51 protein-coding genes and 4 pseudogenes (2 of these 55 running past the window's edge) are annotated in these 57671 nt (G+C 59.2%); 36 read left to right on the top strand and 19 right to left on the bottom strand.

What is annotated here, in order from left to right; translation table 11 throughout:
• Both BMS17_RS00475 and BMS17_RS00480 read left to right on the top strand, forming a co-directional pair.
• Positions 1-16 carry the 3' portion of an alkene reductase gene (locus BMS17_RS00475; protein WP_256577117.1) on the top strand. The gene continues 938 nt to the left of window position 1, outside the view, so only the last 16 of its 954 coding nucleotides appear in the window; its start codon lies beyond the left edge, outside the window; it ends in the stop codon at positions 14-16.
• Between the two features lie 467 nt (positions 17-483).
• The gene (locus BMS17_RS00480) at positions 484-846 is read left to right on the top strand and encodes a DUF6124 family protein (RefSeq protein WP_077430180.1); all 363 of its coding nucleotides are present in this window, start codon (positions 484-486) and stop codon (positions 844-846) included.
• Between the two features lie 131 nt (positions 847-977).
• Here the strand turns inward: BMS17_RS00480 and BMS17_RS00485 are convergent, their stop codons facing one another.
• The 5 genes from BMS17_RS00485 to BMS17_RS00505 form a co-directional block, all read right to left on the bottom strand.
• The gene (locus BMS17_RS00485; RefSeq protein ID WP_077430181.1) at positions 978-1604 is read right to left on the bottom strand and encodes a dihydrofolate reductase family protein; all 627 of its coding nucleotides are present in this window, start codon (positions 1602-1604) and stop codon (positions 978-980) included.
• A gap of 143 nt (positions 1605-1747) precedes the next feature.
• Positions 1748-3217: an MdtP family multidrug efflux transporter outer membrane subunit gene (locus BMS17_RS00490; protein ID WP_077430182.1), complete on the bottom strand. Its 1470-nt coding sequence runs from the start codon at positions 3215-3217 to the stop codon at positions 1748-1750.
• The gene (locus BMS17_RS00495) at positions 3214-5262 is read right to left on the bottom strand and encodes an FUSC family protein (protein ID WP_077430183.1); all 2049 of its coding nucleotides are present in this window, start codon (positions 5260-5262) and stop codon (positions 3214-3216) included. The genes BMS17_RS00490 and BMS17_RS00495 overlap by 4 nt, the downstream gene beginning before the upstream one ends.
• Entirely contained in the window at positions 5259-6311 is a 1053-nt protein-coding gene (gene mdtN, locus BMS17_RS00500; RefSeq protein ID WP_046027300.1) for a multidrug transporter subunit MdtN, read from the bottom strand. Before mdtN ends, BMS17_RS00495 begins: the two co-directional genes overlap by 4 nt.
• A 16-nt stretch (positions 6312-6327) precedes the next feature.
• Entirely contained in the window at positions 6328-6564 is a 237-nt protein-coding gene (locus BMS17_RS00505) for a YtcA family lipoprotein (RefSeq protein ID WP_256577118.1), read from the bottom strand.
• 271 nt (positions 6565-6835) lie between these two features.
• Here BMS17_RS00505 and BMS17_RS00510 point away from each other — a divergent pair, with 271 nt between their 5' ends.
• The 4 genes from BMS17_RS00510 to BMS17_RS00525 are packed head-to-tail and all read left to right on the top strand — an operon-like array spanning position 6836 to position 10317.
• On the top strand, positions 6836-7432 hold the full coding sequence (locus BMS17_RS00510; protein ID WP_046027302.1) for a paraquat-inducible protein A: 597 nt from the start codon (positions 6836-6838) through the stop codon (positions 7430-7432).
• Positions 7429-8085: a paraquat-inducible protein A gene (locus tag BMS17_RS00515; protein ID WP_046027303.1), complete on the top strand. Its 657-nt coding sequence runs from the start codon at positions 7429-7431 to the stop codon at positions 8083-8085. Before BMS17_RS00510 ends, BMS17_RS00515 begins: the two co-directional genes overlap by 4 nt.
• Positions 8066-9727, top strand: a complete 1662-nt coding sequence (locus tag BMS17_RS00520; protein WP_046027304.1) for an intermembrane transport protein PqiB — start codon at positions 8066-8068, stop codon at positions 9725-9727. Before BMS17_RS00515 ends, BMS17_RS00520 begins: the two co-directional genes overlap by 20 nt.
• Positions 9728-9756: 29 nt before the next feature.
• On the top strand, positions 9757-10317 hold the full coding sequence (locus BMS17_RS00525) for a membrane integrity-associated transporter subunit PqiC (protein WP_077430185.1): 561 nt from the start codon (positions 9757-9759) through the stop codon (positions 10315-10317).
• Positions 10318-10323: 6 nt separating this feature from the next.
• Here the strand turns inward: BMS17_RS00525 and BMS17_RS30500 are convergent.
• Positions 10324-10503: pseudogene (locus BMS17_RS30500) on the bottom strand (two-component sensor histidine kinase); the annotation flags it as partial.
• A 299-nt stretch (positions 10504-10802) separates the two neighbouring features.
• On the opposite strand from BMS17_RS30500, the gene BMS17_RS00535 reads away from it, so the two are divergent.
• The 6 genes from BMS17_RS00535 to BMS17_RS00560 all read left to right on the top strand — a co-directional run bounded on the left by BMS17_RS00535 (position 10803) and on the right by BMS17_RS00560 (position 19136).
• Entirely contained in the window at positions 10803-11477 is a 675-nt protein-coding gene (locus tag BMS17_RS00535; RefSeq protein WP_046027306.1) for a histidine phosphatase family protein, read from the top strand.
• 309 nt (positions 11478-11786) lie between these two features.
• Positions 11787-13550, top strand: coding sequence for a lipid IV(A) 4-amino-4-deoxy-L-arabinosyltransferase (gene arnT, locus BMS17_RS00540; RefSeq protein WP_077430186.1), 1764 nt, complete (start codon positions 11787-11789; stop codon positions 13548-13550).
• Positions 13547-15103 (top strand): glycosyltransferase family 39 protein, encoded by a 1557-nt coding sequence (locus tag BMS17_RS00545; protein WP_077430187.1) that lies wholly within the window; start codon positions 13547-13549, stop codon positions 15101-15103. The genes arnT (BMS17_RS00540) and BMS17_RS00545 overlap by 4 nt, the downstream gene beginning before the upstream one ends.
• A 350-nt stretch (positions 15104-15453) precedes the next feature.
• Complete coding sequence (locus BMS17_RS00550) at positions 15454-16467, top strand: iron ABC transporter substrate-binding protein (RefSeq protein WP_046027309.1); 1014 nt, start codon at positions 15454-15456, stop codon at positions 16465-16467.
• A gap of 3 nt (positions 16468-16470) precedes the next feature.
• Complete coding sequence (locus BMS17_RS00555) at positions 16471-18069, top strand: iron ABC transporter permease (protein WP_046027310.1); 1599 nt, start codon at positions 16471-16473, stop codon at positions 18067-18069.
• Complete coding sequence (locus BMS17_RS00560; RefSeq protein ID WP_046027311.1) at positions 18066-19136, top strand: ABC transporter ATP-binding protein; 1071 nt, start codon at positions 18066-18068, stop codon at positions 19134-19136. The genes BMS17_RS00555 and BMS17_RS00560 overlap by 4 nt, the downstream gene beginning before the upstream one ends.
• Positions 19137-19146: 10 nt before the next feature.
• Here the strand turns inward: BMS17_RS00560 and xerC are convergent, their stop codons facing one another.
• The gene (gene xerC / locus BMS17_RS00565) at positions 19147-20085 is read right to left on the bottom strand and encodes a tyrosine recombinase XerC (protein WP_046027858.1); all 939 of its coding nucleotides are present in this window, start codon (positions 20083-20085) and stop codon (positions 19147-19149) included.
• A gap of 383 nt (positions 20086-20468) precedes the next feature.
• On the opposite strand from xerC, the gene arnB reads away from it, so the two are divergent.
• The 11 genes and pseudogenes from arnB (at position 20469) to BMS17_RS00620 (ending at position 32187) form a co-directional block, all read left to right on the top strand.
• Complete coding sequence (arnB, locus tag BMS17_RS00570) at positions 20469-21617, top strand: UDP-4-amino-4-deoxy-L-arabinose aminotransferase (RefSeq protein WP_077430188.1); 1149 nt, start codon at positions 20469-20471, stop codon at positions 21615-21617.
• Complete coding sequence (arnC, locus tag BMS17_RS00575) at positions 21614-22633, top strand: undecaprenyl-phosphate 4-deoxy-4-formamido-L-arabinose transferase (RefSeq protein ID WP_046027313.1); 1020 nt, start codon at positions 21614-21616, stop codon at positions 22631-22633. The genes arnB and arnC overlap by 4 nt, the downstream gene beginning before the upstream one ends.
• The gene (arnA, locus tag BMS17_RS00580; protein WP_046027314.1) at positions 22630-24636 is read left to right on the top strand and encodes a bifunctional UDP-4-amino-4-deoxy-L-arabinose formyltransferase/UDP-glucuronic acid oxidase ArnA; all 2007 of its coding nucleotides are present in this window, start codon (positions 22630-22632) and stop codon (positions 24634-24636) included. The genes arnC and arnA overlap by 4 nt, the downstream gene beginning before the upstream one ends.
• Positions 24636-25520 (top strand): 4-deoxy-4-formamido-L-arabinose-phosphoundecaprenol deformylase, encoded by an 885-nt coding sequence (gene arnD, locus BMS17_RS00585; RefSeq protein WP_046027315.1) that lies wholly within the window; start codon positions 24636-24638, stop codon positions 25518-25520. Before arnA ends, arnD begins: the two co-directional genes overlap by 1 nt.
• Complete coding sequence (arnT, locus tag BMS17_RS00590) at positions 25517-27163, top strand: lipid IV(A) 4-amino-4-deoxy-L-arabinosyltransferase (protein ID WP_046027316.1); 1647 nt, start codon at positions 25517-25519, stop codon at positions 27161-27163. The genes arnD and arnT (BMS17_RS00590) overlap by 4 nt, the downstream gene beginning before the upstream one ends.
• Positions 27160-27504, top strand: coding sequence for a 4-amino-4-deoxy-L-arabinose-phosphoundecaprenol flippase subunit ArnE (gene arnE / locus BMS17_RS00595; RefSeq protein WP_046027317.1), 345 nt, complete (start codon positions 27160-27162; stop codon positions 27502-27504). The genes arnT (BMS17_RS00590) and arnE overlap by 4 nt, the downstream gene beginning before the upstream one ends.
• Complete coding sequence (gene arnF / locus BMS17_RS00600; RefSeq protein ID WP_077430189.1) at positions 27501-27902, top strand: 4-amino-4-deoxy-L-arabinose-phosphoundecaprenol flippase subunit ArnF; 402 nt, start codon at positions 27501-27503, stop codon at positions 27900-27902. The genes arnE and arnF overlap by 4 nt, the downstream gene beginning before the upstream one ends.
• On the top strand, positions 27899-29278 hold the full coding sequence (locus BMS17_RS00605; protein WP_077430190.1) for a UDP-glucose/GDP-mannose dehydrogenase family protein: 1380 nt from the start codon (positions 27899-27901) through the stop codon (positions 29276-29278). Before arnF ends, BMS17_RS00605 begins: the two co-directional genes overlap by 4 nt.
• Positions 29275-30867, top strand: coding sequence for a glycosyltransferase family 39 protein (locus BMS17_RS00610; RefSeq protein ID WP_175648940.1), 1593 nt, complete (start codon positions 29275-29277; stop codon positions 30865-30867). Before BMS17_RS00605 ends, BMS17_RS00610 begins: the two co-directional genes overlap by 4 nt.
• Positions 30868-30983: 116 nt before the next feature.
• Positions 30984-31471, top strand: a pseudogene (locus BMS17_RS00615) (Hcp family type VI secretion system effector).
• Positions 31459-32187: a DUF4225 domain-containing protein gene (locus tag BMS17_RS00620; protein ID WP_046027320.1), complete on the top strand. Its 729-nt coding sequence runs from the start codon at positions 31459-31461 to the stop codon at positions 32185-32187. The pseudogene BMS17_RS00615 and the gene BMS17_RS00620 overlap by 13 nt, the downstream one beginning before the upstream one ends.
• 351 nt (positions 32188-32538) lie before the next feature.
• On the opposite strand, the pseudogene BMS17_RS30505 reads toward BMS17_RS00620, so the two are convergent.
• Positions 32539-32810, bottom strand: a pseudogene (locus BMS17_RS30505) (LysR family transcriptional regulator); the annotation flags it as partial.
• A 4-nt stretch (positions 32811-32814) separates the two neighbouring features.
• On the opposite strand from BMS17_RS30505, the pseudogene BMS17_RS00635 reads away from it, so the two are divergent.
• The 5 genes and pseudogenes from BMS17_RS00635 to BMS17_RS00655 form a co-directional block, all read left to right on the top strand.
• Positions 32815-33286 (top strand): annotated as a pseudogene (locus tag BMS17_RS00635) (MmgE/PrpD family protein); the annotation flags it as partial.
• 150 nt (positions 33287-33436) lie between these two features.
• On the top strand, positions 33437-34615 hold the full coding sequence (locus BMS17_RS00640; protein WP_077430191.1) for an MFS transporter: 1179 nt from the start codon (positions 33437-33439) through the stop codon (positions 34613-34615).
• 161 nt (positions 34616-34776) lie between these two features.
• Entirely contained in the window at positions 34777-35484 is a 708-nt protein-coding gene (locus tag BMS17_RS00645; protein WP_077430192.1) for an HPP family protein, read from the top strand.
• A 132-nt stretch (positions 35485-35616) separates the two neighbouring features.
• Positions 35617-36723 carry an enoyl-CoA hydratase/isomerase family protein gene (locus BMS17_RS00650; protein WP_077430193.1) on the top strand — a complete coding sequence of 369 codons (1107 nt, stop codon included), beginning with the start codon at positions 35617-35619 and terminating at the stop codon, positions 36721-36723.
• Positions 36724-36726: 3 nt separating this feature from the next.
• A complete protein-coding gene (locus BMS17_RS00655; RefSeq protein ID WP_077430194.1) occupies positions 36727-37878 on the top strand; it encodes an acyl-CoA dehydrogenase family protein in 1152 nt (383 codons plus the stop codon).
• Positions 37879-37994: 116 nt separating this feature from the next.
• Here BMS17_RS00655 and BMS17_RS00660 read toward each other — a convergent pair whose 3' ends face one another.
• From BMS17_RS00660 to BMS17_RS00685, 6 genes are all read right to left on the bottom strand, one after another.
• Positions 37995-38768: an enoyl-CoA hydratase gene (locus BMS17_RS00660; protein ID WP_077430195.1), complete on the bottom strand. Its 774-nt coding sequence runs from the start codon at positions 38766-38768 to the stop codon at positions 37995-37997.
• 13 nt (positions 38769-38781) lie between these two features.
• Complete coding sequence (locus tag BMS17_RS00665) at positions 38782-39909, bottom strand: acyl-CoA dehydrogenase (protein ID WP_046027328.1); 1128 nt, start codon at positions 39907-39909, stop codon at positions 38782-38784.
• Between the two features lie 146 nt (positions 39910-40055).
• Positions 40056-41249 carry an acetyl-CoA C-acyltransferase gene (locus tag BMS17_RS00670; protein ID WP_046027329.1) on the bottom strand — a complete coding sequence of 398 codons (1194 nt, stop codon included), beginning with the start codon at positions 41247-41249 and terminating at the stop codon, positions 40056-40058.
• An 11-nt stretch (positions 41250-41260) separates the two neighbouring features.
• The gene (locus tag BMS17_RS00675; protein ID WP_046027330.1) at positions 41261-42022 is read right to left on the bottom strand and encodes an SDR family NAD(P)-dependent oxidoreductase; all 762 of its coding nucleotides are present in this window, start codon (positions 42020-42022) and stop codon (positions 41261-41263) included.
• 16 nt (positions 42023-42038) lie between these two features.
• The gene (locus tag BMS17_RS00680) at positions 42039-43703 is read right to left on the bottom strand and encodes an AMP-binding protein (RefSeq protein WP_077430196.1); all 1665 of its coding nucleotides are present in this window, start codon (positions 43701-43703) and stop codon (positions 42039-42041) included.
• Between the two features lie 251 nt (positions 43704-43954).
• Positions 43955-44971, bottom strand: a complete 1017-nt coding sequence (locus BMS17_RS00685) for an AraC family transcriptional regulator (RefSeq protein WP_077432156.1) — start codon at positions 44969-44971, stop codon at positions 43955-43957.
• A gap of 275 nt (positions 44972-45246) precedes the next feature.
• Between BMS17_RS00685 and efeU the strand changes: the two genes are divergently transcribed.
• The 5 genes from efeU (at position 45247) to BMS17_RS00710 (ending at position 50861) form a co-directional block, all read left to right on the top strand.
• Positions 45247-46086, top strand: coding sequence for an iron uptake transporter permease EfeU (efeU, locus tag BMS17_RS00690; protein WP_077430197.1), 840 nt, complete (start codon positions 45247-45249; stop codon positions 46084-46086).
• A gap of 8 nt (positions 46087-46094) precedes the next feature.
• Entirely contained in the window at positions 46095-47291 is a 1197-nt protein-coding gene (gene efeO, locus BMS17_RS00695; protein ID WP_077430198.1) for an iron uptake system protein EfeO, read from the top strand.
• 17 nt (positions 47292-47308) lie between these two features.
• Positions 47309-48592, top strand: a complete 1284-nt coding sequence (efeB, locus tag BMS17_RS00700) for an iron uptake transporter deferrochelatase/peroxidase subunit (RefSeq protein WP_077430199.1) — start codon at positions 47309-47311, stop codon at positions 48590-48592.
• A 22-nt stretch (positions 48593-48614) separates the two neighbouring features.
• A complete protein-coding gene (gene efeO / locus BMS17_RS00705) occupies positions 48615-49439 on the top strand; it encodes an iron uptake system protein EfeO (RefSeq protein ID WP_046027335.1) in 825 nt (274 codons plus the stop codon).
• Positions 49440-49646: 207 nt separating this feature from the next.
• Positions 49647-50861, top strand: a complete 1215-nt coding sequence (locus BMS17_RS00710; protein ID WP_046027336.1) for an MFS transporter — start codon at positions 49647-49649, stop codon at positions 50859-50861.
• Here BMS17_RS00710 and pssA read toward each other — a convergent pair.
• Complete coding sequence (gene pssA, locus BMS17_RS00715; protein ID WP_046027337.1) at positions 50818-52161, bottom strand: CDP-diacylglycerol--serine O-phosphatidyltransferase; 1344 nt, start codon at positions 52159-52161, stop codon at positions 50818-50820. The two genes, BMS17_RS00710 and pssA, sit on opposite strands and share 44 nt — an antisense overlap.
• A gap of 247 nt (positions 52162-52408) precedes the next feature.
• Between pssA and BMS17_RS00720 the strand changes: the two genes are divergently transcribed.
• The gene (locus BMS17_RS00720) at positions 52409-52972 is read left to right on the top strand and encodes a TetR/AcrR family transcriptional regulator (RefSeq protein ID WP_077430200.1); all 564 of its coding nucleotides are present in this window, start codon (positions 52409-52411) and stop codon (positions 52970-52972) included.
• Positions 52973-53029: 57 nt separating this feature from the next.
• Positions 53030-53506 carry a nuclear transport factor 2 family protein gene (locus BMS17_RS00725; RefSeq protein ID WP_046027339.1) on the top strand — a complete coding sequence of 159 codons (477 nt, stop codon included), beginning with the start codon at positions 53030-53032 and terminating at the stop codon, positions 53504-53506.
• A gap of 116 nt (positions 53507-53622) precedes the next feature.
• Here the strand turns inward: BMS17_RS00725 and sfnG are convergent, their stop codons facing one another.
• Positions 53623-54717, bottom strand: a complete 1095-nt coding sequence (sfnG, locus tag BMS17_RS00730; protein WP_046027340.1) for a dimethylsulfone monooxygenase SfnG — start codon at positions 54715-54717, stop codon at positions 53623-53625.
• Positions 54718-54984: 267 nt separating this feature from the next.
• Between sfnG and BMS17_RS00735 the strand changes: the two genes are divergently transcribed.
• The gene (locus BMS17_RS00735; RefSeq protein WP_046027341.1) at positions 54985-55764 is read left to right on the top strand and encodes a TSUP family transporter; all 780 of its coding nucleotides are present in this window, start codon (positions 54985-54987) and stop codon (positions 55762-55764) included.
• On the opposite strand, the gene nudC is transcribed toward BMS17_RS00735, so the two are convergent.
• The 3 genes from nudC to BMS17_RS00750 all read right to left on the bottom strand — a co-directional run.
• The gene (gene nudC / locus BMS17_RS00740; RefSeq protein WP_077430201.1) at positions 55732-56562 is read right to left on the bottom strand and encodes an NAD(+) diphosphatase; all 831 of its coding nucleotides are present in this window, start codon (positions 56560-56562) and stop codon (positions 55732-55734) included. The two genes, BMS17_RS00735 and nudC, sit on opposite strands and share 33 nt — an antisense overlap.
• Positions 56563-56568: 6 nt before the next feature.
• A complete protein-coding gene (locus BMS17_RS00745) occupies positions 56569-57381 on the bottom strand; it encodes a crotonase/enoyl-CoA hydratase family protein (protein WP_046027343.1) in 813 nt (270 codons plus the stop codon).
• A 161-nt stretch (positions 57382-57542) separates the two neighbouring features.
• Positions 57543-57671: the 3' portion of a class I SAM-dependent methyltransferase gene (locus BMS17_RS00750; RefSeq protein WP_077430202.1), read on the bottom strand. Its footprint extends 642 nt past the window's final position; only the last 129 of its 771 coding nucleotides appear in the window; the start codon falls outside the window, past its right edge — the gene reads right to left on this strand; the stop codon is at positions 57543-57545.

The raw sequence follows: 57671 nt of genomic DNA on the forward strand, positions 1-57671 counted from the left end.
AGAAGCGACGGCGTAACGTCTCACTTCGAGCGCGAGCTTCTGTCGCGCAAAGACCCAATGAAGCCTCCTTGCGGGGGCTATTTGCTTTGGGCGCGCAATCAACGGATCAGGCGCTGCGAACGGACGCTTAAACAACGAAGTTCCCGCCTGTTTAAACGAAGCCTCCTGTTACCACCCGAAGGCTACAACGCCTTGCGTCATCGCCTACGGGTAAGACAGAATCCGCCGGCTTGTGCGTCTAGGGCACGGGTTCTATCGTGGCTGGGTCACTGAAAAACAGTGATCGGGTTTGGTAGCCCGGTATAACTAGTCGCATAGCGCACCGTTTGCAGAACTGTTCAAGTCTCTGCTTTATGGTGGCCATGCGCAGGGCTCCCATGGGAGCGCCGGGTTCCTAGTTACCGGTCTACCAACCCGCGTATGGCCGCCACCCATCGTTTGGTAGCGTGGGTGAAGGCTCCGTTTTCAATTAGGAGTTTCACTATGATCAAACCAACACCCAACCCACCGGACACCGATCCGGCATCGCCCTACGAATCCCTCGATTCGAAAAAACTCCACGAAGCGGCCGAACGCGCCCTCGACCACTACCTCAACCCGGCTGCCCAGATCATGGCCAGCACCCACGAACCCGAACCGATGTTCCTCGCCAACCCCAAGTACGACACCGAATCCCTGCTGGCCAACGCCAGCGAATCATTGGGCTCTGCGGCCACCATGCTCAGTAATTTGGCGGCGTTATTGGAGAATTCACACCGCAGGACGCTACTGGGAATTACCCAAGTGGTCATGTTGGGGGAATTGGCGGTGAATCAGGCGCTGGATAAGGTTGAACTGAAGGAATAAGCACGATCCTCTGTGGCGAAGAACCGGTTCGTCGCCACAGAGAGAGATGTAGCCTGTTCTGGCGGCTATCGGCCAGAAGTGGTTACCCAGCGGGAGGAACAAAAGACCGCGAACCCGCAAGCATGGCCACTCTATTCACCTTCATCAAACGTTCCAGTGCGGACCTCCCCGTCGCGCACGTAGCGGTTGATCAACACACCGTTCGGTGTACTTATCGAGTTCACCAATGTGAAGGCCTCAGGTTGCGCCGTGTCGTCGAACAAGCGCTTGCCGCGTCCCAGAACCACGGGAAACGTCATCAGCCGAAGTTCGTCGACCAACCCGGCGGCGAGCAGTTGATGCACCAGATTGCCGCTGCCCTGCGTCAACAGGTCAGCGCCGTCGCGGTGCTTGAGCGTGCGGATCGCGTCGACAAGGTTTCCTTGCAATGCATGACTGTTGTGCCAATCCAGCGTCTCGGGGCGATGCGTGGCTACATGCTTGGGGACGCTGTTGAACAGGCTGGCGATGTCATGACTGTTGGAGTCGGCAGGTCTGTGGGGCCAGTACGCCGCGAATATGTCGTAAGTGCGCCGCCCCAGCAGCAACTCGAACGGCTGCGAAAACAGATCCTGTATCGCCTGGCCGGAGACTTTGTCGGCGTAAGGCACGATCCAGCCACCGAAGCGGAATTCGCCACTGGTGTCTTCTTCCGGCCCGCCCGGCGCTTGCATAACGCCATCCAGACTCATGAATGCGGCAACGGTGAGCTTGCGCATGGTCTTCTCCCGGTGAGTTCTCGTACAGGGAATGCCTGAGATCGGTGCGATGCGACAGATTCATTCCCTGTTTGTTAGTCGAACAAGGCGCGGTGAAATCGACAGCGCTATATCCGGATGACTGGCCGGGTTCGACGAATTCGCTACATCCGCTTCGTTTCACTCACTACTGTCGACAAATTGGAGTGGTAGCCACCGCCTAATGCCTTGATCAGCGTGACCTCGCTTTCCAGGCGTTGCCCTTGCAAAAGGGCCAGGCTGCTCTGTTCGGCCAACAGCGGCAGGTTTGCTTCCAATGCCACTACCCGACCTAACAAGCCACGCTGGTAATGCGCTTCGGCGCTGTCACGGTTGAAACGAAAATTACCGATTCGAGCCTGCTGCAACCTCTCCTCCGCGTCCAGCCCTTGCAACTTGCTACCGGCTACAGCGACGTCACGCACGGCGTCAAGCACCGCCTGATTGTATTGCTGCACGAGGGTGTTGCTCAGGCTGCGGGTGTTTGCCAGTGCGGCATTGAGGCGCCCCCCATCAAAGATCGGCAGGGTCACGCCAGGGATCAGATTGATTTGCCGGCTACCGTGGTCCCACAGGTCCCCCATGTGCAGCGCGTCGGCACCGAAGAATGCCTTGATGTCGAAACTCGGATAAAAGGCTGCCTTGGCCGCATCGATATTGGAGTAAGACGACTGCACCAGCCACCTCATTGCCTGCAAATCCGGGCGTCGCGCCAGTAACTCATAGCCCAGGCTTTGCGGCACGCCATAGGCGTGTTCTGGCAGGGTTCGCGGCTTCAATGGCAGCGAGACTTCGGCACCGACGCCGATCAACGCTCGCATGGCCTCGCGCAGTTGCTGCGTCTGGCTGCGCAAGGCCGCTATCTGACGATTGATCAAAGCCTGATTGCTCAGTGCCAGTTGATTCTGTGGCTGTGCCTCCAGACCACGTTCGATGAGCGCCTGATGCGCGGCCACCGCTTCGGCGGCAATGGCCGACATTTGTTCCAGGTTGGCGAGCAATTGTTGCGCCGTCTGGATCTGGAAATACAACAGGGAAACGCCACTGGATACTTCCAGCTCGACCCAGGCCGCTTCAGCCTGGCGCGCGTTGCGCACGCCCAAGGCTGCATCGACTTGCGCACGCTGGCGCCCCCAGAGATCGAGTTGGTACGTGCCGCCGAGACCCACAATGCCCTCGGTGTACCAGGGGCCGGTGAGGCCGATTTCCGGTTCGTTTTGCGCGAAAGGGCCGAGAAAGCCGTTGGCGGAGACGTGCTGGCGATTGACCAACCCGACCAGATCGACTTGCACGCCAGTCAGTGATTTCACCGAGGCAGCCTGCGCACGGGCCTGATCGATATGACTGCGAGCGATGGCGATGCCCGGAGCCTGAGCGACTGCCATGTCGATCAACTGGTCCAGTTGTGGGTCCTGATAGCGTGCCCACCAACGCGCCTCGGGCCATCCCTCTCGGGCCAGGTGCAAGTCATCCGAGAGACGGATGCTGGCCGGATCGCGCTGCGGCACCAGGTCGCCCTCCTCGCGGATCAGTGCGCATCCGCCGAAAGCCAGGCACAGGCCAAGAAACGCGCACAGTCGAGTACCGGCATTCATGAACGCAGCTCCGCCAGTGTCCCCAACTCGATTGAGCGCCAATCCGGTAGCGAATCAAACTGCCGACGTAGCTCATGCAGCGCCTGTAACAACGCGTCAACGGCCGGTCCACCGGCTGCTGGCGGATTGAAGGGTGGCAAGGTATCCAACGCAACCGCCGGATTTTGCAGCCGTGTCGCGTAGCTGACCAGCCACGCCGCCAGTTGCGCCTGATGTTCGTCCAGCCAGGTCTGCAGCGACCTCGGCAACTCGACATTGAGTGCCGTTCGGTAGCGTTGTAGTTGGTCGGTCAACAGGAGGATCTCTCGGGCCTTGGCCAACAGCGTCTGCGTGAACAGTGTCAGCGATTCATGCTCACTCTGCTGCCAACCAGGCTCCAGTGCGACCCGCGCGAGCATGGCCTCGCATTCGGCGAGCTGACCCCAACTGCGCACACTCGGTTCGTAGAGGCGATCGCTCGATACACTGGACATGGGTGAACGCAATAATCCGGCGATGCTCTGCAACAGTGTGCCCAGACGCCGGAGCAAGCTGTCACCCTCACGTTCCGGCCACAGCAGCCCCTGCACCAGTGTGCTGACCAGAACGCCGAGCATGATGCCGACCAGCCGGTCGCGGATCTCCGTGAGATCAGTCGTCGGGCCAAACTGTTCAAGCAAGGCGAGAGCAAAACAGAACATGATCTGCAGACCGGCATAGCTGATGCGCTCGGAACCCGCCGCAACCCAGGCACCCAGTCCGATCACCGGCAGACTCATGATCAACAAGCCGACCAACGTTTCGATGCCCGGAATGACAAAGACTGTGCACAGCAGTGCCAATGCACTCCCCAGCAGGCAACCGCCAATACGTAACACGCCTTTTTGTGTCGAAGCGCCGAGACTGGGCAAAGCGATGATCACACAGGTCAGCATCACGGTGTGGATACCCGGCCAGTCCACTGCGTTGTAGAACACATAGCACAGCATCGTCGCCAGCCAGGTTTTGAAGGCAAAAAACAGGTAATCGGGATTGCTGAAGGCATCGTTTGCCAACAGTGGCTCCTTCACCGCAGCGTTGCTGGCCGGGATCGCACGTTCATTTACGGCCAGGCTGCGCAACGCGTCACGCATTTCTTCCAGAGCTGGAGGTATCAGCGGCCGCGTCAACGCTGCGCTGTACAACGACAGCAACGGCGACTTGAAGTCCTCGTCGATGGCTTTGGCCAGTGCTGCACAATCCTGACGTAACGCCGTCAGTGCCTCGGTGTCAGAGACAGCGGCATTCAAGGTGGCCACTGCGGCATACAACCGGCTAACGCCGGTAATCAACGCCAGATTCCGGACTTCATGGTCGCGATTGCCGGTGTCGCGCATGCTGGAAAATTTCAGCAGTTTTTGCAGGCCCAGGACGCCCTGCTGGACATCAGTCGCGCTGATTAACGGATTGTTCGTCCGCCCCTCCTCCAATGCAACAAGGCACGCCTGCATCTGCACCAACTGTCGCTGCATGGCCTCGCGCAATAGCTGCTGCGGTTCTTGCGGCAACAGCAACGTGTTTACCAGCAGGGTGATAAGCGTCGGGTAGACCACCGCCATCCATACCCACAGGCAGGCACGTAACAGCAGCTCAGGCTGCGTAATGGTATCCACCAGGCTCTGCACGTAGATGGTGACGATAGCGACTACAAAAAACAGCGGGCCGAGGCGCGTCGCACGCATGCCAAACAGGCTCACGAGAAACACCACGCTGGCAAGAAGGATGCGCAGCAGCGGGTAGCCGTAGGTGTACTTGAGCAGAACAATTGCAATGCCGATGGCAAGCGTCGCGCTGACGATGAACAGGATGCCGGCCATTCTCGTCAGTACCACGTTGGTCTGACTGACGAAAAACACCATGATCAACGAAAGCGCCAACAGCGGCACTTCAAGACTCATAGAGAGGATGATGACCAGCGTGCACGCCACCAGATTGCGCAGTACGGCGTTGCTGCGCCCGGGAAACGCCGCCAGCTCTGCGACGAGGAAACGCCACAGCCGCTCAGACCCGCCATTCACGACATTCATTGCCGCTTGCCTTCGCCGCTATCGGTATGGATCACGGCTACGGCCGATGCACCGATCCGGAACAGCTGCGGGTCGGGTTGATCGACACGAATGCGCACCGGGAAACGTTGTGCCACCCGCACCCAATTGATGGTTCTGGCAACCTTGGGCAATCCACTGACCTGGGCGCCGCCGTCGTCAGGGAAAACGCCAAAGCCAATGGAGTCTACGGTACCGCTGAAAGCACGCCGGCTATCGCTCATCAGATAGAGCGTGCTGCGGTTACCGGTTTGAATATTGTCCAGTTCGGTCTCGCGAAAGTTCGCCACCACGTACCAGTGCCGAGTATCGATCAGGCTGAACAGCGGATGGCCGGCGGCAGCAAACTGGCCGTCGGACGTGGTCAAGCCAACGACTCGTCCGTCGAACGGTGCGAGCACAACACTGTGTTCCAGATCCAGTTCGGCTCGGGCTATTTGCGCCTGAATCACTGCGCGCCTGGCCACCAACGCATCAACCCCACTGACGGCAGCTGCGGCTTGCTTGACCTGTAGCTGCGCGGCGTTCAATTCGGCACGGGCACTCTTGGCAGCGGTGCGCGCCTGGTCCACCTGTTCCTCGGAGACATAGCCGCGCGACAACAGCGGTTCCATGCGCCGCAGGGTGTCCGCCGTCTGGTTAGCCGTCGCCTTGGCCCGTTCGATACTGGCTTGTACGGCGTCAGAGTTGAATTGCTGGGCATCAACCTGACGCTGGCTGAGGATGATTTCCTGGTTCAACGCATACATTGACGCACGTGTCTGATCAAGGACGTCCTGATAGGGCCGCGCATCGATGCGCAACAGCACATCCCCTTGCTTTACCTGTTGGTTTTCGTGCACCGGTAGCTCGACGATGCTGCCACTCACCTCGGGGGTGACACTAATGGTGTCAGCGTAGGCATAGGCGTCATCGGTGCGCGGCGCATTGTCGAGCCGCCAGACCACCGCCAACAGCAGCGCCACTGTCAGCCCCAGCAACACCAGGATCAACACCCGCCGGGGCAACGGCTTCACAGCATTTTCGCTCATGGTGGGTGACTCCCGGTCAGGACTGGAAAAACAGAAGCCAGGCACTCAAGGCGAAGAGCGCGGTGAGCATGGGATAAGCCAGTGTCGGTGGCGTCAGCCAGGCGCTTAAACCGCGCCGGGCCAACAAGCGATGGACGAGCAAGACCAGCAGTGCGGCGCCGAGGATGCAGAACAACCAGTCAGGAAAAAACGCTCCCAGCACAGGCACCGATGACGCATTGGAACAGGCCGAGAGCGCCAGGGTCAGCAGCACAACGGCGCCGTGCCTGGTTCTCGCGTTCTTCCCCTCATGGCACATCAAGACTCCCCCATCAACGGTATGCCCGAGTCCCCACTATAGAGGTGTATCTGATTCAGTCATTTGGACTTCGTGTCTGGGCCACAGATTTTATTTATAACCCACAAAGATGGGAGTTTTACAGCCGCTGACCTCCATCGTATCGACTTTCGATTTGCTCAATTGCGAGTCACTTCTATATTGAGGAGGTGCTCTGAACTTCCTGCCCTTTGTTGAGCCTTGGCCCATGGCAACTACTGATCAGCTGATCATCTGCGAGCACTGCGACTGTGTGTATGAAAAAGTCACGCTCGCCAAACACCAGAAAACCCTGTGTACGTGCTGCGGCGGCGTGCTCCAGCGCTATAACGGTCTGACAGTGGAGCAACGCCTGGCGTTGACCTTCGCCGCGTTGATGCTGTGGGTTTTCGCCAATTTTTATCCGGTCATGAGCATCAGCCTCAAAGGCTTGAAAAACAGTGCAACGCTCTGGGATTCAGTCCTGGCCCTGAGCATGGGACCGATCACCTTCATTGCGATGGTCGCGGCGATTGCGATGATCATCGCACCGATTTTCCAGCTGTTGTTGCTCATCTGGGTCCTGGGTTTTGCCCTCTCACACCGTCGTTCACCCGGTTTTAAATTCTGCATGCGCTGGCTGGAGGCCCTCAGGCCCTGGAGCATGCTGGAAGTCTGCCTGCTGGGTGCAATGGTGGCGGTCATCAAACTCGCCGGATTGCTGGACGTACTGCCCGGCATCGGCCTGTTTGCGCTTGCCGTGCTGAGCCTGATGATGATCCGCATCGCCGGGCGCGATATCCGTGAATTATGGGACATTCCATGAACAGCCCACCGGTCGCCAGCGAACTCAACCTGTGTCTGTGTCACAGCTGCGGCCTGGCCTGCGACATGACCGGCGAGCCGCACGAATGTGAGCGCTGCGGTGCGCCCCTGCATCGGCGCAAAACCAACTCGCTGAACCGCACATGGGCCTACATGTTCACCGCCCTGGCGTTTTACGTCCCGGCCAATCTGTTGCCGGTGATGAACACCAAGATGGTCGGTAACGGCGCCGACAGCACGATCATGAGCGGCGTACTGGAGTTCTGGGAGGCCGGCGCGTGGGACATCGCCCTAATCATTTTCATCGCCAGCATCGCGGTGCCGGGCATCAAGTTTTTGGCCCTGACGTTCCTGCTGTTGTCCGTACACCGCGACAGCCAGTGGGCGCTCAAGGAGCGGTCGCAGCTGTACCGCTTTGTGGAGGTTATCGGTTACTGGTCAATGCTCGATGTGATCGTCGTGGCACTGGTGGCCTCCCTGGTGAAGTTTCAAGCCCTGGCCGACATCGAGCCGCGCCCGGGCATCCTGTTTTTTGGTTTGGTGGTGGTGTTCACCATGCTGTCGGCGATGAGTTTCGACCCGCGCCTGATCTGGGATTCAACGCGGGAAAACCCACAAAACGAGGAGGTCATGGATGAAGTCGCAAGCCACTGAAGGGCCACAGGCCCCCGGACAGGCCCCAATCAAGACCGGCCGCAGCGTTTCACTGGTCTGGATCGTTCCGATTGTCGCGGTATTGGTGGGTATTTCCCTGGTCGTCCACAGCATCTTGCAGGAAGGCCCGACTATCACGGTTACGTTCAAGACCGGTGATGGCCTGACGGCCAACAAGACCGAGGTCAAATACCGCAACGTGATCATCGGCCAAGTCTCGGACGTAGAACTGAGCAACGACCAGAAGAGTGTCAACGCCACGATCAAACTGGCCAAGCAGGCCGAAAGCTTCACCCGTGAAGACTCGCAATTCTGGGTCGTGCGTCCGCGCATCGGTGCCGGCGGTGTCTCAGGGATCGATACATTGCTGTCCGGTGATTACATCGGCGCCGACATCGGCCAGGCCAATGGCCGCGCGAAAAACTTCAAGGGCCTGGAAAACCCGCCGGCGATCACCTATGGCGAACCCGGCAAGCGTTTCACCTTGCACACCCAGGACCTGGGCTCGCTGGACATTGGCTCGCCGGTTTACTACCGCAAGATTCCGGTTGGCCAAGTGGTGGCCTATGGGTTGGACCCGGATGGCAAAGGGGTGAACATCGACTTGTTCATCCATGCACCCAATGACCAGTACGTCACCGAAAACACCCGTTTCTGGAACGCCAGCGGTATCGACGTGAGCGTCGGTGCCAACGGTTTTGCGGTCAAGACCGAATCCTTGTCCTCGATGTTGGTAGGCGGTATTGCCTTTCGCGCGCCGGAATACAGCCCCAACGATAAACCTGCCGCCGAAGAATATGCCTACGAACTGTTCGAGGACCAGCAAAGTGCCCTCGCGCCACCGAATGGCAAGCCGCAATTCCTGGCCCTGCGTTTCGATCAGGCCATGCGCGGGCTCAAGGTCGATGCGCCGGTGGAATTCCTGGGCATGGAGATCGGCAAGGTGGTATCGGTCAATCTGGACTTCGACGCGCAAAAGCGCACGTTCCCGGTCAATGTCGGCATCGTGATCTATCCGCAGCGTCTGGGGCAGGCCCACACCAAAATGATCAAGGCGCTCAATCATGACCCCAATGACGAAGCGGCCAGCGTTCGGATGATTGGCTCGTTTATCGAAAACGGCCTGCGCGCCCAGGCCCGTACCGGCAATCTGTTGACCGGTCAGTTGTACATTTCCCTGGACTTCTACCCTAAAACCGAAAAAGTGGCCTTCGATCCAAACGCACGCCCGGTCATGATTCCGACGTTGCCGGGTAGCCTTGAGCAATTGCAGGAAAAACTGGAGGCCATGGTCGACAAACTCAACAAACTGCCAATCGATCGTATTGCCGGCAACCTCGACAGCAACCTCGTGGAACTGCGCAAAGGCTTGGCGCAATTCAATACCAAGACCCTGCCCGGTGTGAGCACCACCCTGTCGGACGTCAGCACAACCCTGCAATCGGCCAATACGACGATAAAGTCGGCCGGTTCCACCATCGCCGAAGACTCGCCGCAACGGGTACAACTGGGAGAAACACTGGATGAACTGGGGCGCGCGGCAAGAGCGTTGCGTCAGCTGGCGGATTATTTGAGCCGGCATCCAGAATCGCTGATTCGTGGTCGACCCGAAAATGCCTCGGCTAAGGACCTGAAACAATGACCGCGCCGCAGAACAAAGGAGCACGACGTATGGGTTTTTCGCCGAAGATCACCTTGATCACTGCGCTGATGCTGCTGGCGGCCTGCCGCAGTGAACCGGTTCATTACCACACGCTGATGCCGCAGCAAACCGGGGGCGCGGCGCACAGTAACGGGATGTACATCGAGTTTGATGCTGTCAGTGTGCCGGCGCAGGTCGACCGGACGCAGATAGTCATTCGCCAGGGAAACAGTGGCCTGGTCCTGCTGGAAACCGACTGGTGGGGCGCATCACTGTCTGAGGAATTACAAAGCGCACTGGCGGCTCAACTGATCAACGCCAACCCCCCACGCAAATTGTCGTTGCGAGTGGAGGTGCAGCGCTTTGATTCTGTTCCCGGCCAGTACGGGCTGATCGAGGCGACCTGGCGCTTGCGGGGCATCGGTGAAGGCAATGTTTCATCACTCACCTGCCACAGCACTTTGCAAACGCCTTCGGCGACAAGTATCGAAGATCTGGTTGCCGCCCAGCAGAACAATGTCAAACGCCTGGCGGCCGTGATCGGCCAGGCGGCCAGGGGGTCGCAACAGAGTTGCCCGTCCTCCGGTTGAAACCGATTACGCCGGCTTAAGCTCAACGGTGAAACAGCAGCCGTTGGGCTCAAGGCTGCCGAGCGCCACTTGCCATTGCTGTCGGCTACAGATCCGCTGCACCCGCGAAAGCCCTGATCCCAAGCCCGTTCCCCGACTTTCATCGTCGGGTATGAAAGGCTGGAACATCGCATGACGTTTTTCTTCCTCGGCAAAGCAACTGCGGCACTTCTGTAATAAGTTTCACACCGTATTTGATATTGACTTTCAAATACTCCGCGCAACTAGTTAGTTTGTAATAATGTTGTAGATCATCACACTAGAAGCATTTGACCTTCGATCATCTGCGCAAAATTTTCACATCCGTTTCACCACGTTCACACGCCTCAGCCTTTAACGTACCGCTCATCATCCAGGTTTAGTAAAACTTGATTTGAAACTCGTCAGTTTTTTCTGCGGCCAAGGCCGCTTTATGTCCGGTGTTGCGAACAGTCAAGGGTAAGAACATGCTCAAAACGGTATCACCTGCCACCTCAGCGCCACGCCAGGGTTCGCGCCTCACCCGAATGGTTGCGATCTCGGGCTCACTGTTGGTGGCTGCTCTCGTGACCGGTTTTGTCATGTGGCACACCTCGCCAACAAACCTGGGAAGCGCCGATGCTCAGACCCATGCCGAACTGTTCAAGCATTGGCAGGCCGGAGAAGTGGTTGTGTTGGTGCGACACGCCGAGCGCTGTGACCGTTCAAGCAATCCGTGCCTGGGCCCTGCCGACGGCATTACCCGCCTTGGCAGTGAAACGGCTACGGCAGTAGGCCAAGGCTTTATGGGCCTGGGCATGGCGCAGACCGACGTATTCACAAGCCCGGTGACCCGCACCCAACAAACAGCGCACGCCATGTTCGGCAAGGATGCGGTCGCACAAGAATGGCTGGCCAGTTGTGGCACCACACTGCGTAACGACGTGGTTGCGCACAAGGTTGCCCATCGCAACAGCGTGCTGGTGACGCACAGTGGCTGTATCAGCGACTTTGAAAAAGAGACGGGTTTCAAACACGCCGCCGACAGTGAATACACCAGTTCATTGTTCGTCAGCATCGATGCACAAGGGCAACTCAAGGTGTTGGGCATCCTTCAACCTGAAGACTGGCCCTCGCTGGCGACTGCAGCAACACGCAAGTAACGACTCGCCAGCCGGCAGTAACAATGGAAGGTGAACGGTGCATTTTAAGTGCACCCATGGAACCTTCCTTAGTTAAGTGCCCGACAGTGAAAGTTAATCTTTCTCAATGGACAGCTGAACACTAGTTCACCTTTATTTTCGATTTTGTCAGGAACCATTCAACCAAGGAGGCTGATAGTTCCAGATCAAAGAAATCACTTACTCCGGCTGTATCTGTGCCTTCGGGCAATTTATTCCAGTGCTGTGCTTTCGCAGGATTGCGCCGAGCCCTGCACTGAATTCGGTAACGTCTCTAAGTCAGGTCGAGTCATGACGTCCCAAAACAATCCGTTGCGACACCCGGTCGGGGCACAGTCCTACCGTTATACCGGCACTTCAAACGCCGCCAATCGCTGGATTGTGCCCGGTCTGGTTCTCGCCTTTGTGGTGTTCTACCTGCTGCCCTTGATGACCCACGGCCTGTGGATCCCAGACGAACCTCGCTATGGTCAGATCAGCCAGGAAATGCTCCTGAGCGGCAACTGGGTCGCGCCGCACTTCATGGGCGTTCGCTACTTCGAAAAACCCATCGCCGGTTACTGGATGATCGCCCTCGGCCAGGCAGTTTTTGGTGACAACCTGTTTGGTGTGCGTATTGCTTCGGCGCTCAGTACCGGGCTGAGTGTCTGGTTGACGTATCTGATCGCCCGCAGGCTTTGGAGCGACCCGCGCAAAAGCGCGGCCTGCGCGTTGCTGTACATGAGTTTCGGGCTGATTGCCGGCCAGGCCGGTTACGCCAACCTCGATCCGCAATTCACCTTCTGGGTCAACCTGAGCCTGGTTGCGCTGTGGTTTGCCCTCGACGGTCAAACCCCACGAATCAAGGTGGGTGCCTGGGCGATGCTGGGGTTCGCCTGTGGCATGGGCTTCATGACCAAGGGCTTTCTGGCCTGGTTGTTACCCGTGTTGATCGCCCTGCCCTACATGCTTTGGCAACGGCGCATGGGTGAACTGGTGCGTTACGGTTCGTTGGCCGTGCTGGTGGCGGTGGTGGTGTGCTTGCCTTGGGTGCTCGCCATTCACCACCGGGAGCCGGACTTCTGGCGCTTTTTCTTCTGGAACGAACACGTGCGCCGGTTCGCCGCCGATGATGCACAGCATGCGCGGCCATGGTGGTTCTATCTGCCCTTGCTGGTGGTGTCGAGCCTGCCATGGGCGGCGTTGCTTCCGACCACGTTCATCAACGCCTGGAAGCACAAACGCCAGCCTGTCATCGGTTTTCTGCTGCTTTGGCTGCTGTTGCCACTGGCTTTCTTCAGTTTGAGCAGCGGCAAACTGCCGACCTACATCATGCCGTGCCTATTGCCGCTGGCCCTGCTGATGGGGCACACGGTCATGGAGCTCCTGAACCAAGGACGAGGCCGCTTACTTCGCATCAATGGTGCGATCAACGTCACCGTGGGCACGATTGCCCTGATCGCTCTGCTCTATTTTCAGGTTTCCAGGGAAATCTACGAAAACACCGAGATGTTCAGCCTGTCCCTGGTGTTCATCGTGTTGCTCGGCTGGATCATCAGCAACTCATTGCAAGTCCTGCGTCCATTGATGTTTTGGGCGATACCGGCGCTCGGCATCTGGATGCTGGTTGCGTTGTTGCCGGCGGCCATGCCGGCACAGGTCGTCAACAGCAAGATGCCGGACCAGTTCATTGCCGAGCACCTCGATGCATTGGGCGAAACCAGTTCTTTGCTCAGTAACGATCTCGGTGCGGCCTCCGCGTTGTCATGGCGTTTGAAGCGCCCGCAAGTCGATCTGTTCAATACCATCGGCGAGCTGAAGTACGGTCTCGGCGACCCGGCCATGGCTTCGCGCAAAGTGACCCTGGACAACGTCGATGAGTGGATGACCGAGGCGCGTAAAAAAGGCTCGGTCGGTGTGGTGATGCGGGTCAACAATGTCGCGGAAATCCAAGAAGTCGAGCGGTTGCCTGTCGATGGCAAACGCTATCAGCGTGGCAATCTGCAGATCCTGATTTTTCCGCAAACCAGCCCTGACAGCGTTTCGCCAACAGCACCGACTGGAAACCCGCCATGAAATTCTGGGCCAGTGACAGGGGCAGGTTAACGCTGCTGCTGGCCACGGCAGCGCTGATGCTGTTGTTGGGGTTGGGCAGCCGGGAGTTGTGGGGCGCGGAAACACGCTGGGCCAACATCGCCTTACAGATGCTGCAAAGCGGTGACTATTTTGATCCCTACCTCAAGGGCGGGGCCTACTACGACAAACCCCTGCCCTCCTATTGGTTGATTACCGCCTCCGCCTGGTTGACGGGTGGCCTGGACCCTTGGTCGTTGCGCCTCTCGTCGGTGATTGCGGCGTGGCTGAGCGTGTGGCTGGTGTACCTGATCGGCGAACGGCTGTATCGCAAAGGTACCGGTTTGATTGCCGGCTGGATGCTGGCGACCACCTTCTATTTTATCTTCTGGGCACGGGTTGCCACGGCTGACATTCTCACGGTGTGCGGCGTACTGGCGGCGGTGTGGTGGTACTGGCGGGGGCCCGACGACACACGGTTCAGCCGCTACCTGGTGTTTTGCCTGCTGCTGTCCCTGACCTCACTGTTCAAAGGTTTGATCGGCTTCATCCTGCCAGGGTTGTTGTTATTGCCTCATCTGTTGCAGGAGGGTCGCTGGAAACGCCACCTCAATTGGCGGCTGTGTGCAGCCCTGTCGATTGCCGGCGTTTTCTACATGTCACCGTTCATGTTGTCGCATGTGTATGGCACACCGACCTATGGCGAAAGTGGCTTGGGCTTGGTGTTGCGCGAAAATGTCGTCCGGTTCTTCCAGCCGTTCGATAACATCGGGCCGATTTACACCTACCTGCTTTACCTTCCCGTCTACACCTTGCCATGGGCGCCGTTCTGGTTGTTGGCGCTGTGGGTCGCTGCACGCAACTGGCGCAGTGTCGAACCCAATACACGTTGGCTGATCTGGGGGCTGGGGCTGCTGATGCTGTTTTTCACCGCCAGCGGCAGTCGGCGCAGCTACTACGTATTGCCCCTCGTGCCCTTCGCCCAGTTACTGGGGGCCTGGTGGATCACCCGGCGCATGGCCGAACGCAACGCCGACAGTGCGTTTGGCAGTCGCGGGTTGAAGATCGGTCTCGGGGTGAGCGCAGTCGTATTGATGACTGTGCTCGGCGTGCTGTACCCCTGGACTAACAGCGGTGGCGGCGTGGTGGATTTCGGTGAGACGGTCAAGTTTGAAGCCAGCAAGCGGGCGCCGTTGGAGCACTGGCGCATGGTAATGATCGACGTCGACAACAAAGTGCCGATGTACCTGCAAACCGGTGGCGCACCGTTCTATTACGTGCAGGAAACCGAGGACTTCCCTCGCTCCGGCAACACCGCGACACTGATGGCCTGGCTGGATAACGCCAGCGGCCAACACTGGAATCCGCAGCGCACCATTGTGGTCGCGCAGTACCACAAGGGAGATGCGCTGCCGCTGAACTACCTGAGTGCCGACCACCAGGTCATCACCACCACGCCCACCAACGGCGAGCGGATGTTCCACGCCCGAGAGGACCAGAGCGTGGCGTTTATTCCCGAGTCGTCCACGACGAAAACCGAAACGACCGGCCCCTAGGCGTCCGCCGGGCCACTGAGCTATCCTTTCGCCACCTTCTGGTGTGGAGCGGCCGCCCGTCACAATCGGGGCGATTGCTCAAATCCCGATACGGCTGGTGCCCCCCCCCAACATCGCGCTTGATCTGCCTGCCCTTGATCGATGACATCGTTTGACATCGATCAAGGGCAAGGGGCCAAAGGAATGCTAACCTGAATGGAAATGACATGTATTAACGGTTTCTTTGACGTTTTTTTCTCATTTAGCGCTCTACATTCCCTGCCGACTCAAAGCATGCAAATGATTCGCATTGATTGACAGGTGAATCGGCGTGCATGACTTCTAAAAAAGAACAGGAGCAGCCCCCCAGAATGACGCCCTCGATCCCTTCGTTCCTCAAATCCGCACTGCTGAGCACTGCACTGCTGGCCGCCGGGCACGTGTATGCCGCTGATACCGCCGGTATCGTGGTCTACAACGCCCAACACGAAAGCCTGACCAAGGCCTGGGTCGAGGGTTTCACTCAGGAAACAGGGATCCCGGTCACCTTGCGCAACGGCGACGACACCGAGATGGGCAACCAGATCGTACAGGAAGGCGCCGCCTCCCCGGCCGATGTGTTCCTGACCGAAAACTCCCCGGCCATGGTGCTGGTCGACAAGGCCGGGCTCCTTGCTCCGGTAGCGCCGACCACGCTGGAACAAGTCGAATCAGCTTATCGTCCGGCGCATGGCAAATGGATCGGGATCGCCGCGCGCTCCACGGTGTTCGTGTACAACCCGAGCAAGCTGCCTGAAGCTGATTTGCCCAAGTCGCTGATGGACCTCGCCGGGCCAAACTGGAAAGGCCGTTGGGGCGCGTCGCCGGCCGGCGCCGACTTCCAGGCCATCGTCGCCGCCGTGCTCGAACTCAAGGGCGAAGCAGCTACCCTCGAATGGCTTAAAGGGTTGAAAGCCAACGCCACGATTTATCGCGGCAACAGCGCCGTACTCAAGGCAGTCAATGCCGGCCAGGTCGACAGCGGCGTGATCTACCACTATTACAGCTACGGCGATCAGGCCAAGACCGGCGAAAACAGCAAGAACACCGCCCTGTACTACTTCAAACATAAAGACCCGGGTGCCTTTGTCAGTGTTTCCGGTGGCGGCGTTCTGGCCTCCAGCAAACACAAGGAAGAAGCACAGGCGTTCCTGAAATGGATCACCGGTAAAGAAGGCCAGAAAGTCCTCGAAACCGGTAAGTCGTTCGAGTACGCCGTGGGTAAAAACGCACCCTCCAACCCTAAACTGGTGCCTTTGCAGCAGCTGGACGCGCCAGCAGTCGATGCCTCAAAACTCGACAGCAAAAAAGCCGTGGAGCTGATGACTCAGGCGGGATTGCTCTAATTGATGCCAGAAACCCTGCCAGGGGGTGTCGCCACGGCGATGCCCTCGAACTTGCGACGACGCGCCCGTGGTGTCTTCGCAGGTCGCGGCGGCGCGTGGGTGATCAGTTTGTCCATACTGGTCTCGCTCCTGTCGCTGTTACCGATTGCCTTCGTGCTCGGTGTGTCGATCCAGACAGGCTGGGCGGCCATCGTGCCGCTGGTCTTTCGACCTCGGGTCGCTGAATTACTGTTCAACACCGTGCTGCTGGTGCTGATCACTATTCCTTTATGCATCATGCTGGGCCTGGCGCTGGCCTGGTTGACAGAACGCACCAACCTGCCGGGTCGACGCGGGTGGTCGCTGCTGGCGACGGCGCCGCTGGCCGTACCGGCGTTCGTACACAGCTATGCGTGGGTGAGCCTGGTGCCACCGATACATGGGCTGTTTGCCGGCGTCCTGGTCTCGGTCATCGCCTACTTCCCGTTCCTGTACCTGCCAATCGCCGCCACCTTGCGCCGGCTCGACCCGGCCATCGAAGACGTCGCCGAATCGCTGGGGCTCAAGCCCTGGGCGGTGTTCTTTCGTGTGGTGCTGCCGCAACTGCGTCTGGCCATTTGTGGCGGAGCGTTGTTGGTGGGCCTGCACTTGCTGGCCGAATATGGCCTGTACGCGATGATTCGCTTCGACACCTTCACCACCGCGATCTTCGACCAGTTCAAATCCACCTTCAACGGCCCGGCCGCCAACATGCTGGCCAGTGTGCTGGCCCTGTGTTGCCTGGCGATGCTGACCGCCGAATCCGCCGCTCGCGGAACGGCGCGTTATGCCCGGGTGGGGTCGGGAAGCGCGCGCGCACAGCGGGTTGTGCGCTTGGGTTCGCTAGCCAAAACACTTGGCCTGCTGCTGCAAATCTTCACCTGCACGCTGGCACTGGGTGTGCCGTTGATCACGCTGGGCAAGTGGCTGATGGCGGGCGGCACACAGGTCTGGGAACTGGACGAATTGATGCCGGCACTGCAACAGACATTGCAGCTTGGCGCGGCGGGCGCGGTTCTGACGACCTGCGCTGCGATTCCGATTGCCTGGCTGTCAATTCGCTCGCCGGGACGGTTGCAACGGGTACTGGAAAGTTGCAACTACATCACCAGTTCGTTGCCGGGGATTGTCGTCGCGCTGGCCCTGGTGACCGTCACCATCCACTTTGCGCGGCCGATTTACCAGACCACGATCACCGTGCTGCTGGCGTATTTGCTGATGTTCTTGCCTCGGGCGCTGGTGAGTTTGCGCGCGGGTATTGCCCAGGCGCCGGTAGAGCTGGAAAACATCGCGCGCAGCCTCGGCCGCTCGCCCGGTCGGGCCTTGTGGCTGATCACCTTGCGCCTGGCCGCACCGGGTGCCGCCGCTGGAGCAGCGCTGGTGTTTCTGGCGATTACCAATGAACTCACCGCCACCCTGTTGCTCGCCCCCAATGGGACGCGCACCCTGGCCACCGGTTTCTGGGCCATGACCAGCGAAATCGACTATGCCGCGGCTGCCCCCTATGCGCTGTTGATGATCCTGCTGTCACTTCCGTTGACCGGACTTCTTTATCACCAATCCAAACGAACGGCTGGCCGATGAACGCACTTGAACTGCATGCCATTTCCAAGTCCTATGGCGACCAAAAGGCGCTGGAGAGCATCAACCTGTCGGTGCCCAACGGCAGCCGAACGGTGATTGTCGGCCCGTCCGGTTCAGGCAAAACCACCCTGTTGCGGATGATTGCCGGCTTCGAGTTCCCGGACACGGGCCGTCTTTCAATCAATGGCCAGACACTCGTCGACGACACCCACGAGGTGCCGGCCCATCAGCGCCTGATCGGCTACGTCCCCCAGGACGGTGCCCTGTTCCCGCACATGACCGTGGCCGCCAATATCGGTTTCGGCCTGTCGAAAAAGGGGCACGAAAAAAACGAACGCATCGCTGAACTGATGGACAGTGTGGCGCTGGACAAGAGCATGGCCGACCGATGGCCCCACGAACTCTCCGGCGGCCAGCAGCAACGTGTGGCCCTGGCGCGGGCGTTAGCCCAGCAGCCACGCTTGATGCTGCTCGATGAGCCTTTTTCCGCCCTCGATACCGGTCTTCGAAGCGCCATGCGCAAGATGGTCGCCCGACTGTTGTCCGATGCCGGTGTCACCACCATCCTGGTCACTCATGACCAGAGCGAAGCGTTGTCGTTTGCCGATCAACTGGCCGTGATGCGAGATGGCCGGCTCGTGCAGTCAGGCCACCCGCTGGATCTCTATCGCTACCCCGACGATGAGCAAACCGCGCTGTTTCTCGGGGATGCCGTGGTCATGCCTGCCAGAATCGAAGCCGGCTGGGCCCATTGCGACCTCGGCCGGATACCGGTGAACAACCACCGCAACAACAAATCGGCGCAAATCATGCTGCGCCCCGAGCAACTGCAACTCGTCAGCATCCATCCCAGCCCCGACGAAGTGGCCGGGTGCCGCGCCGTGGTCACCGACCGGGACTTCAGTGGCAATACCTGCACATTAACCGTGGAATTGCAGACCCCGGCCTTGGGGGAACAGTCAGGTCGGTCATTAACGGTACGCAGTTCAGGCATGTACGCGCCGCCTGCCGGCAGCGCGGTGCATGTCTCGACCATCGGCCATGCCCACGTGTTCAGCGAGTCGTAACCGGCCTGTTTTAAAGATCAAAGCGATCCACTGCGCGTCGCCGCTCGTTGTCGTCGCGCACATCGTAATTGGCGGTTGTCTGGATATTGCTGTGATGCGCCAGTTTCTGGGCAATGGACAAATCGTGCTCCTCGATCACGCGAGTGATGAATGAGCGCCGAAAATCATGCGGCATGATCTTCACACCCACCTCGGCACCGCGCTGGCGCGCAATGTAATAGATCGCATGCTTGGTCACGCGCTCGCGGGTGATATGGCTGCCACGCCGGATCCGATTGAACAGAAACGGGTCGTCCACTTCGCCCTCCTTGAGCTGTGAACGACGAAACGCCAGCCAGGCCTCCAGTTTGGTGAAGGCCCAGGCGGGTGCGTACTTGATCAATTGCTTGTTGCCCTTGGCGGTGACCCGCAGGCTGCGCTCGGCAAAATCAACCTGTGACAGGTCCAGGTTCACCGACTCCGACTTGCGCATGCCCGAACCGTACAAAATCCCGATGATCGCTGCGTCCCGCAACCCTTGTGGCCGGGGATCGGCGGCACACACCGCCATCAACTCCTGGATCAGCGTGCGCCGCAAGTTACGCCCCTGGGACAACCGGGTGCCGGCAATCCCTTTGACCGAGCGCATTTTCAGCAGATGCTCCTGACTGATCAGGCTCATACGCCACGCCTCGTTCATCACCCCGCGCACCGCGTTGACGTACAGCGATGATGTATTGGGGGCGTAGCCGTCTTCGCGCAACGCAGCCACTAGCGCAATGACATTTTCCGGCTGCAGCTGATGCCAGGGAATATCCTCGATGTTCACGTCTTCGAAACCCAGGCGATCCGCGGCATCCTGCAAAACATAACGCATAGTCAACTGACTGGAGGGCGCGAGCCGGGCCAGGTACAGGGTCAACGGATTGGTCTTTGTAGCAACAGGATGGGTAACAGGTAAGTCAATCAAACGAAACGGCCTTGTGAAAACGATGCAGTAAAGCAACTAAGGGTTGAAATATCCTTCATCTAAAATGGAGACTTCCGTAGGACTTCCCCTCTAAAAACCGCGATGAACGGCACGAGTCTGAACAGTGCCTGTATGACGCTCAGATAAACGATTTGCCGACCGGGTTTTCATGTTCCTTTCACGAAAATGCGCATACCCTCAACGAGTCGCGACTGTCCCTCACAGGGCTCCAACGTGCCGACCGGAACAGAAAAAGTCAATTGATGCGGTTTATCACGCAGTTTCGGTAACTGATTGAAGCAGCTTATTTTTTATCGACTACGCTTGCCTTGGATCCAACACATCCGGTATCAATGTTCGTCCAATTCCAGCCCGAGGTGCCCATGAGTCAGGCGTTTCTCCCCTTCTCCCGCCCGAGTATCGGCGATGAAGAAATTGCAGCCGTAGAGCAAGTATTGCGCTCCGGCTGGATCACTACCGGGCCAAAAAACCAGCAACTGGAAGAGCAATTCGCCAACTATGTTGGCTGCCGGCATGCCGTTGCACTTTCTTCGGCCACCGGTGGCATGCACATCACCTTGCTGGCACTGGGCATTGGTCCGGGCGACGAAGTCATTACCCCGTCCCAGACATGGGTGTCCACCGCCAACATGATCTGCCTGCTGGGCGCCACGCCAGTGTTCGTCGACGTTGACCGCGACACACTGATGAGTGATACCGCCAGCATCGAGGCGGCCATAACCCCGCGCACCAAGGCCATCATTCCGGTGCACTACGCCGGCGCTGCCTTCGATCTCGACCCGCTCTATGCGTTGGCCGACAAACACGGTATCGCCGTCATCGAAGATGCCGCCCACGCCGCCGGCACCTTCTACAGAGGTCGACACGTCGGCTCGACAGGCACGGCCATCTTCTCGTTCCACGCCATCAAGAACATGACCTGCGCCGAGGGTGCGATGTTCGTCACCGACGACGAAGCGCTGGCCAGCCGGGTGCGCATGCTCAAGTTTCATGGCCTCGGCGTCGATGCCTACGACCGCATGACTCACGGCCGCAAACCTCAGGCACAGGTGATGGAGCCGGGTTTCAAATACAACCTGGCCGACATCAATGCCGCCATCGCACTGGTACAGCTGGAGCGCCTGGACGACATCAACGCCAAGCGCACCGAACTGGCGCGCACGTACCTGCAACGCCTGGAAGGCAGCGCCGTGCAGCCGCTGGCGGTGCCGACCTACCCGCAACAACACGCCTGGCACCTGTTCATCCTGCGCATCGATCCCGAGCGCTGCGGGCTGGACCGTGAGGCGTTCATGAAGGGTTTGCAGGAGCAAAACATCGGCACTGGCATCCACTTTATAGCCACGCACCTGCACACGTATTATCGTCAGCGTTTCCCGAACATTTACTTGCCCAACACCGAATGGAACTCGGCGCGGCTATGTTCGATTCCCTTGTTCCCGGACATGACCAACGATGATGTCAATCGTGTGGTCGATGCCATTGAAAACGTTATGGACAGAGCTCAGTGAAACCTTACCCAATCAATTGCGTATCGGTTGTTATCCCGGTCTACAACGAGCAAGACAGCCTGCCCGAGCTGCTTCGGCGTACTGAAGCGGCATGTGAGCAGTTGCACCATGAATACGAAATCGTGTTGGTGGATGACGGCAGCCGCGACGATTCGGCGCAAATTCTTGAGGACGCCGCCAATCGCGAGGGCAGCAAGGTGGTCGCGGTCATTCTCAACCGCAACTACGGCCAGCACGCGGCGATCATGGCGGGCTTCGAGCACTGCAAAGGTGATGTCGTCATCACCCTTGATGCCGACCTGCAAAACCCGCCTGAAGAAATTCCGCGACTGGTGGCCCAGGCCGAACTCGGTTATGACGTGGTCGCCACGGTGCGCAACAACCGTCAGGACTCGGCCCTGCGCCGCTGGCCTTCGAAGCTGATCAACCTCGCCGTCCAGCGCTCGACCGGCGTTGCCATGACCGATTACGGCTGCATGCTGCGTGCCTACCGCCGCACCATCGTCGACGCGATGCTGGCCTGCCGCGAACGCAGCACCTTCATCCCGATCCTGGCCAACAGCTTTGCCCGGCACACCACGGAAATCCTGGTGATGCATGCCGAACGTGAACACGGCGAATCCAAATACAGCCCCATGCGCCTGGTCAACCTGATGTTCGACCTGATCACCTGCATGACCACCACGCCATTGCGCCTGCTGAGCATCATCGGCTTCGCCATGGCCGGTCTGGGTGTGTTGTTTGCCATGACGTTGATCTTCTTGCGCCTGGTGTTTGGCGCTGAATGGGCCGGCGACGGTTCGTTTGTACTGTTTGCCGTACTGTTCGTGTTCACCGGTGGGCAATTCATCGGCATGGGACTGTTGGGCGAGTACCTGGGACGCATGTACAGCGACGTCCGTGCCCGCCCTCGTTTCTTTGTCGAAAAAGTCTTGCGCAGCCAACCCGCCGCGCCCGCCCCCGTTGTCACCGTTGACGGTCTCACTTCCACCTCTTCAGATCAGGTTCTCTCATGAGTGCAAAAGCTGTTGTCTTCGCCTACCACGATATTGGCTGTGCCGGTATCGAATCCCTGCTTGCGTCCGGCATTGAAATTGCCGCCGTGTTTACTCATGCCGATGATCCCAAAGAAAACGCCTTCTACGGTTCCGTTGCCCAGTTGTGTGCGCGAAAAGGCATCCCGGTTCATGCCCCTGAAGACGCCAACCATCCGCTGTGGATCGAGCGCATCGCCAAACTCGACCCTGATTACCTGTTCTCGTTCTACTACCGCAACCTGCTGACCGAACCGCTGCTGGCCACCGCCCGCAAAGGTGCATTCAACCTGCACGGCTCGTTGCTGCCACGCTACCGTGGCCGCGCGCCGGCCAACTGGGTGCTGGTGAACGGTGAGACCGAAACCGGCGTGACCCTGCACCGCATGGTCAAACGTGCCGACGCTGGCGCGATCATCGCCCAGCAACCGGTTGCCATTGAGCGCAGCGATACCGCCCTGACCCTGCACGGCAAGTTGCGCCTGGCCGCCACCGACCTGCTGCGCGACACCCTGCCCGCCTTGCTGCAAGGCAAAGTCACCGAAACGGCCCAGGACGAATCCAAAGCCACGGTGTTTGGTCGCCGCACACCTGCCGATGGCAAGCTGTTCTGGAAAAAGCCGGCAGAAGAACTGTTCAACCTGGTCCGCGCCGTGACCCAACCTTACCCGGGCGCTTTCTGCGACGTGGGCGAGCACAAGCTGATCGTCTGGAATGCTGAAGTCGCCAAGGGCAATGAAGGCCTGGCGCCGGGTCGCGTCATCAGCGTCGACCCTCTGCGCATCGCTTGCGGCGAAGACTCGCTGGTGATCACCGCCGGTCAGCGCAATGACAACGGTCTTTACCTGAGCGGCCCGCAACTGGCCAACGAATTGGGCCTGGTCGACGGCTCCGTACTGCGCGGTGCCGAATCCGGTCGTGCACCACGCCGTACCCGCGTGCTGATCCTCGGCGTCAACGGTTTCATCGGCAATCACTTGTCCGAGCGCCTGCTGCGTGACGACCGCTATGAGGTTTATGGCCTGGACATCGGTTCGGACGCTATCGAGCGCCTGCGCAGCCACCCGAACTTCCACTTCGTCGAAGGCGATATCAGCATTCACTCCGAGTGGATCGAGTATCACATCAAGAAGTGCGACGTGGTCCTGCCGTTGGTGGCGATTGCCACGCCAATTGAATACACGCGCAACCCGCTGCGGGTATTCGAACTGGACTTCGAAGAAAACCTGAAACTGGTTCGCTACTGCGTCAAATACAACAAGCGCGTGATCTTCCCGTCGACCTCGGAAGTCTATGGCATGTGCCAGGACCCGAACTTCGACGAAGACACCTCCAACCTCATCGTCGGCCCGATCAACAAGCAACGCTGGATCTATTCGATCTCCAAGCAATTGCTCGACCGGGTCATCTGGGCCTATGGCCAGAAAGGCCTGAACTTCACCCTGTTCCGTCCATTCAACTGGATGGGTCCACGTCTGGACCGTCTGGACTCGGCACGTATCGGCAGCTCCCGCGCCATTACCCAGCTGATTCTGAACCTGGTGGAAGGCACGCCAATTCGCCTGTTCGATGGCGGCGAGCAAAAGCGCTGCTTCACTGATATTGCCGATGGTGTAGAAGCCCTGGCGCGGATCATCGACAACGATAACGACGCCTGCAACGGTCAAATCATCAACATCGGCAACCCGGAGAACGAAGCCAGCATTCGCCAGTTGGGCGAAGAATTGCTGCGTCAGTTCGAAGCTCACCCGTTGCGCGATAACTTCCCGCCGTTCGCCGGTTTCCGCGACGTAGAAAGCAAAGCCTTCTACGGCACCGGCTACCAGGACGTGTCCCACCGCAAACCAAGCATCGCCAACGCCAAGCGTCTGCTGGACTGGACGCCAACGGTGGAAATGAGCGAGACCATCGGCAACACGCTGGATTTCTTCCTGCGCGAGGCCATGCTCGAAATCGCGGATCACTCTACCGAAAAAGCATGCTAATGCAGGCAGGCCTCCGAATCGATGTCGACACCTACCGAGGCACCCGTGAGGGGGTGCCCCGGCTGCTGGAACTCCTCGATGAGGCGCAAGTCAAGGCGACGTTTTTCTTCAGTGTCGGGCCGGACAACATGGGGCGCCACTTGTGGCGCCTGATCCGCCCGCAGTTCCTCTGGAAAATGCTCCGTTCCAACGCTGCCGGGCTGTACGGCTGGGACATTTTGCTGGCCGGCACCGCCTGGCCAGGCAAACCGATCGGCCGTGACCTGGGGCATTTGATGCGCCAGGCCCAGGCTGCCGGGCATGAAGTCGGCCTGCACGCTTGGGATCACCATGGCTGGCAGGCCAACGCCGGACGCTGGAGCGACGCGCAACTGATCGAACAGATCCGCCGGGGCGTCGACACGCTCAGCGACATTCTTGGGCAAAAGGTCGACTGTTCAGCCGCTGCCGGTTGGCGCGCGGACGAGCGTGTGATCGAAGCCAAAGAGGCGTTCGGCTTTCGCTACAACAGCGATTGTCGCGGGCTGAGCCTGTTTCAGCCGATCCTTGCCGGCGGCGGTTTAGGTGCACCGCAGATACCGGTGGACTTGCCGACCTTCGACGAGGTGGTCGGCCCGACGGTCGCCGCCAATGACTTCAACGCCTTCATTCTTGATCGCTTTACCCCTGAACAACTCAATGTCTACACCATTCATGCAGAAGTAGAAGGGATTCTGATGGCCAACGATTTCCGTCAGCTGCTGGCCGATGCACGCCAGCGTGACATTCATTTCCAGCCTTTGGGCGATCTGCTGCCAGACGCCCTCAACACCTTGCCCACAGGACGTGTGGTACGTGGCGCCCTTGACGGCCGCGAAGGCTGGCTGGGAGTGCAAGGCGCATGAGCAAACGCTGGGCTCTTCCCCTATTGCTGGTCCTTTTCGCCTTGGCGTATCTGCTGCCACTGGGCACCCATGGCTTGTGGATTCCAGACGAAACCCGCTACGCGCAGATCAGTCAGGACATGCTCCTGAGCGGCAATTGGGTATCGCCGCATTTCATGAGCGTGCGCTATTTCGAAAAACCGGCGGCAGGTTACTGGATGATCGCTGCCAGCCAGGCGCTGTTTGGTCAGAACCTGTTTGGCGTTCGGTTTGCCTCGGCCCTGAGCATGGGCCTGAGCGTATTGCTGTGTTTCCTGATCGCCCGCCGACTGTGGAACGACCCGCGCAAGAGTTTTGCCTGCGCATTGCTGTACATGAGTTTCAGCGTCATCGCCGGTCATGCCGGGTATGCCAACCTTGATCCGCAGTTCACCTTTTGGGTCAACCTGAGCGTGGTCGGGTTGTGGTTTGCCCTGGACAGCGTCGGCCGCCAGCGACTTTTCGGCTGGGCGGTACTGGGACTGGCCTGCGGCATGGGTTTCATGACCAAGGGGTTCCTCGCCTGGTTGCTGCCGGTGTTGGTCGCCCTGCCCTACATGATCTGGCAAAAACGCTGGAAGGAACTGCTGATCTACGGCCCGGTTGCGATTGTCGTGGCCATCGCGGTGAGCCTGCCGTGGGCGTTGGCGGTTCACTCGCAGGAGCCCGATTACTGGCGGTTCTTCTTCTGGCACGAGCACATTCGCCGCTTTGCCGGCGACGACGCTCAACATAGCGAGCCGTGGTGGTACTACCTGCCGCTGTTGGTCGCCTTCAGCTTGCCGTGGGTGGCGCTGTTGCCATCGGCGCTGAAACAGGCCTGGCAAACCCGTCGCCAGGCCAGCATCGGCTTCCTGTTGCTGTGGATGGTCATGCCACTGGTGTTCTTCAGCATCAGCAAAGGCAAATTGCCGAGTTACATACTGCCGTGCCTGCTGCCCCTGGCCTTGTTGCTGGGGAACGCGCTGGCTGACCGACTGAAGCTGGAACAGGGTCGGGTGCTGGGGATCAACGGCTTGCTGAACCTGGTGCTGGGTCTGGTCACCCTGATTGCGCTGGTCTACCTGCAACTGAAAAAGCCGCTGTATGACCATGAACTGCACAACCTGGTGCTGGTGTTCATCGGTTTGATCGGCTGGATCATGGCCAACCTGCTGCAAGCCTTCAGGCCGTTGCAATGCTGGGCAGCACCGGCATTCGGCAGTCTGTTGCTGATGGGTTTGATTCCGGCCGGCTTGCCCAATTCGGTGGTCGCCAACAAGACGCCCGACCAATTCATCCTCCATCACATGGATGAGCTGGCGCAGACAAGCAATCTGCTGAGCAACGATCTCGGTGCCGCATCGGCGCTGGCCTGGCGCATGAAGCACCCGGACGTGGCGTTGTACAACACGATAGGCGAACTGAAATATGGTCTTGCCTATCCTGACTCGGTGCACAAACTGGTCAGTGTCGGCCAGGTTGAGCAATGGATGCTCAACGCGCGCCGTAGCGGCTCGGTGGGTGTGGTCATGCGGGTCAAGGGTGAAGGCGAGCTGGAGGAAATCGAACGGCTGCCCAAGGACGGCAAACGCTATGAACAAGGCAACCTCGTTATTCTGATTTTCCCTCAGGTGACACCGTGAGCCTGCTGTTGGTACTGGTGGCGTGCCTGCTGACGTGCCTGGGCCAGATAGCTCAGAAATACGCTGTAGAGAGCTGGCGTGGACAGGCGTCGGGATGGGGCGAAAAACTGCGCTCGCCCTGGTTGTGGCTGGCGCTCGTCGCGCTGGGGTTGGGCTTGCTGGTCTGGCTGTTGGTGTTGCAGCGCCTTGAAGTCGGCATTGCCTACCCGATGCTCAGCCTCAACTTTGTGTTGGTCACGCTGGTTGCCCGTTTTGTCTTCCATGAAACGATCGACCGCCAGCACTGGTTCGGGGTGGCACTGGTGATCGGTGGCGTGGTTTTGCTGGGGCAGCACGCATGAGCCTGCGTCGCGGGATCACCTTCGCCATGGGCAGCGTGCTGCTGGTCAGCGCCGCGCAATTGGGCATGCGCTGGAGCATGACGCGCCTGCCGTCTCCCGAATACCTGTTGTCTTCCAGCATCGACCTGGTCGCGGTGGGAGTCGTGCTGAGCGCGATTGTGGCGTACGCCCTCTCGATGCTCTGCTGGCTGGTCGCCCTGCGTGACGTGCCGCTGGGCCGGGCCTATTCGCTGCTGAGCATCAGCTACGCGCTGGTGTACTTGCTGGCCGCCAGCCTGCCAGTGTTCAACGAATCATTCAGTCTTTCAAAGACCGTCGGGGTGGCTTTGGTCATGCTCGGGGTCATCGTCATTAACTCTCGTTCAGTTCGCGCGCCGGAAATCAGGAGTGCTTCATGAAAATCAGTGTATTTGGTAGTGGTTACGTTGGCCTGGTGCAAGCGGCCGTCCTGGCTGAAGTCGGCCACGACGTGGTCTGCATGGACATTGACGAGAAAAAAGTCGAATTGCTGCAACAAGGCCATGTCAGCATTTTCGAACCGGGGCTGGCCAGCCTGGTGCGCGAAAGCCTGGACGCCAAACGCCTGCAATTCACCTGCGATGAAAAATTCGCCGTGCAACATGGCCAGGTCCTGTTCATTGCGGTGGGTACACCGTCCCGGGACGATGGCTCGGCGGACCTGAGCTACGTGATGTCCGTGGGCGATGCGGTAGCACGACATCGCGAACAGCCGGCGATTCTGGTGGAGAAATCCACGGTGCCGGTGGGCACCGGCGATGCGTTGCGCGCACATATCGATAAATGCCTGGCGAAGATCGGCCGCGTGTTGCAGTTCGATATCGTCTCCAACCCCGAGTTTCTCAAAGAAGGCTCGGCCGTGGCCGACTGCCGGCGCCCGGACCGGATCATCATTGGCTGTGAACGTGACGAAGTCCGCGAAGTCATGCGCGACCTCTACGCACCGTTCAACCGCAACCACGACCGTGTCATGTTCATGGACCTGCGCAGCGCCGAGCTGACCAAATACGCCGCCAACTGCATGCTGGCGACCAAGATCAGCTTCATCAACCAGATCGCCGAGTTGGCCGAGCACTTGGGCGCCGACATCGAATCGGTGCGCCTGGGCATCGGCGCCGACTCGCGTATCGGTTACCACTTCATCTACCCCGGCTGCGGTTATGGCGGTTCGTGTTTCCCCAAAGACATGCGCGCGCTGATTCACAGCGCCCAGGAAGCGCACTGCTCCAGCGACCTGCTGCAAGCGGTGGAAGCCATCAACGAGCGCCAGAAGCACAAGCTGTTCGAACGGATCAAGGCGTTCTACCGCGGTGATCTGCGCGGCAAGACCTTTGCCGTATGGGGCCTGGCGTTCAAACCCAACACCGATGACATGCGCGATGCGCCGAGCCGGGTACTGCTGGAATCGCTGTGGGCTGCGGGCGCCAATGTGCGTGCTTTCGATCCGGAAGCCATGCAGGAAACTCAAAAGCTCTATCCGAATGAATCGAAGCTGATGCTCATGGGCACGCCGGAATCGGTACTGACCGGTGCCGACGCACTGATCGTCTGCACCGAATGGCAACAGTTCAAGGCGCCAGACTTCGACCTGATCCAGCAGCGCCTGAATGCACCGGTGATTTTCGACGGGCGCAATCTGTACGACGCCGAACGTCTTGAACAGTTCGGCTTCAAGTACTTCCCGATGGGGCGTGGCGAATCGCGCAACCTGCCGATTCCGCACCAACAATGGTCCGCTGATTCGGTCGTCGCGTGACCGGATCTTCACCGACCCGACAGCACTCACTGGGCATCGGGTTACTGGCACTGATTCTGTTCAGTGCCGGGGTTTCCCACCAGGCGGCCATCGGTTTCGATTCGCGCTTTGTGCTGTTCGCCCAGGAGATGCTGCGCAACGGGCCGTCATTTTTTCCGACGACCTATGGCCAGCCCTATGCCGATTACTCGGGGCTGTCGACCGTGTTTATCTGGCTGCTTTCCTTGCCTTTCGGGCAGGTCAACAGCCTGAGCGCATGGCTCCCGAGCGCTATCGCCGCAGCGGTCATCGTGACATTGATGTACCGCCTGCTGGCGCCCTATTCCACACGCTGGGCGGTGTTGAGCATCGCCATGATGCTGCAGACCTTCACCTTCATTACCGAAGCCCGGGCCGTGTCCCTGGACTTGATGCTCGCAGCGGTAGCGTTTGCGGTGTTTTATCTGGGCTACGCCGCCGATCATTTTGGCGCGCCGCGTCGATGGGTACTGATCTTTGCCTTGCTGGTGCTGGGTTTCTGGATTCGCGGGCCTATCGGCCTGGTGATTCCCACCGGCGTACTCAGCAGCTATTTCCTGCTCGATCGGCAATGGCGCCGACTGTTTGTCTTTGGTCTGTTGGCATCGGTCCTGCTGGTGGGCTGCATTGGCGTGTTGCTATGGCTGGCGGATGTCAGTGGTGGCCCGGCGTTTTTGCAGGAAGTGATTCGTATGCAGTTCATGGGACGCATGGACGGCACTGAAGGATCCAACGACGCGCTGTATTACTTCACCAGCTCGGTGGGCAACTATGCCCTGGCGTGGCCCTTGGCCGTACTTGTGCTGATTGCCGTCGTGCTGTCACGCCCGAGGGAGGCTGGACCGGCATGGCGCCTGGTGCAGTACTGCGTCGCGGCCGGGTTGATCGTGATGATCGGCCTTTCCGTGCCTCAGGCAAAAAAGGCCCGCTACCTGCTGCCGATGCTGCCCATGGCGGCGATTGTGGCGGCGTACCCGTTTCAGGTCGCTCATGGGCGCTTGTTCCATTGGTTGCGGGGGTTGATCCAGAGTCTTTGGTTGCTGATGCCTGGCCTTCTGATTATTGGCTTGGTTGTCTTGCAGCGAAAATTTCCTGACCAGGTTGCGCATCACCCTTCGCTGTTTGTCGCTCTTGGCTTGCTGCAAGTGGTTGCCCTGGCAGCACTCAAGCGCCCGCAATGGCGAGCGCAGACATTGGCCATTTGCGCCGTTCTGGCATTGTGGTCGTTTTATATCCTGCAGTTCGAGCCTGTCCAGCGACAGCTCTACGACACCCGGACCTTCAGTCGCGAGGTGCTTGAACGGGTGCAGAAGGATCCGGCGCCGCTGGTTATGCACGGCATGGGTAAAGACGCCAAGGCCATCAAGTTCATGGTCAACATCAAACAGGACCTGCATCCGGTTTTCACTGAGTCGCCTCAGGAACTGGAAAGCCTCAAGGGTCCTGCGTGGTTGATGATGGACCTGAACGTCTATAAATCGCTGCAAGGCACTGCATTCGGTGCGTTGCCACCGGTGCTGAGCGGTCGATTCGACAAGAATGATTTTGTGCTGCTGCACTTCGTGCAGTAGTGCGGCAACGCGCCGCGCAAAACACCTTCGTCCCACCGAAAACTCGGAAATCTCCTACATCCTCCCTGAGACATTTTCAATATGGTGCCTCTCCGACGAAAAGGAGCGGCACCCCTATGGCCAATCACGGCTACATGACCATCACAGGCAACACCCAAGGGTGGCGGGCTGTTCAACTCAAGCGTCCATCGGCAATAAATGTCAGACAGGACATACAGACGAAATCATGGTGCTGTCCTACAGCCACAACATGGCCAATATAGGCAACATCAATAAGCCTACGCACAGCCCTCTCGTCATCACAAAGAACGTCGACAAGTCCTCTCCGTTACTCGCTCAAGCGCTATCGACCCGAGAAGAAATAAGCGGTGCAATCAATTTCTATCGAATTTCTGCGTTTGGTCTCCAGGAGAAGTTTTTCAGCATTGAAATCGAAGGCGGCATTATTGCCAACCTGACACTTGATATGCCCCACGTTGTTTTACAAAACGACGTCGAACCCCAAGAGCACGTGGTTATTCGTTATCGCGAAATCACCTGGAGGCACCACCTCGCGGGCACCAGCGGGCACGGATCCTGGGGAAACAGCGAATGGGACAGTTGAAGGTGCGCTGCGAGGACAGAAGTTGCGATTACTGGGCCGTCAGCAAAGCGGCGGCTAATTTGATCCAACAAGCCTGCACGTTGGGCGCCCGTTATATCAATGACGGGACGCTGCGCCTGCAGTTCAATCGCGAGGTGTCTTACTACGCGAGGGGAATTGTTAATGATGTGGCTCAGGGACGGAAGAACGCTGATCAGGGTTTGAACGAGATAAAGAGCGAACAGAGTAGTTTGCTCAGTCAGGCGTCGGAGATTGCACAGAAAGGGGTCGGTGTGATTGCAGGCGCACTTCAATTCGCAACGGGTGCCGGAATTTGTTATGGATCGGCGGGTACGCTGTGTCTTTTTATTGGGACGCCCATGATGGTCCATGGCGCGAACAATGTTTATGAAAACGGAAGAAACCTCCTAGAGAACCGCGGTGACACTGAAGGGCCGATTAGAAAAGGATATCAAGCGGTGGCCAAGTCATTTAAATATACGGAGCGTGAAGGAAACATCGCCTATGGTTCCCTCGACGTCGGGATGTCTATATATAGCGCTGGAAGACTCGTATTAAAGCCTGATGCATGGCGACTATTTAGATACGCACGAACAGACTATGTTCGCGCATACAAAAACACACATACCCCTGTGCTTCTATTGGAGCGAACTGCCGACACAATAACCACACAAGGAATATATAAAGAATGGAAAAACAAAGATAGGACCAACTAATGATTACTGCAAAAATACAAACCATAATATTTTCCGCTCGAATTTATCTATTAATCATTGCTTGTGCCGGATTCCACACCATGGTCATCTTATCCGCAATTAATTACTTTATAGATATGAATTATATGATTGCCAGACTAGTAGGAATCATTTGCTTTTTCGGCTTATCAGCTTATTTTTTAATAGCCTTCTCTAAAAAACTTCGGGAAGCGTTACAAGGAAAACTGGAACAATAAAAACAATTGACACCCCGCATTAACTCAACGACAAAAACCTAACTTACCTAGGCATTCCAGCCCCGGATACGCTGTCTGCATTTGTCCTAATTTACACGTTAGATATATTTTACTTTCAAACCGCCGCCTTCAAATCCACACCCAACGCATGCGCAAACGCCTTAACTAACGGACTGCGTACCGTGTTGTGACGCAGGTTCAAATTGAACGGCGTAACGATGTTGATCAGGTCCGGGCGTACGGCGCGAAACGGCCCTTTAGCTTAGATGTCTGCGGCGAAATGCTGCGAAAGCCCCCCCCCGTCCTGACCAAGAGCGCCACGGCCTCCACCTGGGTGGCGGACGCCGAGAAGCTGTCGTAGTGAGCGAAATTCAGCTTGTCCCGATGAGACGTCGATCAGGTCGAAGACATTCATGTTTCTCTGTGCGGGTTTCTTCAAGGCATGTGCGATGACCATGAAGTCAGCACATTGGCGGCGGCGCAGATGAGTTTGCCGTATGCCCTTGCTGCAAGGTTGGCTCATGGTCTTGGCCGGTTGCAGGCGCATGACGATGCGCAACGCAGCGATCCGCGTATCGTGCACTGGATGTCGCGCATTCGTCTTGAAGTGGACCCGCAACTATCAGAGGATGGCGAACCGGTCGTCAGCCTGCGCACCGTGGACGGTCGGCAGGCGAGCCTGTGCGTTGAAGTGCTGCTGGGTGCGCCCGGGAATCCGTTGAGTGCTGCGGAGCTGGAGCATAAATTTTTCAGCCTGGCTGGGCGGGTGATGTCGCAGGAACGGGCTGCTGGATTGCTTGGGCAGTTGAGGCGGCTGGATGAGATGGAAATCGGTTCGTTTACTGGATCGGTGGCTGGGTTGATCAAGAGGTAAATCGGCTGACGCCATCGCGAGCAAGCTCGCTCCCACAGGGGGAACGCATCTCAAATGTGGGAGCGGGCTTGCTCGCGAATGGCCGCGCCTCGGTCCAGCGCCGAGCACTGAAAAACTAAATAAGGAAATTTGCCCCACCGTGGCCACTTACTCGCTCGTTATCCGCCGCTTGATGATCGTCTCGCTGACGATTGTCGTCAGCCGCGCCATCACCAGCCCGTTGCTCACGCTGTTTGTGAGCGACAAGCTTGACCTCAACCAACAGGACGTTGGTTTGCTGCTGGGCATCGCCGTGTTCGTCGCCACCCTGCTCTCTCTTTACGGCGGCTACATCATCGATCGCTTCGAGAAGCGTCGATTGCTGATCCTCGCCATGCTCTCCAGCGCTGTCGGCCTGGTGCTGCTGACCTTTGCTGAAAACCTGTACCTGACCACCCTCACATTAATTGTCACCGAAACTGCATCATCGTTATTCCTGATCGGCTCGAAGGCGATCCTCAGCGACAACCTGCCCGTGGGCCAGCGCGCCAAGGCATTTTCCTTGAGCTATACGTTGACCAACATGGGTTACGCGGTCGGGCCGATGCTCGGTGTGTTGATCGCCGGCGTTTTTGCCAGCGCGCCGTTCCTGATTGCGGCGGCCATCGCTTTTTTCAGCATGTTCTTGATGACCGGCATTGCGAAAGACCCGGGCACGGCTCCCCTCATCGGCCAGGCCCAGAGTTTCCTCAAGACGCTGGTCACCCTGAAAAACGATCGCACCCTGATCATGTTCACCGGGGGCTGCTTGCTCAGCACGGTAGTGCATGGCCGCTTTACCTTTTATCTGTCGCAGTACCTGCTGGCGACCAGCAACCCAAAGCACACCATGGAAATCATGGCCGCCCTGCTCGCCTGCAATGCCATCAGCGTGATCCTGCTGCAATACCAGATCGGCCGGTTCCTCAAACGCGAGCAATTGCGCTACTGGATTGTCGGTGGCACAGGCCTGTTCATTGTCGGGTTGATTGGCTTCAGCCTGGCCGACAGTCTGGTGTCGTGGTGCGTGGCGATGTTCATCTTCACCCTCGGCGAAATAATCATTTACCCCGCCGAATTCCTCTTCGTCGACACCCTCGCCCCGGAAGAACTGCGCGGCAGCTATTACGGCGCGCAGAACCTCGCAGCGCTCGGCGGCGCGTTGAGCCCGGTGATCTGCGGTTTCCTGCTGATGCACACGCCCGCACCCACGATGTTCTATGCCCTGAGCGCATTGGCAGCGATGGGCGGCTGCCTGTGTTTCATGAGTGGGCGACGCGGCTCCATACTGCAAAATTAGTGCACTGAAAGCTCATTAATATGAATTTGTCAGTGCCAGGAATGCGCGGCAAACTGTGTCCCGTTCCTCCCCCAATAGTGGGAACAACTTCAAGGGCTTTCTGGGTATCCCAGCCAAGCCTTTTTTTTTGCTCACGTTTTTGTCCTCGGATCGATTTCATCATGCTCGCTCGCTGGTTGCCCGCCGCCATCAACACCCGTCCCTCCGAATGGAGCCGCGCCGCCATCGGCATGGCCCTTGGGACGATGCTCAGCGTCTGGTTGTGCGGTCAGGTATTCGGCATGGAGGTAGCATTGCATTTGATCGGACCACTGGGCGCATCGGCGGTGTTGTTGTTCGCCGTCTCCTCCGGCGCCCTCGCCCAGCCATGGTCGATTCTGGGCGGCTACTTGAGCGCCGGTGTCGTTTCGTTATTGGTTGCGCACGTGCTCGGTCGCACGCTGGGCAGTGCTTGCCTTGCGGCCGGCATTGCGCTGGTGTTGATGTGCTGGCTGCGTTGCCTGCACCCGCCAGCCGGCGCATTGGCCTTGCTCCTGGTGTTGGCCGACCCGGCCACCATTGCCATGGACTGGAAAGCCCTCGGCCCGGTGATGCTCGGCGCCTGCGCCATGCTGTTCTGCGCCCTGGCCTACAACAACCTGACGCGCATTCGCTACCCAAAACGCGCCGCCGAACCGGTAGCCGTATTACCCGCCGGCCCTCCGTCCATCGACAGCCAGGCCATCACCGCCCAGGATCTGAAACTGGCCTTGGCGGACATGGACGCGTTCATCGACGTCACGCCTGAAGACCTCGAACAGCTTATCCATGCCAGTGAGCTGCACGCCAAGCGACGCAGTATCAGTGAAGTGTTTTCCAGTCGGCCTTAGATGTCTCCCATGCATTAATGCAAAGACGACCTGCATTATTCCGGGTTGTACAGGGCAAATTTGCACTGGTACGATCCGGGATCGCTCGCGTGCGAGCATCCTATAAAGAACAATAAAAGCAGGGAGTTAGTGATGACTGCTCAGGTTTCTTCTCCGGGGACTGGCTCCATGGACCCCACGCAAAATGAAGTGCTGGCCGAGGTTCGCAACCACATTGGCCACCTGACCCTCAATCGCCCCGCCGGCCTCAACGCCCTGACCCTGGACATGGTGCGCAACCTGCAACGTCAGCTCGACGCCTGGGCGCTGGATTCACAGGTGCACGCGGTGGTTTTGCGCGGTGCCGGTGAAAAGGCTTTCTGTGCCGGCGGCGATATTCGCTCGCTGTATGACAGCTTCAAAAGTGGCGACACGCTGCATCAGGATTTTTTCGTCGAGGAATACGCCCTCGACCTCGCCATCCACCATTACAGCAAACCCGTACTGGCCTTGATGGACGGCTTTGTCCTCGGGGGCGGCATGGGTCTGGTGCAAGGCGCCGATCTGCGAGTGGTCACCGAGAAAAGTCGCCTGGCGATGCCGGAAGTGGGCATCGGTTATTTCCCGGATGTCGGCGGCAGCTACTTCCTGCCACGCATTCCGGGCGAGCTGGGGATATACCTCGGTGTCAGCGGTGTGCAGATTCGCGCCGCCGATGCGCTCTATTGCGGTCTGGCCGACTGGTATCTGGACAGCGCCAAACTGGCGTTGCTGGACGAAAAGCTCGATCAACTGAAGTGGCACGACACGCCATTCAAAGACCTCCAAAACCAGCTGGCCACACTCGCCGTGCAGCAATTACCCGACGCGCCGCTAAAAGCTTTGCGTCCGGCCATCGACCATTTCTTCGCCCTGCCCGATGTGCCGAGTATTGTTGAGCAACTGCGTACAGTGACGGTTGCCGACAGCCATGAGTGGGCACTCACCACCGCCGACCTGCTGGACAGCCGTTCGCCGCTGGCCATGGGCGTGACGCTGGAAATGCTGCGCCGTGGTCGGCACTTGAGTCTGGAAAACTGCTTCGCCCTTGAGCTGCACCTGGACCGTCAATGGTTCGAGCGCGGCGACCTGATCGAAGGCGTGCGCGCGTTGCTGATCGACAAAGACAAGAGCCCGCGCTGGAACCCGCCGACCTTGCAGGCGCTGGACGCCGAGCACGTCGCGAGTTTTTTCAGCGGGTTTGATGAGAGCGGGAACTGAGCCATGCACGATATCGAATTGAGTGAAGAGCAAGTCATGATCCGCGACATGGCCCGGGACTTTGCCCGTGGCGAAATCGCGCCCCACGCCCAGGCCTGGGAAAAGGCTGGCTGGATTGACGATGGCCTGGTGGCGAAGATGGGTGAACTGGGCCTGCTTGGCATGGTGGTGCCCGAAGAATGGGGCGGCACCTACGTCGACTACGTCGCCTACGCCTTGGCGGTGGAAGAGATTTCCGCTGGCGACGGCGCGACCGGTGCGCTGATGAGCATCCACAACTCGGTAGGCTGCGGGCCGGTCTTCAATTACGGCACTGAAGAACAGAAACAGACGTGGTTGCCGGATCTGGCCAGCGGCCAGGCCATTGGCTGCTTCTGCCTGACCGAACCGCAAGCCGGTTCCGAAGCGCACAACCTGCGCACCCGCGCCGAACTGCGCGACGGTCAGTGGGTGATCAACGGCGCCAAGCAATTTGTCAGCAACGGCAAGCGGGCGAAACTGGCGATTGTGTTTGCCGTAACTGACCCGGACCTGGGCAAACGCGGCATTTCGGCCTTTCTGGTGCCGACCGACACCGCCGGTTTCATCGTCGATCGCACCGAACACAAGATGGGCATTCGTGCCTCGGACACCTGCGCGGTCACCCTGAATAACTGCACCATCCCCGAAGCGAACCTGCTGGGCGAACGCGGCAAAGGCCTGGCCATTGCCCTGTCCAACCTCGAAGGCGGCCGCATCGGCATCGCAGCGCAAGCGTTGGGCATTGCTCGTGCGGCGTTTGAAGCGGCGCTGGCGTATTCGCGGGATCGGGTGCAGTTCGGCAAAACGATCAATGAACACCAGAGCATCGCCAACATGCTCGCCGACATGCACATGCAATTGAACGCCGCCCGGTTGATGATCCTGCACGCCGCACGCCTGCGCACGGCCGGCAAACCCTGCCTGTCGGAGGCGTCACAAGCCAAGCTGTTTGCGTCGGAAATAGCGGAAAAGGTCTGCTCGTCCGCCATTCAGATTCATGGCGGTTATGGCTACCTGGAAGACTATCCGGTGGAGAAGTACTACCGGGATGCGCGAATTACGCAGATCTACGAAGGGTCGAGCGAGATTCAGCGGATGGTGATCGCCCGCGAGCTCAAAAACTATCTGGTCTAAAGGTTAAAAAGCTTCGCGAGCAAGCCCGCTCCCACCTTTGACCGTGTTCCTCCTGGAAGAATGCGATCAAATGTGGGAGCGGGCTTGCCCGCGATGGCGTCAGCGAAAACGCCGCATTACTTACCGACGAACTGCGCCTCACGCTTGGCAATAAACGCCGCCATCCCTTCTTTCTGATCCTGCGTCGCAAACGCTGCATGGAACACGCGACGCTCAAAGCGCACGCCTTCGGACAGGCTCACTTCAAACGCGCGGTTCACGCTTTCCTTGACCATCATTGCAATCGGCAGCGACTTCTTCGCGATCAGCGCCGCGACTTTCAGGGCTTCTTCCAACAATTCATCCGCCGGAACAATCCGTGCGACGATCCCGCAACGCTCCGCTTCCACGGCATCGATCAAACGCCCGCTCAGGCACATTTCCATGGCCTTGGCCTTGCCCACTGCGCGAGTCAGGCGTTGAGTGCCGCCCATGCCTGGCAGCACGCCGAGGTTGATTTCCGGCTGACCAAATTTGGCGTTGTCGCCGGCCAGGATGAAGTCGCACATCAGCGCCAATTCACAGCCACCACCCAAGGCAAAACCATTGACCGCCGCGATGATCGGCTTGCGGCGGTTGGCCACGCGGTCGCTGTCGCTGAACAGGTCGTCGATGTAAATCTGCGGGTAGGTCAGCTCGGCCATTTCCTTGATGTCGGCACCGGCGGCGAAGGCTTTTTTCGAGCCGGTCAGCACGATGCAGCCGATGTTCGAATCGGCTTCCAGGCCATCGAGGGCGTGGTTCAGTTCACTGACGATCTGCGCATTCAACGCGTTCAGCGCTTGTGGCCGGTTCAGGGTAATCAGGCCAACGCGACCGTGGGTTTCCAGCAAAATCGTTTCGTAGCTCACAGGGGACTCCTTCTCAAAGATTGCGCGAAATAACCATGCGCTGAATATCGCTGGTGCCTTCGTAGATCTGGCACACCCGCACGTCGCGGTAAATCCGCTCCAGCGGGAAGTCATTCAAGTAACCGTAACCGCCGAGGGTTTGCAACGCCGAAGAGCAGACTTTTTCAGCCATTTCCGAGGCAAACAGTTTGGCCATGGAGGCTTCGACCAGTGCCGGTTTGCCGCTGTCCCTCAAAGCCGCTGCGTAATGCACCATCTGCCGGGCCACGGCAATTTGCGTGGCCATGTCGGCAAGGCGGAACGCGACGGCCTGATGTTCGATGATCGGTTTGCCGAAACTCTCGCGCTCACGGGCATAGTCGCGGGCTGCTTCGAACGCGGCACGGGCCATGCCCACCGATTGCGAGGCGATGCCGACACGGCCGCCTTCAAGGTTGGCCAGGGCGATTCGGTAACCTTCACCCTCCTCACCCAAGCGGTTGGCCACCGGCACTTTGACGTCTTCAAACAGAATCTGGCAGGTGTCGGACGCGTGCTGGCCGAGTTTGTCTTCGACCCGGGCGACTTTATAGCCTGGCGAATCGGTCGGCACGATCAATGCGGTAATACCGCGCTTGCCGGCACTTGGATCAGTCACGGCAAACACAATCACCACCCCGGCGTTCTGCCCGGAGGTGATGAACTGTTTGCAGCCGTTGAGCACGTAGTGATCGCCTTCCAGGCGCGCACGGGTTTTCAGGCCGCTGGCGTCGGAACCGGCCTGCGGTTCGGTCAGGGCAAAGGCACCCAGCATCGCTCCGCTGGCCAGGGGCTTGAGGAAGCGCTCTTTCTGGTCGTCGTTGCCGTAGTGCAGGATCGGCACGCAACCGACCGAGTTGTGCACGCTCATGATGGTCGAGCAGGCGCCGTCGCCGGCCGCGATTTCTTCCAGGGCCATGGCGTAGGCCAGGTAACCGGTGTCGCAACCGCCCCACTGCTCAGGCACCAGCATGCCAAAGAAGCCCAGGTCGGCCATCTCAGCGATGGCTTCCTTGGGGAAGCGGTGTTCGCGGTCCCACTCGGCGGCGAACGGTTTCAGCCGTTCCTCGGCGAATTGCCGAGCCATGTCGCGAATTTGTTGTTGGTCGTCATTGGGAATCATGCCAATTCCTTAAAAAATTTAGCCTGAAGGCGCAGAACCTGTGGGAGCGGGCTTGCTCGCGAAAGCGGTGTGTCATTCAACATTGATGTCGACTGACACGGCCTCTTCGCGAGCAAGCCCGCTCCCACATTGGAATAGCGCCAGCCTCAATAGAGGCACTCAACCGCCATGGCCGTGGCTTCACCGCCGCCGATGCAGATCGCAGCAACGCCACGCTTCAGACCTTTCTGGCGCAGGGCCGAGAGCAAGGTCACCAGGATCCGTGCGCCGGATGCGCCGATCGGGTGGCCCAAGGCGCAAGCGCCGCCGTGAACGTTGACCTTCTCGTGCGGGATTTCCAGTTTGGCCATCGTCACCAGACTGACCACGGCGAAGGCTTCGTTGACTTCGAACAGCTCCACCTCATCCAGCGACCAGCCGGTTTTCTTCATCAGTTTTTTGATCGCGCCCACCGGCGCCACCGGGAACAGGCCCGGCGTATCGGCAAACGCGGCATGGCCGTGAATCACTGCCAGCGGTTTCAGCCCTTGTTTCTCGGCATCGGAACGGCGCATCAGCACCAATGCCGCCGCGCCGTCGGAAATGGAACTGGAGTTCGCTGCCGTCACCGTACCGCCATCGCGGAACGCCGGTTTCAACGACGCGATTTTGTCCAGCTTGGCTTTCGGTGGTTGCTCATCGTTGCTGATCAGCACCTGTTCTTTACCGACCATCACCGACACCGGGACGATCTCGGCGTTGAAGCTGCCGTCCTTGATTGCCTGTTGCGCACGGGTGGTCGACGCGACGGCAAACGCGTCCTGCGCCTCGCGGGTGAAGCCGTTGGTTTCGGCGCAATCCTCGGCGAAGGTGCCCATCAGGCGGCCCTTGTCGTAGGCATCTTCCAGGCCGTCGAGGAACATGTGATCAAGCACCCGACCGTGGCCCATGCGGTAACCGCTACGTGCGCGGTCCAGCAGGTACGGCGCGTTGGACATGCTTTCCATGCCGCCCGCCACCACCACGTCGGCGCTACCGGCCACCAACATGTCGTGGGCCAGAATCGCCGCTTCCATGCCCGAACCGCACATTTTGTTCAGCGTGGTGCAACGGGTCGATTTATCCAGCCCGGCGCCCAGCGCGGCTTGACGCGCTGGCGCCTGACCGAGGCCTGCGGACAGAACGCAGCCGAACAGCACTTCTTCTACCGATTCGGCGTTGATGCCGGCGCGCTCGACCGCCGCGCGGATCGCGACAGCGCCGAGTTGCGGTGCGCTCAGGCTTTTCAGTTCGCCCTGAAAACCGCCCATCGGGGTACGGACGGCGCTGACGATAACGATGGGATCGTTGGCAATAGTCATGACAAATCTCCTTACTTGGCGGCCATGCGCAAGGCACCGTCGAGACGGATCACCTCGCCGTTGAGCATGCTGTTTTCAATGATATGCCGGACCAGCGCGGCGTACTCGCCTGGCTTGCCCAGACGCGGCGGGAATGGCACGCCAGCGGCCAGCGAATCGCGGACTTCCTGGGTCATGCCGGCCATCATCGGTGTTTCGAAAATGCCGGGGGCGATGGTCATCACGCGGATACCAAAGCGCGCCAGTTCACGGGCGGCTGGCAGAGTCAGGCTGACAATGGCGCCCTTGGACGCGGCATAAGCGGCCTGGCCGATCTGGCCGTCATACGCCGCAGCCGACGCGGTATTGATGATCACACCGCGCTCGCCATCGGCATCCGGCTCGGTTTCGGCGATAGCGGCAGATGCCAGGCGCAGCATGTTGAAGCTGCCGATCAGGTTGACGTTGATCACCTGGCTGAAACTGGCGAGCCCATGCGGGCCGTTCTTGCCAAGGATCTTCTCGCCGCGCACGATGCCAGCGCAATTGACCAGGCCGTTGAGACCGCCAAAGGCCTTGACCGTGGCCTGCACCGCCGCTTCGGCAGCCGCTTCGTTGCTGATGTCAGCCACCACGCTTTGCGCGCCAAGGCGTTGAGCCTGAGCCGCTACAGCCTCGGCATTCATGTCCACCAGCATCACTTTGGCGCCGGCCGCGACCAGCATTTCAGCCGTTGCCGCACCCAGGCCGGAAGCACCGCCGGTGACGAGAAAAACCTTGTTTTCGATCTGCATCATTGTTTCCTTGGATTCAAGCTGAAACGTTCTTCGCGGCGGCCTCTTGAGCCTTGGCGATTTCCTGGTTGCGCAAGATAAAGCGCTGCAATTTGCCGCTTGGGGTTTTCGGCAACTCGCTGACAAATTCGATTTCACGGGGGTAAGAATGCGCCGCCAGACGCTTGCGCACGTGTTGGCGCAGTTCTTCGGCCAGCTCCGGCGTGGCGCGGTATTGCGAGCAAATCACCACGAAGGCTTTGACCAGCTCGGTACGCTCCGGATCGGGTTTGCCGACCACGGCGGCCTCGACCACGGCCGGGTGTTCGATCAACGCGCTTTCCACGTCGAACGGGCCGACGCGGTAGCCGGACGTGGTGATCACGTCATCGCTGCGACCGACGAAACTGATGCTGCCGTCAGGGTTCCATTCCACGGTATCGCCGCTCAGGTAATAGTCGCCGACGAACGCTTTGGTCGGCGCGCCTTCGTAACCGTTGAACCAGCACATCGGCGACTGGGTGCGATCGATGGCCAAAATGCCCGGCTGACCCACACCCAGCTCTTTGTACGCTTCGTCCAGCACCACGATGCGGTGGCCGGGTGAAGCAAAACCGGCGGCGCCGACGTGCACGGGATGTTCCAGTGCGTGGTGGTTGCACAGGACCATACCCAGTTCGGTCTGGCCGTAATGGTCGTGAATCACCACGCCAAGGTTTTCGGCGAACCAACGGATGACTTCCGGGTTCAGCGGCTCTCCGGCGCTGCTGACAATGCGCAGCTTGCCCTTGATCGACTTGGCAAACTCGTCGCCGCCCGCGATCAGCAGACGGTACGCGGTCGGTGATCCGGTGAGGTTGGTGATGCCGTACTTGTTGATCACCCGGCAGGTGCTTTCGAGGGTAAACGGGCCATCGTAGAAGGTGATCGGATGCCCCATCGCCATCGGCCCGGTGACCCCGAAATAGATGCCATAGGCCCAACCCGGGTCGGCGACGTTCCAGAACGCGTCTTCAGGGCGCAAATCCACGGCGTCGCGGGTGTAGCTCTGGAACGCGACGATGGCCTTGAGCGGCACCGACAGCGCTTTCGAGGGACCGGTGGTGCCCGAGGTGAACATCAGCAGGAACGGGTCTTCGCCGGTCAGCAGCACCGGTTCGCAGTCTGCGGAAAAATTGGCCAGTTCGGCCCAGAAACTGAAATCGCCCTGCACGATGCCCGTGCCTTTAGGGCCACCGACCGTGACGATGGTCGGGCAGTCGGCGACTTCCGCGAGTTTCGAGCGATTGACCGCGTCGGTCACCACCACTTTGGCACCCGAGCTGCCGAGACGGTGTTCAATGGCTTTGGGGCCGAAAGCGGTAAACAGTGGCTGATACACCGCGCCGATGCGCCAGGTGGCGAAGACGGTGATCAATAGTTCGATATTACGTGGCAGGAGGCCGGCGACCTTGTCGCCCTTTTTCACCCCTTGGGCCAGCAGGAAGTTGGCAAACCGTGCCGCTTTGTCCTGCAAGTCAGTGAAGGTGTACGAAGCGCTGGCGCCATCGCGCCCTTCCCAGAACAGCGCAATGCGCCCCGGCAAGGCGTGCCGGTCGCAACACTCGACGCAGGCGTTGAGCGCTTGCAAGGAACCACTGAGTGCGGCATCGACGGTGTGCTGATAATTGAACTGTGATGTGGCAGACAAGTAATCGCGCATTGCCAGAATCCCTCGGTATTTTTATTAGGTTGGGGGAACCGTATAAACCAGAGAAATACTCGCTCCGTGCGTAGAACGGGGCAATGGTCAAAGCCTTCAGATTGCGTGACTGGTTTGGCCAAAATTCAAGAGGTGTGCCGCCTGGACGCACGCTTTCGCGGGCAAGCCACGCTCCCACATTTGCAATGCACTCCCCTGTGGGAGCGTGGCTTGCCCGCGATGGCGTCAGTCGATCCAATATGGGGACCGGATCAGTGCGCCTCGTTAAGAATCAAACTCCGGTAATGCCCCGGATTGGACCCCGACCACTTGCGAAACGCCTTGTAGAACGAACTCGCATCGGCAAACCCCAGCCGGGCCGCAATCTCGGCGAAGCTGATGTTCGGCTCTGCCAGCCAAACGATCGCCAGTTCCTTGCGCACGCTGTCCTTGAGCCCTTGGTAGGTCTGCCCTTCTTCCGCCAGACGTCGGCGCAAGGTCGAGGCGGACATGTGCAGTTGCTGCGCCAACGGTTCGGTTTCCGGCCAATGTTCTGCGGGCAAGTGCCGCAAATTCTGTTTGATGCGGCTCGCCAGGCTCTCAGGATCACGGTACTTGACCAGAATATTGGCCGGCGCGTGCGCCAGGAAACGCTTGAGTTCTTCCGGGCTGCGCTTGATCGGCAAGTCCAGGCACTCAGCCGAGAAAATCATCCGCGTGCGCGGCCGGTCGAAGCGCAGGTTTTCGGAGAACATCACCTGATAGTCGCCGCAAAAATCCGGCGCCGGGCAGCGCAGTTCGATGGCCAGGATTGGAATCCGCCGCCCCGCGAGCCAACAGGCAACGCCGTGAACGATCATCCAGTAGGTGAAATAAGTGAAGGCACGACGCGGATCCTGATCGTCTTCCGCCAGCACGATTTCGGCCAGGCTTTGCTGGCGAACCAGCTGCGCGGGCATGTTTTCAAGCATCAGCGACAGAAAACCCAGGCCCGAGGTCAGCCCAGCGGCCAGGCTCGGCTGGACCATCGAGCAACGACACAGAAACTCAAGACTGCCGGATTTGAGCTTGCGCGGGTCCATGCCAAAAAACTCATCGTCACCGCGTCGCGCCAGCAGGCGCCAGAGTCGCGCATAGGCCGTCGCCGGAACTCGCGCGTCAGGGGTTTGCAACCATGCCGGATCGATGCCGACCTTGTTCAACACCTCATCGGTGGCCTGGCCCGGGGCGCAGCTTTGCAACAGCGCTTCGCGCACCAGTTGAATGGAGATGGTGTCTTTTTCCGACATTGAGCGCGGTGAGCCCTGTTGTTTTTTGAGTGCGGGCATCTTACCGCAGCACGCTTGAGCAAAGGAGATCCTGTGGGAGCGGGCTTGCCCGCGAAAGCGGTGGATATGCCGACATATGTATCGAAGGTGACGGCGTCATCGCGGGCAAGCCCGCTCCCACAGTGATGTTCAGGGTTGTTCAGCTTAGGTTCAGGTAAATGTCAATTATTGGCATATGGGAATTAATGTCATTATGTTACAAATTAGCACCCTAACTAATTGTGTCCCGGTGCTGAATGCTCGTCCCTTTCCTGATCATGCTGCGCGAAGGCATTGAAGCCGCGTTGATCGTTGGCATCATCGCCAGCTACCTCAAGCAAACCGGCCGGGGTCAGTGGATGCCCGCGGTGTGGATCGGTGTGTTCCTCGCTGCGGCGTTGGCCCTGCTGGTGGGGGGTGGTCTGGAGCTGGTCAGCGCCGAATTCCCGCAGAAACAACAAGAGCTGTTTGAAGGCGTGATCGGTCTGCTGGCCGTCGGCATTCTCAGTTCGATGGTGTTCTGGATGCGCAAAGTGGCGCGCTCGATCAAACATTCGCTGCAGGCGTCCCTCGATCACGCGCTGGCCGGCTCCAGACATCAGGTCATCGCCCTGATCGCCATGGTGTTTTTCGCCGTGGCCCGAGAAGGCCTGGAGACGGTGTTCTTCTTGCTGGCGGTGTTCCAACAGAGCGAGGGCCCGGCCGCGCCCATTGGCGCCTTGCTCGGCCTGATCCTGGCCATCGCCGTCGGTTTCCTCATCTACAGCGGCAGCATGCGCCTGAACCTTGGTGCATTTTTCCGCTGGACCGGGTTGTTCATCCTGTTCGTGGCCGCCGGCATTCTCTCCAATTCGGTGCAGGCGCTGCATGAAGCCGGGCTGTGGAATCACCTGCAAACCGTGCTGTTCGACTTCAGCGCAACGCTGCCGATGGATGGCCCGTTGGGCTCGGTGCTGGCGGGCATGTTCGGCTATCAGGACGCCCCAACGGTCAGCACCCTCGGTGCCTACCTGATTTATCTGGTGGTGGCGTTGGTGATGTTTTTCGTCCCGGCCCCGACGCCCGCCAAACAGCCTTCTTCCGTTTCCAGTCAGTAAGGGCCTTCATGTCAAAGCCTATTCCTACAGCCGGCCCGTCCCGGGCCTTGCGTTGGGCAGTGGCCGGTTCGGTGATCGTGATGATCGCCGCCGGTGGCCTGTTCTATTACGCCTCGAAAATGGCCGCCGCCAAGCGCCAGGCCAACCATGACGACGTGGTGGTCAACATTCACCCGCACAGCTGCGAGCCCAATGCGCTGACAGTCCCGGCCGGCCGCACCCGTTTTCGCATCGTCAATCGCTCCGACCGGGCCGTTGAATGGGAAATCCTCGACGGTGTGCTGGTGCTCGAAGAGCGCGAAAACATCGCACCGGGCCTGAGCCAGGTGATCAACGCCAACCTGTTGCCCGGCGACTACACCATCACTTGCGGTTTGCTCAGCAACCCGCGCGGCACCTTGCACGTGACCCCGACCGAGGTGTCCGAGGCCGCCGCAAAAGCCAAACCGTCGATGGTCGCGTTCGTTGGTCCGTTGTCAGAATTTCGCGTGTACCTGAGCACGCAAGGCACGGCGTTGATCAAAGCCGTTACCGCGCTTGAGCAAGCCATCGAGGTCGGCGACCTAAGCCAGGCGCAATCCTTGTATGCGCCGGCCCGCGCTGCGTATCAACGCATCGCCCCGGCCGCCCAGCGCCTGGCCGAGCTGGATAACGCGATCAATGCCCGCGCCGACTATTTCGAAAAACGCGAGCAGGACCCGGCCTTCGTCGGCTTCCATCGCCTGGAATATGCGCTGTTCCAGCAACGTAATCTCGATGGTTTGGCCCCGGCTGCCCAACGTCTGAGCGCTGACGTCACCACGCTCAAGCAGCAACTGCTGGCCGAACCGCTGCCGCCGGAGCAACTGGTGAGCATTGTGGTGCGCAACCTCAATACCCTCGCTGATGTACGTGCCAGCAGCGGTGAAGAAGAACGCTACAGCCACACCGACCTGAACGGTTTTGCCGCCAACCTCGACGTCGCCCGCAAAGTTGTCGACTTGCTGCGCCCGATGCTGAGCACATCCGCCGCCGATTTACTGCCCACGCTCGACAGCGCCATCGTCGCCTTCGACACCGAACTTAACGGCCTCAAGGTCAACGATGGTTACGCCCGCTACGACAGCGTCAGCGCCGAACAGCGCAAAAAAATCGCCGAAAAGGCTCAGGCACTGGCCGACGCCCTCGATGCCATCGATCCCGCCCTTGGCCTCTCCGGCCTGTAAGCAGAAGACTTGAACCCATGAATGACTCAGAGCAATTCAACCTCCAGCGTCGACGGATATTGATGGGCATGGGCGCGGCCGGCGTGGCGTTGAGCTGTCCGGTCATGGCCGCCAGCCCCGCGCAGGTCACTGAAGCGCCGAGCAGCGACAAGACTGAAGACCGCCATGAATTCCACGGCAAACACCAGGCTGGCATCGTCACCCCACGTCCGGCATCCGGCATGCTGGTGTCGTTTGATGTGCTGGCCACTGACCGCGCCGACCTCGAACGGCTGTTTCTCACCCTCAACGAGCGCATCGCGTTCTTGATGAAGGGCGGCCCGGTAACCCAGGTCGATCCGAAACTGCCGCCAGTGGATTCCGGGATTCTTGGCCCGGTGGTCACACCGGACAACCTGACCATCACTGTGTCGGTGGGCGAGTCGTTGTTCGACGAGCGTTTCGGTCTGGCCTGCGTCAAACCCAAGCGACTGACGCGCATGGTCGGTTTCCCCAACGATGCACTGGAGGCTGACTGCTGCCACGGCGACCTGAGCCTGCAGTTCTGCTCCAACACTCCCGACACCAACATCCACGCCCTGCGCGACATCATTAAAAACCTGCCGGACTTGCTCCTGGTGCGCTGGAAACAGGAAGGCAGCGTGCCGCCGCAAGCTCCGGCGAAACCGGGTGTTCCGGCGCAGAGCGCGCGCAATTTCCTGGGTTTTCGCGACGGCTCGGCCAATCCTGATTCCAACGATGCCAACGTCATGGACCGCATCGTCTGGGTCCGACCCGGCAGCGATGAACCAGGCTGGGCAACCCATGGCAGCTATCAAGCGGTGCGGATCATCCGCAATTTCGTTGAGCGCTGGGACCGTACGCCGTTGCAAGAACAGGAAAGCATCCTCGGACGGGTCAAAAGCACCGGTGCGCCCATGGGTGGCGCCCATGAAACCGAAGTCCCGGACTACGCCAAGGACCCGCAAGGCAAGCTGACCAGACTCGACGCGCACATCCGGCTGGCCAACCCGCGCACCGCCGCCACCCAGGCCAATCTGATCCTGCGCCGGCCGTTCAACTACTCCAATGGCGTGAACAAAAACGGCCAGCTCGACATGGGCTTGTTGTTCATCTGCTACCAGACCGATCTGGAAAAAGGCTTTATCACCGTGCAAACCCGTCTGAACGGCGAGCCGCTGGAGGAATACCTGAAACCCGTCGGCGGCGGCTACTTCTTCACCCTGCCAGGTGTCACCAGCGACCAGGACTTCATCGGTCGCTCGCTGCTTCATGCCACATCCGCAACAACAACCGCCTGACAACTCCCACACGGAACCGCCCATGAAAAAGTCGCCACTCGCTTTGCTGCTGACCCTTGGCTTGCTCAACACTCCGCTTTCGGCGTTCGCGACCACAGCGCCGATGGACCTGGTGGGGCCGGTTTCGGACTATAAGATTTACGTCACAGAGCAACTGGACGAATTGGCCAGCCACACCCAACAGTTCACCGACGCGGTGAAAAAAGGTGATCTGGCCACCGCGCAAAAGCTCTACGCCCCGACCCGCGTTTACTACGAGTCGATCGAGCCGATTGCCGAGCTGTTCAGTGACCTGGACGCGTCCATCGATTCGCGCGTAGACGACCACGAAAAAGGCGTGAAAGCCGACGACTTCACTGGCTTCCACCGCATCGAGTACTCGCTGTTCTCGGAAAGAAGCACCCAAGGCCTCGGCGATTTGGCCGACGGCCTGAACAAAGACGTCAAGGACCTGCAAACCCGCGTGGCCGGCCTGACCTTCCCGCCTGAGAAAGTCGTCGGTGGCGCGGCGGCGCTGCTCGAAGAAGTCGCGGCCACCAAGATCTCCGGTGAAGAAGACCGCTACAGCCACACCGACCTCTATGACTTCCAGGGCAACGTCGACGGCGCGAAGAAAATCGTCGACCTGTTCCGTCCGCAGATCGAGAAGCAAGACGCGGCATTCATCGCCAAAGTCGACAAGAATTTCGCGACCGTGGACAAGATCCTGGCCAAGTACAAGACCCAGGACGGTGGTTTCGAAACGTATGACAAGGTGAAAGAGAATGACCGTAAAGCGTTGGTTGGGCCGGTGAATACCTTGGCTGAAGACTTGTCGACGTTGCGCGGCAAACTGGGTTTGAACTGATCGTTTTCTAGCGTCTGAGCGGGCCCCATCGCGGGCAAGCCCGCTCCCACAGAGGATCTTCGGTGTTCACAAGATCTGTGGGAGCGGCGGTGCGACGATTCGACTTGCCCGCGATGGCATTATCACTGCCACCGATATTCCTCCTGCCTTTAACCAACCCGCGCTACCATCCCCCGCACACTCTAAAAGCTCACGGACGACTCTCCCATGAACACCCCTGCCTTCGATCTGCGCCCATTGATGGTCGCCAACATGGCCTGTTCCATGTCGATGATGGCGTTCGTCTCGCTGATCGGCCCGATTGCCCGCGTGCTGGGCCTGGCCACCTGGCAGGCTGGTGCGGCGGTGACGGTGTCCGGGGTGATCTGGATGCTGCTCGCCCGCCCATGGGGCCAGGCCAGTGATCGCTATGGCCGACGACGAATATTGCTGATCGCCACCGCTGGCTTCACCCTCGCCTATTGGGCCTTGTGCCTGTTCATCGATGCTTCGTTGCGATTTCTACCCTCGGCGCTGCTGGGGTTCATCGGCGTGATGATCGGGCGCGGTTTGATCGGTGTGTTCTATGCGGCGATTCCGGTGGGTGGCAACGCGCTGATCGCCGACAACATCGAACCGCAACACCGCGCCAAAGCCATGGCCGCCTTGGGTGCCGCCAATGCGTGCGGCCTTGTAATCGGCCCGGCCATCGCCGCATTGCTGTCACGCTTCAGTTTGAGCCTGCCGTTCTACGCCATGGCCGTCCTGCCGCTGCTGGCTTTTCTGGTGTTGCACTTCAAGCTCAAAGGGCAAGAACTGCACCTGCGCCAGGCGCCGCGCAAGGTACACCTGAACGATCCACGCCTGCGCCGGCCCATGGCTGTCGCGTTTGTCGCGATGCTGTGTGTGTCGATTGCGCAGATCACCGTCGGTTTTTTCGCCCTCGACCGCCTCGGCATGAACCCGGCCGACGCCGCGCAAACAGCAGGCATCGCCCTGACCATGGTCGGTTTCGCGTTGATCTGTGCGCAATTGGTGGTGCGCAGACTCGATTGGCCGCCATTGCGGTTGATCCGCGCCGGGGCGCTGGTGGCATCAGCAGGATTTGCCGGCAGTATCCTCGCGAATACAGCGTGGGGGTTGTGGTTGTGCTTTTTCGTGTCGGCGGGCGGGATGGGCTTGATCTTCCCGTCTTTTGCCGCGTTGGCCGCCAATGCGGTCGAGGCCTCGGAGCAAGGCGCGACGGCGGGCACCATCGGCGCGGCACAAGGGTTCGGCGTGGTGATCGGGCCGTTGGCGGCCACTCTGATTTACGACCTCGAACCCCGCCTGCCCTATCTGGTGGCCGCGGCGTTACTGCTGTTGGTGGCTTTGTGGCCAAAGCCCCGCGAACTGAAGCTTACAAAATGCGATACAGCAGACGCTCGATCCGCACCCGACTGACGCGGGTGAGAAACTTGGCCACCGCCGGCGGGTAATCCAGCAGCGTTTCAAGGTCCTGGTATCGCTCGATTCGCTGGGTATTCTGGAAAATCTGCACCAGTTCGCCAGCGCGCGATTCAAGCAATTCGCCTTTCGGGTCATCGATCAGCAGTGCGTTTTCCAGGTCAAGACGGAACGCCCGCGGGTTGAGGTTGTTGCCGGTCAGCAAGGTGTAGCGCTGGTCGATCCACATGCCTTTGAGGTGATAGGTGTTGTCGCCATCACGCCACAAATGCAAGTTCAATTTGCCGCTGTCGATACTGTGCTGATGCTTTTTGGCAAAGCGTCGCAGGCTGATCTCGTAGAGATACGGCAACGCGGCGATCACCTTGAACGGCTCACTCGGCGGAATGTAGAAGTCGTTGGCGGTCTTGTCACCGACCACAATATCGATCTTCACGCCCCGGCCCAGCGCCCGGTTTATTTCCCGAGTCACCGCCAGTGGCAGGTTGAAGTACGGCGTGCAGATGGTCAGTTGGTGCTGGGCGCTGGCGATCAACTCGCAAATCACCCGATTCAATGGATTGTTCTTGCCTACACCGAGTAACGGACTGACGGATAAACCACCTTTTTCCGTGGTGCCCGCCGTGGTGTCGTACGCGGCATGCTTGAGGCGGCTGCGCAAGTCACCGATATCGTGGCGCAGGCTGCGAGTGGTCGGCAGGTTCGGCAAATCGAGGCGATGCACGGCCTTGGAAGCGATGAAACCGTGCTGGACAAGGTGTTGCATCGAATTGGCCAGCGCCTGGTTTTCCAGTACGTGATAACGGTCAAAGCGGTATTTGTCGAACTTGTGCAGGTACACGTTGTTCAGGCTCGCACCGCTATAAATCACACAGTCATCGATCACAAAGCCCTTCAAATGCAGCACGCCGAACAGCTCACGCGTCTGCACCGGCACGCCATACACCGGCACTTCACTTGCGTGGGTACGCGTCGCTTCCTGATACCAGGCCGAGTTGCCCGGCTGCTTGCCGGCACCAATCAAACCGCGTTGGGCGCGCAACCAGTCAACCACCACGACCACGTCCAGTTCCGGACGCGCCAGTTTGGCGGCGTGCAAGGCATCGAGGATTTCCTGGCCCGCTTCATCTTGTTGCAGATACAGCGCAACGATATAGATGCGCCGGGTCGCCTGGGCGATTTTCTCCAGCAGGCAGCGACGAAACCCGGCAGCGCCAGACAGGATGGTGACGGCATCGGCGGTCAGCGGAAAACTGCGCAGTTTGGGCAGCAGAGAGCGTTTGAAAAGCGACGGCATAGGGCTCGCAATGGGTCAATTCCGAATAGTCACAGAGCTTACACCATGGATCAGTTTGGGTCTTGTTACGGTCTGTAATGCCGCCTCAGTTCGCTCCCGCGCTCTGGGTGGGAATGGCTCCGCGTTCGCTTCTAAATGCGACGCGGAGCGTCACCGGATGCATTCCCACGCAGAGCGTGGGAACGATCTTTAACAGACGTAAAATTTTTTGTTGACCAAGAAGAATGATCGTTCTACTGTTCAGCACATGAACAAAATAACCAGCAACGACACACGCGACATCATTCTGGATGTCACCGAAAAGTTGATCTACAAAAGTGGTATCGCTGCCACTGGCATGGATCTTCTGGTGAAAACCGCCGGCGTCTCCAGAAAAAGTATTTACCGCTACTTCACCAACAAGGAGGAGCTGACCGTCGCTGCCCTGCAACGGCGCGACGTGCGCTGGATGCACTGGTACCGGACGGAAGTCGGCATGGCCGAGACCCCGGCAGACCGGTTGCTGAACCTGTTTACCGTGCTCAAGGCCTGGTTCGCCTCGGAAGGCTTCCGTGGCTGCGCTTTCATTAACACCAGTGGTGAAACCGGCGACCCGCAAGACCCGGTTCGCCTGGTTGCCAAAGAACACAAACAGAAGCTGCTCGACTACGTGTGCGAGCTCTGTACCGAACATGGCGCTGCCGACCCGGAGACGCTGGCCAAACAGCTGCTGATCCTGATCGACGGTGCCATTACCGTAGCGCTTGTGATGGGTGATCACAGTGCCGCCGATAATGCGCAATGCATGGCGCGAAAGTTATTGGACCTGTAACCACTTTATATAAGCCTGACAACTTGGTTTAACTTTACTTTTACTGGGAGACATTAAATGTCTAACGCAGAAGTTCGTCCGCCATTGCCGCCCTTTACCCGTGAAACAGCCATCGAAAAAGTTCGCCTGGCCGAAGACGGCTGGAACTCACGCGATCCGGAACGGGTGTCGCTGGCCTATACGCTGGACACTAAATGGCGTAACCGCGCCGAGTTCGCCTACAACCGTGAAGAAGCCAAGGGATTCCTGACCCGCAAATGGGCCAAGGAACTGGATTATCGCCTGATCAAGGAACTCTGGGCCTTCACCGGCAACCGCATCGCCGTCCGTTACGCCTATGAATGGCACGACGACTCGGGCAACTGGTTCCGTTCCTACGGCAACGAAAACTGGGAGTTCGATGAGAACGGTTTGATGGCTAACCGGTTCGCCTGCATCAACGACCTGCCGATCAAGGAAAGCGACCGCAAATTCCACTGGCCGCTGGGGCGTCGGCCGGATGATCACCCGGGGCTGTCTGATCTCGGCCTCTAAGTTCACCTAAATCCAACTATAGGAGCCGGGCTTGCCCGCGATGGCGATGTCACAAGCAACTGAAGTGTTGAATGTGATGCCGCCATCGCGGGCAAGCCCGGCTCCTACAGGGGGAACTATGCGGCTGCGGTGGCTGGCCTGGATTGGGCCTTGGCTTCTAGCTCGCGCACCAACGGCAACACGCGCTGGCCAAAATATTCCACCTCTTCCTGAAAATGTAGAAACGCCGCCAGCACAAGATCCACGCCGACCGCCTTCAATGCCACAATCCGCTCGGCAATCTGCTGCGGTGTGCCGATCAGATTGGTCTTGAAGCCATCGTTGTACTGCACCAGATCCTCGAACGTCGACTTCGCCCAATTGCCCTCGCCTTCCGGCGATGCCCTGCCCGCTTGTTTCGCCGCATCGCCAAAGGCGTTCACCGCGTCTGGATCAGCCTGATCGATGATCTGCGCCAGCACTGCTCGCGCTTCTTCTTCCGTGTCCCGGGCGATGACAAACGCATTGACTCCGATTTTTACCGAATGGTGGTTGGCGGTGGCTTTGGCCCGGATATCGTCTACTTGGGCCTTGATGCCTTCCGGCGTATTACCGTTGGTGAAGTACCAGTCCGAGACCCGCGCAGCCATGTCTCGCGCCGCGCGAGAACTGCCGCCCTGGAAGATTTCCGGTTGGCCCAAGGGCTTGGGTTTGAGGCTGTAGTTGTCGAAACGGTAGAAATCCCCGCGAAAGGTGAAATTGTCCTGGCTCCAGATGCCCTTGAGCGAGCGAATGAACTCTTCGGAACGGCGATAACGCTCATCGTGCTCCAGCCAGTGTTCGCCTATCGCTTGAAACTCACCTTTGAACCAACCGCTGACGATGTTCACCGCGACTCGCCCATGGGTCAGTTGATCGATTGTGGCCAACTGCTTAGCCGCCAGCGCCGGTTGCCAGGGACCTGGCAGGATTGCAGCGATCACTTTCAATGTGGTGGTGGCCGCGAGCAGCGCATGGCTGAAGGCGACCGACTCATGCTGGTATTCGGCGCCGTAACCGGCAGTAAAGCGAATCTGGGTGAGCGCGTATTCGAACCCGGCTGTCTCGGCCAATTGCGCGAGTTTGCGGTTGTAGTCGATGCCCCAGTGGGTGCGTTGTTCGATTTTACTGACCACCAGCCCGCCGCTGACGTTCGGTACCCAGTAGGCAAATTTGACCGCTTGCTGACTCATTGGCGTGTCCTCGGGACTCAGGGATGCCCCATGGACAGAGCAGCAAGCGTGCCAGGGCTGAAATCGCGGGTTTGTCGGGATATTCGGGGGGATTAACTGTTAGTCCACATCCTGTTTGTCGGCGGGCTGTTGGCTGAGCAACAGTTTTAGTGGCTGTAGCGCCTGCTAGCGAAGCGGCCTGACGGCTCGCCGCTAAGTCCGGATATAGGTAAGATACCGGCCCTTCCCCGCAGCCCTTTCCTGCACCCCGCCGAATAAGCCGACTCCATGCCTTTCGAACTCAGCGTTGACCTCACTACCCTGGCCATTCTGGCCATCGTTGCCTTCATTGCCGGTTTCATCGACGCGATTGCCGGCGGTGGCGGCCTGCTGACCACGCCGGCATTGTTGACCGCCGGCCTGCCGCCGCACTTGGTGCTGGGCACCAACAAGTTGAGTTCGACGTTCGGCTCGGCCACCGCCAGCTTCACCTTCTACCGGCGCAAGCTGTTCCATCCGCGGCAGTGGGTGCATGCCATCGTCGGCACCCTGGTCGGCGCATTGACCGGCGCCATCGTCGCGCATTACTTGCCCGCCGAATGGCTGAACAAAATGCTGCCGGTGATCGTGTTCGCTTGCGGCCTGTACCTGTTGTTTGGCGGCACACCGAAAGCACCGTTGGACAGCGATGCACCGATCAAGAAAAAGTGGCAATCGACCCAAGGTTTCAGCCTCGGTTTCTACGACGGCGTGGCGGGTCCAGGCACAGGTGCATTCTGGACCGTCAGCAGTCTGCTGATGTACCCCATCGACCTGGTAAAGGCCAGCGGCGTGGCGCGCAGCATGAACTTCGTCAGCAACATTGCGGCGCTGTCGGTGTTTGTTTTTTCCGGGCAGGTGGACTGGATCATCGGCCTGAGCATGGGCCTGTCGGTGATGGTCGGCGCATTCTTTGGTGCTCGCACCGCCATCAGCGGCGGCGCGAAATTCATTCGGCCGGTGTTCATCACCGTGGTACTGGGCTTGACCGTGCGGTTAGCCTGGCAGCACTGGTTCAGCGTGGCCTAAGCGTCGCGCCACATAGACATCGATCAGGTAACGGGCAATCGAGCGCGACGCCGGCAACGGCGGCAGCGCGTGGACGTTGAACCACTGGGCGTCTTCGATTTCGTCCTCCTGACAGACAATCTCGCCACCGGCGTACTCGGCATGGAAGCCGAGCATCATCGAGTGCGGGAACGGCCAGCACTGGCTGCCCAGGTACTGGATGTTCTTGACCTCGATGCGCACTTCTTCGCGCACCTCGCGAATCAGGCAGTCTTCCGCCGACTCCCCCGGCTCGGCAAACCCCGCCAACGTGCTGTAGACCCCGCTGACAAAGCGTGGCGAACGGGCCAGCAAGACTTCATCGCCACGGGTGACCAGCACGATCATGCTCGGCGAGATCCGTGGGTAATAGCGCAAATCACAGGGCTCGCAATACATCGCCCGCTCACGCGGAACCTGCGTTGCCGCCTGCCCACAGTTGCCGCAGAAGCGATGCTCGCGATACCAGGTGCCAATTTGCGCGGCATAGCCGAGCACCTTGTACACCGTGTGATCGCCTTCCAGCATGAACGCCCGCAGGCCTTTCCAGTTGCAACCCGGCACGTCGCTGTGACTGCGCAATTCCAGCAGATAGACCGGCTCGCCGTCGAGATGGCCAATGCCGTGCTCGGCGAGAATCGACAAATCCTGACGCTTGAGCCACTCACGCGGGAACAGCGCGCCATTGTCATCGAACAGAAAACCTTCGGGGCTACGGGCCACGGCCCAGCCGCCGGGTAGATCGGTGTCCAGTACTGCGGTGGTCCAGCGTGAAGTCATTTTTAATCAATCCAGAAATTCGGGTTTCTGTTTGCTCATATGGGCGGCCATGGCCACGCGCAAGTCGGTGGATTGCAGCATGGCGGCGTTCCAAGTGGCGACATATTCGAGGCCGTCGTCAATACGATGGTCGCGCATGTAGCTGATCATTTCCTTGGTGCCGGTGACGGCAATCGGCGACTTTGCGGCGATCTCGCGGGCAATGCCCATCACGCCATCTAACAGGCTGGCTTTGTCGCTGTAGACGCGATTGACCAGGCCTATGTTACGCGCTTCGTCGGCGCCAAAAGTGCGACCAGTGTAAGCCAGTTCACGCAGCATGCCGTCACCGATGATGCGCGGCAAGCGTTGCAAGGTGCCAACGTCGGCGGCCATGCCGATGTCGATTTCCTTGATCGAGAATTGTGCGTCTTCGGCGGCGTAACGCATGTCACACGCGGCAATCAGATCAATCGCGCCGCCCAGGCAATAACCCTGGATAGCCGCCAGTACCGGCTTGCGGCAATTATCGACGGCATTGAAAGAGGCTTGCAGGGCGAGAATCTTGCGACGCAGCAGGCGCGCGTTGCGGCCGACGTCCTTGCCCAGTTCATTGGCCACGCCGGCCAGCATCATCAGGTCGATACCGGAGGAAAAATGCTTGCCGGCGCCGCTAAGGACCACGACACGCGCTTCATCGGTGTCGTCGATCCACTGGAAAATTTCGATGATTTCGCTCCAGAACGCGGCGTTCATCGAATTGATCTTTTCCGGGCGGTTGATCTGCACATGGGCGATGTTGTCGGCGAGTTCGACGGTGAACGCGGTGTACTGAGTCATGGCAGGGATCCTTTACCGGGCAAAAAAAAGAGGCCCGGACTATAACAAGGCATCAGGGTGGACAGTAAGGCAGTGGTTCGGCCAAAAGCGGGACTGGCTTCTGGATCGCCAGTGACTGGGTGGGCTTCATCGCGGGCAAGCCGAATCGTCGCACCGCCCGCTTAACTGGCCTTCACCACCGCATACGCCGCCGTCTCATACGGAACCGTCACCACCTCTCGTCCACGCAATTGCGGTTCTGAAGCAATCAACGCACGAATCTGCTCATCCACATTCGCCCGCTGGGCCTG

Source organism: Pseudomonas sp. C9 (assembly GCF_002000165.1).
Taxonomy (GTDB): Bacteria; Pseudomonadota; Gammaproteobacteria; order Pseudomonadales; family Pseudomonadaceae; genus Aquipseudomonas.

What these genes read in the sequence shown, in the direction of transcription:
- nudC (WP_077430201.1), bottom strand. Translation starts at nt 56,562, where the DNA reads ATGACTTCACGCTGGACCACCGCAGTACTGGACACCGATCTACCCGGC.
- BMS17_RS00550 (WP_046027309.1), top strand. Translation starts at nt 15,454, where the DNA reads ATGACGCCCTCGATCCCTTCGTTCCTCAAATCCGCACTGCTGAGCACT.
- BMS17_RS00490 (WP_077430182.1), bottom strand. Translation starts at nt 3,217, where the DNA reads ATGAATGCCGGTACTCGACTGTGCGCGTTTCTTGGCCTGTGCCTGGCT.
- arnT (WP_046027316.1), top strand. Translation starts at nt 25,517, where the DNA reads ATGAGCAAACGCTGGGCTCTTCCCCTATTGCTGGTCCTTTTCGCCTTG.
- efeB (WP_077430199.1), top strand. Translation starts at nt 47,309, where the DNA reads ATGAATGACTCAGAGCAATTCAACCTCCAGCGTCGACGGATATTGATG.
- efeU (WP_077430197.1), top strand. Translation starts at nt 45,247, where the DNA reads ATGCTCGTCCCTTTCCTGATCATGCTGCGCGAAGGCATTGAAGCCGCG.
- BMS17_RS00510 (WP_046027302.1), top strand. Translation starts at nt 6,836, where the DNA reads ATGGCAACTACTGATCAGCTGATCATCTGCGAGCACTGCGACTGTGTG.
- BMS17_RS00620 (WP_046027320.1), top strand. Translation starts at nt 31,459, where the DNA reads ATGGGACAGTTGAAGGTGCGCTGCGAGGACAGAAGTTGCGATTACTGG.
- BMS17_RS00675 (WP_046027330.1), bottom strand. Translation starts at nt 42,022, where the DNA reads ATGCAGATCGAAAACAAGGTTTTTCTCGTCACCGGCGGTGCTTCCGGC.
- arnB (WP_077430188.1), top strand. Translation starts at nt 20,469, where the DNA reads ATGAGTCAGGCGTTTCTCCCCTTCTCCCGCCCGAGTATCGGCGATGAA.
- BMS17_RS00725 (WP_046027339.1), top strand. Translation starts at nt 53,030, where the DNA reads ATGTCTAACGCAGAAGTTCGTCCGCCATTGCCGCCCTTTACCCGTGAA.
- arnD (WP_046027315.1), top strand. Translation starts at nt 24,636, where the DNA reads ATGCAGGCAGGCCTCCGAATCGATGTCGACACCTACCGAGGCACCCGT.
- BMS17_RS00515 (WP_046027303.1), top strand. Translation starts at nt 7,429, where the DNA reads ATGAACAGCCCACCGGTCGCCAGCGAACTCAACCTGTGTCTGTGTCAC.
- BMS17_RS00735 (WP_046027341.1), top strand. Translation starts at nt 54,985, where the DNA reads ATGCCTTTCGAACTCAGCGTTGACCTCACTACCCTGGCCATTCTGGCC.
- BMS17_RS00720 (WP_077430200.1), top strand. Translation starts at nt 52,409, where the DNA reads ATGAACAAAATAACCAGCAACGACACACGCGACATCATTCTGGATGTC.
- BMS17_RS00710 (WP_046027336.1), top strand. Translation starts at nt 49,647, where the DNA reads ATGAACACCCCTGCCTTCGATCTGCGCCCATTGATGGTCGCCAACATG.
- BMS17_RS00560 (WP_046027311.1), top strand. Translation starts at nt 18,066, where the DNA reads ATGAACGCACTTGAACTGCATGCCATTTCCAAGTCCTATGGCGACCAA.
- BMS17_RS00555 (WP_046027310.1), top strand. Translation starts at nt 16,471, where the DNA reads ATGCCAGAAACCCTGCCAGGGGGTGTCGCCACGGCGATGCCCTCGAAC.
- efeO (WP_046027335.1), top strand. Translation starts at nt 48,615, where the DNA reads ATGAAAAAGTCGCCACTCGCTTTGCTGCTGACCCTTGGCTTGCTCAAC.
- BMS17_RS00680 (WP_077430196.1), bottom strand. Translation starts at nt 43,703, where the DNA reads ATGCGCGATTACTTGTCTGCCACATCACAGTTCAATTATCAGCACACC.
- BMS17_RS00480 (WP_077430180.1), top strand. Translation starts at nt 484, where the DNA reads ATGATCAAACCAACACCCAACCCACCGGACACCGATCCGGCATCGCCC.
- BMS17_RS00535 (WP_046027306.1), top strand. Translation starts at nt 10,803, where the DNA reads ATGCTCAAAACGGTATCACCTGCCACCTCAGCGCCACGCCAGGGTTCG.
- sfnG (WP_046027340.1), bottom strand. Translation starts at nt 54,717, where the DNA reads ATGAGTCAGCAAGCGGTCAAATTTGCCTACTGGGTACCGAACGTCAGC.
- arnT (WP_077430186.1), top strand. Translation starts at nt 11,787, where the DNA reads ATGACGTCCCAAAACAATCCGTTGCGACACCCGGTCGGGGCACAGTCC.
- mdtN (WP_046027300.1), bottom strand. Translation starts at nt 6,311, where the DNA reads ATGAGCGAAAATGCTGTGAAGCCGTTGCCCCGGCGGGTGTTGATCCTG.
- BMS17_RS00525 (WP_077430185.1), top strand. Translation starts at nt 9,757, where the DNA reads ATGGGTTTTTCGCCGAAGATCACCTTGATCACTGCGCTGATGCTGCTG.
- efeO (WP_077430198.1), top strand. Translation starts at nt 46,095, where the DNA reads ATGTCAAAGCCTATTCCTACAGCCGGCCCGTCCCGGGCCTTGCGTTGG.
- BMS17_RS00685 (WP_077432156.1), bottom strand. Translation starts at nt 44,971, where the DNA reads ATGTCGGAAAAAGACACCATCTCCATTCAACTGGTGCGCGAAGCGCTG.
- BMS17_RS00495 (WP_077430183.1), bottom strand. Translation starts at nt 5,262, where the DNA reads ATGAATGTCGTGAATGGCGGGTCTGAGCGGCTGTGGCGTTTCCTCGTC.
- BMS17_RS00650 (WP_077430193.1), top strand. Translation starts at nt 35,617, where the DNA reads ATGACTGCTCAGGTTTCTTCTCCGGGGACTGGCTCCATGGACCCCACG.
- BMS17_RS00605 (WP_077430190.1), top strand. Translation starts at nt 27,899, where the DNA reads ATGAAAATCAGTGTATTTGGTAGTGGTTACGTTGGCCTGGTGCAAGCG.
- BMS17_RS00670 (WP_046027329.1), bottom strand. Translation starts at nt 41,249, where the DNA reads ATGACTATTGCCAACGATCCCATCGTTATCGTCAGCGCCGTCCGTACC.
- pssA (WP_046027337.1), bottom strand. Translation starts at nt 52,161, where the DNA reads ATGCCGTCGCTTTTCAAACGCTCTCTGCTGCCCAAACTGCGCAGTTTT.
- BMS17_RS00485 (WP_077430181.1), bottom strand. Translation starts at nt 1,604, where the DNA reads ATGCGCAAGCTCACCGTTGCCGCATTCATGAGTCTGGATGGCGTTATG.
- BMS17_RS00520 (WP_046027304.1), top strand. Translation starts at nt 8,066, where the DNA reads ATGAAGTCGCAAGCCACTGAAGGGCCACAGGCCCCCGGACAGGCCCCA.
- BMS17_RS00655 (WP_077430194.1), top strand. Translation starts at nt 36,727, where the DNA reads ATGCACGATATCGAATTGAGTGAAGAGCAAGTCATGATCCGCGACATG.
- BMS17_RS00745 (WP_046027343.1), bottom strand. Translation starts at nt 57,381, where the DNA reads ATGACTCAGTACACCGCGTTCACCGTCGAACTCGCCGACAACATCGCC.
- arnA (WP_046027314.1), top strand. Translation starts at nt 22,630, where the DNA reads ATGAGTGCAAAAGCTGTTGTCTTCGCCTACCACGATATTGGCTGTGCC.
- BMS17_RS00545 (WP_077430187.1), top strand. Translation starts at nt 13,547, where the DNA reads ATGAAATTCTGGGCCAGTGACAGGGGCAGGTTAACGCTGCTGCTGGCC.
- BMS17_RS00645 (WP_077430192.1), top strand. Translation starts at nt 34,777, where the DNA reads ATGCTCGCTCGCTGGTTGCCCGCCGCCATCAACACCCGTCCCTCCGAA.
- arnF (WP_077430189.1), top strand. Translation starts at nt 27,501, where the DNA reads ATGAGCCTGCGTCGCGGGATCACCTTCGCCATGGGCAGCGTGCTGCTG.
- BMS17_RS00665 (WP_046027328.1), bottom strand. Translation starts at nt 39,909, where the DNA reads ATGATTCCCAATGACGACCAACAACAAATTCGCGACATGGCTCGGCAA.